Annotated in this window: 48 protein-coding genes and 1 pseudogene (2 of these 49 only partly in view); 19 read left to right on the forward strand and 30 right to left on the reverse strand. The window is 55.5% G+C overall.

What is annotated here, in order from left to right; genetic code table 11:
- The 4 genes in view from mukB to cmoM are tightly spaced (each overlapping or abutting the next) and all read right to left on the reverse strand, a layout consistent with a single transcriptional unit that may run on beyond the window.
- Positions 1–2,408, reverse strand: partial view of a chromosome partition protein MukB gene (mukB, locus tag ACUTQW_RS00880; RefSeq protein WP_004942695.1) — the 5' portion only. 2,041 nt of this gene lie to the left of the window's left edge; 2,408 of the gene's 4,449 nt are visible here — the first part of the coding sequence; its start codon is at positions 2,406–2,408; its stop codon lies off the left edge, out of view.
- A complete protein-coding gene (mukE, locus tag ACUTQW_RS00885; protein ID WP_020438800.1) occupies positions 2,405–3,133 on the reverse strand; it encodes a chromosome partition protein MukE in 729 nt (242 codons plus the stop codon). Before mukE ends, mukB begins: the two co-directional genes overlap by 4 nt.
- A complete protein-coding gene (gene mukF, locus ACUTQW_RS00890; RefSeq protein ID WP_004942690.1) occupies positions 3,114–4,436 on the reverse strand; it encodes a chromosome partition protein MukF in 1,323 nt (440 codons plus the stop codon). Before mukF ends, mukE begins: the two co-directional genes overlap by 20 nt.
- A complete protein-coding gene (cmoM, locus tag ACUTQW_RS00895) occupies positions 4,433–5,218 on the reverse strand; it encodes a tRNA uridine 5-oxyacetic acid(34) methyltransferase CmoM (RefSeq protein WP_004942688.1) in 786 nt (261 codons plus the stop codon). Before cmoM ends, mukF begins: the two co-directional genes overlap by 4 nt.
- Before the next feature lie 151 nt (positions 5,219–5,369).
- On the opposite strand from cmoM, the gene elyC reads away from it, so the two are divergent.
- Entirely contained in the window at positions 5,370–6,143 is a 774-nt protein-coding gene (gene elyC, locus ACUTQW_RS00900) for an envelope biogenesis factor ElyC (RefSeq protein WP_004942687.1), read from the forward strand.
- Here elyC and ACUTQW_RS00905 read toward each other — a convergent pair.
- From ACUTQW_RS00905 to cspE, 6 genes are all read right to left on the reverse strand, one after another.
- The gene (locus tag ACUTQW_RS00905; RefSeq protein WP_004942685.1) at positions 6,140–7,036 is read right to left on the reverse strand and encodes a YcbJ family phosphotransferase; all 897 of its coding nucleotides are present in this window, start codon (positions 7,034–7,036) and stop codon (positions 6,140–6,142) included. The two genes, elyC and ACUTQW_RS00905, sit on opposite strands and share 4 nt — an antisense overlap.
- A gap of 149 nt (positions 7,037–7,185) precedes the next feature.
- Complete coding sequence (kdsB, locus tag ACUTQW_RS00910) at positions 7,186–7,935, reverse strand: 3-deoxy-manno-octulosonate cytidylyltransferase (protein WP_006324564.1); 750 nt, start codon at positions 7,933–7,935, stop codon at positions 7,186–7,188.
- Positions 7,932–8,114 (reverse strand): Trm112 family protein, encoded by a 183-nt coding sequence (locus tag ACUTQW_RS00915; RefSeq protein WP_004942667.1) that lies wholly within the window; start codon positions 8,112–8,114, stop codon positions 7,932–7,934. The genes kdsB and ACUTQW_RS00915 overlap by 4 nt, the downstream gene beginning before the upstream one ends.
- Before the next feature lie 286 nt (positions 8,115–8,400).
- Positions 8,401–9,627, reverse strand: a complete 1,227-nt coding sequence (locus tag ACUTQW_RS00920; protein ID WP_006324563.1) for a winged helix-turn-helix domain-containing protein — start codon at positions 9,625–9,627, stop codon at positions 8,401–8,403.
- A gap of 109 nt (positions 9,628–9,736) precedes the next feature.
- Positions 9,737–9,958: a cold-shock protein gene (locus tag ACUTQW_RS00925; protein ID WP_006320799.1), complete on the reverse strand. Its 222-nt coding sequence runs from the start codon at positions 9,956–9,958 to the stop codon at positions 9,737–9,739.
- A 220-nt stretch (positions 9,959–10,178) separates the two neighbouring features.
- Entirely contained in the window at positions 10,179–10,388 is a 210-nt protein-coding gene (gene cspE / locus ACUTQW_RS00930) for a transcription antiterminator/RNA stability regulator CspE (protein WP_004942663.1), read from the reverse strand.
- A gap of 527 nt (positions 10,389–10,915) precedes the next feature.
- Here cspE and hglS point away from each other — a divergent pair.
- A complete protein-coding gene (gene hglS, locus ACUTQW_RS00935) occupies positions 10,916–12,322 on the forward strand; it encodes a 2-oxoadipate dioxygenase/decarboxylase HglS (RefSeq protein WP_006324562.1) in 1,407 nt (468 codons plus the stop codon).
- Between the two features lies 1 nt (position 12,323).
- Here the strand turns inward: hglS and lpxK are convergent, their stop codons facing one another.
- The 9 genes and pseudogenes from lpxK to ansB (ACUTQW_RS00980) form a co-directional block, all read right to left on the reverse strand.
- A complete protein-coding gene (lpxK, locus tag ACUTQW_RS00940; protein WP_006324561.1) occupies positions 12,324–13,304 on the reverse strand; it encodes a tetraacyldisaccharide 4'-kinase in 981 nt (326 codons plus the stop codon).
- A complete protein-coding gene (msbA, locus tag ACUTQW_RS00945; RefSeq protein WP_006324560.1) occupies positions 13,304–15,052 on the reverse strand; it encodes a lipid A ABC transporter ATP-binding protein/permease MsbA in 1,749 nt (582 codons plus the stop codon). Before msbA ends, lpxK begins: the two co-directional genes overlap by 1 nt.
- A gap of 35 nt (positions 15,053–15,087) precedes the next feature.
- Positions 15,088–17,409: a ComEC family protein gene (locus ACUTQW_RS00950; protein ID WP_006324559.1), complete on the reverse strand. Its 2,322-nt coding sequence runs from the start codon at positions 17,407–17,409 to the stop codon at positions 15,088–15,090.
- Between the two features lie 253 nt (positions 17,410–17,662).
- Positions 17,663–17,947 (reverse strand): integration host factor subunit beta, encoded by a 285-nt coding sequence (gene ihfB / locus ACUTQW_RS00955; protein ID WP_004942652.1) that lies wholly within the window; start codon positions 17,945–17,947, stop codon positions 17,663–17,665.
- A gap of 62 nt (positions 17,948–18,009) precedes the next feature.
- Positions 18,010–19,683 (reverse strand): 30S ribosomal protein S1, encoded by a 1,674-nt coding sequence (gene rpsA, locus ACUTQW_RS00960; protein ID WP_004942650.1) that lies wholly within the window; start codon positions 19,681–19,683, stop codon positions 18,010–18,012.
- A gap of 181 nt (positions 19,684–19,864) precedes the next feature.
- Positions 19,865–20,554, reverse strand: coding sequence for a (d)CMP kinase (gene cmk, locus ACUTQW_RS00965; RefSeq protein WP_006324556.1), 690 nt, complete (start codon positions 20,552–20,554; stop codon positions 19,865–19,867).
- Between the two features lie 275 nt (positions 20,555–20,829).
- Positions 20,830–22,116, reverse strand: coding sequence for a 3-phosphoshikimate 1-carboxyvinyltransferase (gene aroA, locus ACUTQW_RS00970; protein ID WP_020438797.1), 1,287 nt, complete (start codon positions 22,114–22,116; stop codon positions 20,830–20,832).
- 114 nt (positions 22,117–22,230) lie between these two features.
- Complete coding sequence (gene serC, locus ACUTQW_RS00975) at positions 22,231–23,316, reverse strand: 3-phosphoserine/phosphohydroxythreonine transaminase (protein WP_004942642.1); 1,086 nt, start codon at positions 23,314–23,316, stop codon at positions 22,231–22,233.
- A gap of 438 nt (positions 23,317–23,754) precedes the next feature.
- A pseudogene (gene ansB / locus ACUTQW_RS00980) lies at positions 23,755–23,931 on the reverse strand (L-asparaginase 2); the annotation flags it as partial.
- A 225-nt stretch (positions 23,932–24,156) separates the two neighbouring features.
- Between ansB (ACUTQW_RS00980) and ACUTQW_RS00985 the strand changes: the two are divergent.
- Together ACUTQW_RS00985 and ACUTQW_RS00990 are read left to right on the forward strand one after the other, a co-directional pair.
- Positions 24,157–24,735, forward strand: coding sequence for a hypothetical protein (locus tag ACUTQW_RS00985; protein ID WP_037430556.1), 579 nt, complete (start codon positions 24,157–24,159; stop codon positions 24,733–24,735).
- A gap of 1 nt (position 24,736) precedes the next feature.
- Positions 24,737–25,018, forward strand: coding sequence for a hypothetical protein (locus ACUTQW_RS00990; RefSeq protein ID WP_006324550.1), 282 nt, complete (start codon positions 24,737–24,739; stop codon positions 25,016–25,018).
- A 247-nt stretch (positions 25,019–25,265) separates the two neighbouring features.
- Here ACUTQW_RS00990 and ansB (ACUTQW_RS00995) read toward each other — a convergent pair whose 3' ends face one another.
- Positions 25,266–26,312 (reverse strand): L-asparaginase 2, encoded by a 1,047-nt coding sequence (ansB, locus tag ACUTQW_RS00995; protein ID WP_004942633.1) that lies wholly within the window; start codon positions 26,310–26,312, stop codon positions 25,266–25,268.
- Between the two features lie 148 nt (positions 26,313–26,460).
- Between ansB (ACUTQW_RS00995) and ycaO the strand changes: the two genes are divergently transcribed.
- From ycaO to pflA, 4 genes are all read left to right on the forward strand, one after another.
- The gene (gene ycaO, locus ACUTQW_RS01000) at positions 26,461–28,224 is read left to right on the forward strand and encodes a 30S ribosomal protein S12 methylthiotransferase accessory factor YcaO (RefSeq protein ID WP_006324549.1); all 1,764 of its coding nucleotides are present in this window, start codon (positions 26,461–26,463) and stop codon (positions 28,222–28,224) included.
- Between the two features lie 492 nt (positions 28,225–28,716).
- On the forward strand, positions 28,717–29,577 hold the full coding sequence (gene focA / locus ACUTQW_RS01005) for a formate transporter FocA (protein WP_020438794.1): 861 nt from the start codon (positions 28,717–28,719) through the stop codon (positions 29,575–29,577).
- A gap of 54 nt (positions 29,578–29,631) precedes the next feature.
- Positions 29,632–31,914 (forward strand): formate C-acetyltransferase, encoded by a 2,283-nt coding sequence (gene pflB, locus ACUTQW_RS01010; RefSeq protein ID WP_020438793.1) that lies wholly within the window; start codon positions 29,632–29,634, stop codon positions 31,912–31,914.
- 304 nt (positions 31,915–32,218) lie between these two features.
- Positions 32,219–32,959 (forward strand): pyruvate formate lyase 1-activating protein, encoded by a 741-nt coding sequence (gene pflA / locus ACUTQW_RS01015; RefSeq protein ID WP_004942624.1) that lies wholly within the window; start codon positions 32,219–32,221, stop codon positions 32,957–32,959.
- Between the two features lie 49 nt (positions 32,960–33,008).
- Here pflA and ACUTQW_RS01020 read toward each other — a convergent pair whose 3' ends face one another.
- Positions 33,009–34,154: an MFS transporter gene (locus ACUTQW_RS01020; protein WP_013812288.1), complete on the reverse strand. Its 1,146-nt coding sequence runs from the start codon at positions 34,152–34,154 to the stop codon at positions 33,009–33,011.
- Positions 34,155–34,331: 177 nt separating this feature from the next.
- On the opposite strand from ACUTQW_RS01020, the gene ACUTQW_RS01025 reads away from it, so the two are divergent.
- The 3 genes from ACUTQW_RS01025 to ACUTQW_RS01035 all read left to right on the forward strand — a co-directional run bounded on the left by ACUTQW_RS01025 (position 34,332) and on the right by ACUTQW_RS01035 (position 36,241).
- The gene (locus ACUTQW_RS01025) at positions 34,332–34,700 is read left to right on the forward strand and encodes a DUF1801 domain-containing protein (RefSeq protein ID WP_006324544.1); all 369 of its coding nucleotides are present in this window, start codon (positions 34,332–34,334) and stop codon (positions 34,698–34,700) included.
- A gap of 39 nt (positions 34,701–34,739) precedes the next feature.
- Positions 34,740–35,531, forward strand: a complete 792-nt coding sequence (locus ACUTQW_RS01030) for an AraC family transcriptional regulator (RefSeq protein WP_006324543.1) — start codon at positions 34,740–34,742, stop codon at positions 35,529–35,531.
- Between the two features lie 98 nt (positions 35,532–35,629).
- Entirely contained in the window at positions 35,630–36,241 is a 612-nt protein-coding gene (locus ACUTQW_RS01035) for a LysE family translocator (protein WP_445654749.1), read from the forward strand.
- Between the two features lie 60 nt (positions 36,242–36,301).
- Here the strand turns inward: ACUTQW_RS01035 and serS are convergent, their stop codons facing one another.
- From serS to lrp, 5 genes are all read right to left on the reverse strand, one after another.
- Positions 36,302–37,594, reverse strand: coding sequence for a serine--tRNA ligase (serS, locus tag ACUTQW_RS01040; protein WP_004942617.1), 1,293 nt, complete (start codon positions 37,592–37,594; stop codon positions 36,302–36,304).
- A gap of 109 nt (positions 37,595–37,703) precedes the next feature.
- Positions 37,704–39,047: a replication-associated recombination protein A gene (locus tag ACUTQW_RS01045; RefSeq protein ID WP_013812283.1), complete on the reverse strand. Its 1,344-nt coding sequence runs from the start codon at positions 39,045–39,047 to the stop codon at positions 37,704–37,706.
- A gap of 7 nt (positions 39,048–39,054) precedes the next feature.
- Entirely contained in the window at positions 39,055–39,666 is a 612-nt protein-coding gene (gene lolA / locus ACUTQW_RS01050; RefSeq protein ID WP_004942614.1) for an outer membrane lipoprotein chaperone LolA, read from the reverse strand.
- Between the two features lie 199 nt (positions 39,667–39,865).
- The gene (locus ACUTQW_RS01055) at positions 39,866–43,432 is read right to left on the reverse strand and encodes a DNA translocase FtsK 4TM domain-containing protein (protein ID WP_006324541.1); all 3,567 of its coding nucleotides are present in this window, start codon (positions 43,430–43,432) and stop codon (positions 39,866–39,868) included.
- A 120-nt stretch (positions 43,433–43,552) separates the two neighbouring features.
- A complete protein-coding gene (lrp, locus tag ACUTQW_RS01060; protein WP_004928318.1) occupies positions 43,553–44,047 on the reverse strand; it encodes a leucine-responsive transcriptional regulator Lrp in 495 nt (164 codons plus the stop codon).
- A 671-nt stretch (positions 44,048–44,718) separates the two neighbouring features.
- Between lrp and trxB the strand changes: the two genes are divergently transcribed.
- From trxB to infA, 7 genes are all read left to right on the forward strand, one after another.
- The gene (trxB, locus tag ACUTQW_RS01065) at positions 44,719–45,690 is read left to right on the forward strand and encodes a thioredoxin-disulfide reductase (RefSeq protein ID WP_006324539.1); all 972 of its coding nucleotides are present in this window, start codon (positions 44,719–44,721) and stop codon (positions 45,688–45,690) included.
- A 78-nt stretch (positions 45,691–45,768) separates the two neighbouring features.
- Complete coding sequence (locus tag ACUTQW_RS01070; protein ID WP_006324538.1) at positions 45,769–46,656, forward strand: LysR family transcriptional regulator; 888 nt, start codon at positions 45,769–45,771, stop codon at positions 46,654–46,656.
- 96 nt (positions 46,657–46,752) lie between these two features.
- Positions 46,753–47,370: a glutathione transferase GstA gene (gene gstA, locus ACUTQW_RS01075; protein WP_006324537.1), complete on the forward strand. Its 618-nt coding sequence runs from the start codon at positions 46,753–46,755 to the stop codon at positions 47,368–47,370.
- Between the two features lie 177 nt (positions 47,371–47,547).
- A complete protein-coding gene (gene cydD, locus ACUTQW_RS01080; RefSeq protein ID WP_006324536.1) occupies positions 47,548–49,314 on the forward strand; it encodes a heme ABC transporter permease/ATP-binding protein CydD in 1,767 nt (588 codons plus the stop codon).
- 2 nt (positions 49,315–49,316) lie between these two features.
- Positions 49,317–51,065: a heme ABC transporter ATP-binding protein/permease CydC gene (gene cydC, locus ACUTQW_RS01085; RefSeq protein WP_006324535.1), complete on the forward strand. Its 1,749-nt coding sequence runs from the start codon at positions 49,317–49,319 to the stop codon at positions 51,063–51,065.
- Positions 51,066–51,083: 18 nt separating this feature from the next.
- Entirely contained in the window at positions 51,084–51,809 is a 726-nt protein-coding gene (gene aat / locus ACUTQW_RS01090; RefSeq protein ID WP_198640399.1) for a leucyl/phenylalanyl-tRNA--protein transferase, read from the forward strand.
- A 106-nt stretch (positions 51,810–51,915) separates the two neighbouring features.
- Positions 51,916–52,134: a translation initiation factor IF-1 gene (gene infA / locus ACUTQW_RS01095; protein WP_002211347.1), complete on the forward strand. Its 219-nt coding sequence runs from the start codon at positions 51,916–51,918 to the stop codon at positions 52,132–52,134.
- A gap of 214 nt (positions 52,135–52,348) precedes the next feature.
- On the opposite strand, the gene clpA is transcribed toward infA, so the two are convergent.
- Complete coding sequence (clpA, locus tag ACUTQW_RS01100; RefSeq protein WP_004942592.1) at positions 52,349–54,628, reverse strand: ATP-dependent Clp protease ATP-binding subunit ClpA; 2,280 nt, start codon at positions 54,626–54,628, stop codon at positions 52,349–52,351.
- A 27-nt stretch (positions 54,629–54,655) separates the two neighbouring features.
- Positions 54,656–54,976, reverse strand: coding sequence for an ATP-dependent Clp protease adapter ClpS (gene clpS, locus ACUTQW_RS01105; protein WP_004928347.1), 321 nt, complete (start codon positions 54,974–54,976; stop codon positions 54,656–54,658).
- Positions 54,977–55,333: 357 nt separating this feature from the next.
- On the opposite strand from clpS, the gene cspD reads away from it, so the two are divergent.
- Positions 55,334–55,555, forward strand: a complete 222-nt coding sequence (gene cspD / locus ACUTQW_RS01110; RefSeq protein ID WP_004942590.1) for a cold shock-like protein CspD — start codon at positions 55,334–55,336, stop codon at positions 55,553–55,555.
- A 135-nt stretch (positions 55,556–55,690) separates the two neighbouring features.
- Here the strand turns inward: cspD and macB are convergent, their stop codons facing one another.
- Both macB and macA read right to left on the reverse strand, forming a co-directional pair.
- Complete coding sequence (gene macB, locus ACUTQW_RS01115; RefSeq protein WP_006324534.1) at positions 55,691–57,637, reverse strand: macrolide ABC transporter ATP-binding protein/permease MacB; 1,947 nt, start codon at positions 57,635–57,637, stop codon at positions 55,691–55,693.
- Positions 57,637–57,671 carry the final stretch of a macrolide transporter subunit MacA gene (macA, locus tag ACUTQW_RS01120; protein ID WP_004942579.1) on the reverse strand. Its footprint extends 1,078 nt past the window's final position, so only the last 35 of its 1,113 coding nucleotides appear in the window; its start codon lies off the right edge, out of view; its stop codon occupies positions 57,637–57,639. The genes macB and macA overlap by 1 nt, the downstream gene beginning before the upstream one ends.

The raw sequence follows: 57,671 nt of genomic DNA on the forward strand, positions 1-57,671 counted from the left end.
GTCGCGTAGCGCTCAGCCAGAGTTTCACGCTCGGCATGCAGCACTTCCAGACGGTTTTCACGCGCGGCGCGGCCAAACAGCGGCACTTCCGGGTAACGCGAATAACGCCACTGACGATCGGCGGTTTTCACCAATACCGCCCTGTCCTGCTCTTCGACGGCGAACACGCTGTCATCGAACGACTGCGGATCCCCTTCGATCAGATAGAGATCTTCCGGGCAGTCTTCGAGACCTTCCAGCATCTCGCGCACCAGCGACAGATCCGGCACCACGATCGCGTGGCGCGATGGGCCGTACAGCGCCGAGAAGTAAGGCGCATCGTCGATGGTGACATCGTCGTAGATTTCAGAAAGCAGCACGCCGCCAAAACGTTCGGCCAGGGTCACCAAACGTTGATCTTCGGCACCGCCAGGCTGGCTAAGGCGCTCGATTTGCGCTTCAACTTCACGCTTGCGGGCAGCCACTTCGTCGCGCTCAACGGTGGTTTCACGTTCGCGCTCCAGCAGTTGCTGCATGAACTCGGTCACCTGCTGGCTGCTTTCCAGTTCTTCACCGCTTTGCTCGCTAAGCTGACTCAGGGAATCCTGAGCCGCCAACCAGACAGGCGCACGTGCGGTCAGCTCGCGAATGCGCTGCTGGATCTGCTCCAGTTCCTGACGCATTTCCATTCGGCGCTCGCCGGCGTCGCTGACGCTCTGCGACAGCGATTCCAGACGCTCTTCCAACTCTTGCAGCAGCGCATCGAGATCGTCCGGCTGGTACTCCTGGCCGTGGCGCTTGCAGAACTCCTGCAGCAGACGCTCGGCATCTTGTTGGGAGCGCAGACGCTGTTCCAGTTCGCTCAGGCGCATGCGCAGCGGCTGCACGCGTTCGGCAAGGTGCTGCTGCGAAGGCCAATCGCGCAACAATTCGCGCGCGCATTGCCAGGCTTCGCTGCGGCTGACCTGGCCGGCGATTTTGCCCACCAGTTGATAAGCTTGTTCAAACTGACCGTGCGCGGCGTCGGCCACGCTCAGTTTCTGCTCGAGCATCAGCAACGCTTCCGTCGCTTCCTGCTCACGGGCCTGGAAAGTATCCAGCCACTGTTCGGCATTTTCAGCGGTCAGTTCTGGCAGTTGGCACAGCGAGCGAGCCCGTTCCAAGGCCTGCAACGCCTGCTGATACTGAATGGCGCGGGTCTGCTGCACGTCGAGCGCCTGCTGGTAATCGGCGAGCTGGCTTTTCAGTTCATCCACTTCCAGCTCGGCCGCCTCGGCGCGCGCTTCGTTTTCGGCCTGCTGCTCACTGGCCTCGGCAACCACTTCGTTCTGTTCTTCCAGGCGGTAGGTCAGCTCTTCCAGATCGCCTTCATAACGCTCGATCTTTTCCTGCTGACGCATCGCCGTTTGCACCAGATTCAGGTGATCGCTGGCGGCCTGGTAGTCGGTTTCCAAATCGGATTCCGCACCGCTCTGCTCTGCCAATTCACGCGCCATTTCCACGTGGCGATACTGCTCGGCGGCCAGCTGTTTACGGCTGCCCAGCAGATCGCTGCGCAGCGCCAGCGCGCCGTCCAGATGAATGCGCCGTTCGTTGGCATGACGCATGTAGTCTGCCGCCACGTAGGACGTGGCTTCGGAAATCAGGTGCTTGAACAGGTCACGGTCCGACTGAGTGACACGGATCGCTTCCAGCGTCATGCGGTTTTCGCGCAGTGCCGCTTCCATATCCTGGAACGCCTTGCGCACGCCGCTGTTTTCCGGCAACAGATAATCGCGCAGCGATCGGGTGATGGCGCTGGAAATCCCGCCGTACAGCGAGGCTTCGATCAGGCGGTAAAACTTGCTGCGATCGGCGGACGAACGCAGGCGTTTCGGCAGCACGCCCAGATCGAACATTAAAGCGTGGTAATCGGTGATGGAGTTGAACTGCTTGAACTGCACGCCTTCCATCTCTTCGACGCGCTCTTTCAGTTCCTGCAGCGTCAGTACGCGCGCCTGGCGCTCGCCTACCGTTTGGGTCAGCAGTTCAGTAGGCTGCACCGCTGTCGGTAGCCCCTGAATGGTGAACGGCTTGATGTCCACCTTGCGATCGCGACCGGCAACCTGCTGCAAACGCACGCCAACCACCACGCGCTGATGGCGCGAGTTGATCACGTCGAGAGTGGAGTAACAGACCCCGGCGCGCAGCTTGCCGTGCAAACCTTTGTCGCGCGAACCGCTGGTGGCGCCGGCTTCGGTGGTATTACGAAAGTGCAGCAGCGTCAAATCGGGGATTAGCGCGGTGACGAAAGCCGCCATAGTGGTGGATTTCCCGGCCCCGTTACCGCCGGACAGCGTGGTCACCAGCTCATCCAGATCAAAGGTACGAGCAAAGAAGCCGTTCCAGTTAACCAGCGTCAGCGAGCGAAATTTACCGCGTTCAATCATTCCTGTTCATCCTCTGCACTGTCCGGAGTGTTATCAACCTGCTGGTCTTCAGTTTCGCTCTCGTCGTTCAGCGACAGACTGTTTTCGACCGGCATCGCCTCACCGTCACGAATCATGCGCAGTTGCGCTTCACGCGGATCGTCACCGCTGCGCACGTCGGCGCCAAAGCGGAACACGGCTTCGGTGATGCGGAACTTGCTGCTGTCATTGCCCATGAAATAGACCATGCCCAGGCGACGCAGGCGGTTCAGCGAGGTACGCACTTTTTCGTGCAGTTTCTGACGATCGAGATCCGAGCCAGTGGAGCGCTGGTTAACGAACTTCAGCAATTTGGTCTCATCCGCCAGGCTCAGCAGCTCGTCGTACAGCTCCTGATGGCTGAAAATCCCCTCATGCGCCAGACGCTCTGGGCTGAGATAGAGATAGCACAGGATTTTCCCTACCATCATGTCCAGCTCGGACAACACCGAACGCGGGATCAGGGTAGTGGAACGCGGGCGCAGGTAGAAAAAGCCTTCCGGCGCGCGGATCAGTTCCACGTTGTAGCGGGTGTAAAACTCTTCCAGTTCGTCCTGAAAGTCCATTAAGAAGGCATGGTTATCCAGCTCATCGATACCGATGTGACGACCTGCACGCAGTTGGCTGTCGAGCGCCGGGAACAGCGCGTTAGACAATGCCTTGGCCAGCTTGACTGGCATTACTTGTTCAATATTTGTCGATGACATGGGCCTGGACCTTGGCTCCGTAATCATTGATTGCCTGCCATTGCGCCGGCAACCCTGAAAAATCTGCTTCAGCCACACCAAGGCGCACAGCCTGGTCGACCACTAAACGTGCTACGTCGAAATGACGAGCACGCGGATATTGCGCCAGATAATCGCGCATTACCGCCCCTAAATTGAGCGGTATCTGTTGTTCCTGATAAATCTTCAGCGCCTGTTCGATCATTGCCGCCAGTTGTTCGCGGATCTCGCTGAACTCTTCGAACTCCAGATCCGGCGGCAGTTCCCCAGTCACTTCCTCGCTGCGCAGCGCCAGCTCTTCGTCACGCATATCCAGCAAGCGGTCGGCGTTGGCGTGGGTCAGCGTCCATGGGTTGTCGAAATAGTTTTGCACCGATTGGCGCAGGCGTTGGGCGAACACGCGGTTCTTATCCATGTCGATCGCGGTACGGATAAATTTATGCACGTGACGGTCGTAACCGATCCACAGGTCAATCGCCTGCTGGCCCCAACTGATAATGCGGTCGAGCTTGCTTTGCAGATCGAACACCAGTTTGTCGACGAAGCCCAGTTCCATCCCGCCCAGCGTCGCATCCTGAATGCGCAACAGGTTGGCCTGCAGCTTGTCGCCCGCCGCCTCCAGCGTATCTTGCAGCTCGCGCAGCGTGCCGGAAGTTTCGGACAACAGCATCTCACAGCTGGAGATCGCCGCGCGCCAATCCTGATTCAGCAGTGCGGCGATATCTTCCTTCACGCCCTGCTGTTGCTCATCCATCAGCCGTTGGGTCATGTCGATACTGTCGAAGATTTCCGCCACCGAATATTTCAGCGGTGCAAACACGTTGCGGTGCCAATGGAAATCATCTCCGCCCTCTTCGGCGGCGTCGGCGGCGCGCTTTAGCTCCTCCGCCACGATCGACAGCTGCATCGACAGGCGCAGCGTAGAGAATTCGCGCTGACGGATATAGTAATCGGTGATACCGATGCCCAACGGGGTCAGACGGTAAATCGCATTGCCGTCTGCCAGTTCGCTGGTAAAGCGGTTTAACAGGCGCTGGCGCACCATGTCGTTAATCGCATTGTTGGCGCGGACCGCCACCGTTTCATGCGTCTGTTCGAAACCCTTGCTGACATGGCGAAATGCATCAACCAGCTCACCTTCGCTCATCTCGCCGTCCAGTCGCTCGCCGTTAAGGGTGGCGATAGCGAGCAAAAACGCGAGACGCTCCGTAGGGAGCGAAATAGAGAAATCATTTTTCCGTGCCCAGGCGACCAGTTCGGGTACTGTCTGGGAAAATTCACTCATAGTTCGTCCTTCAGGTTTGGTTTATGCGCCATGACGTGAATATAGCGCCCCAAACTCACGTACGGCTCCTGCCGGCAATAGTGCTGTTCAAGCGCCAGTAACTCTTCAAATTTTTGCGTCTGTAGCTGCCTGCTCTGCAGATAATCGTGGAACACGCGCACGCCGGTTTTCCCGCTGATGCGCATGCCCATTTGCTCCAGCCAGCCATAAACCTGCGGCGGGTTGTGCGGATATTGCGGCGACAAAGAGCGCTTTCTGCGCCTTCTGACCTCTGGATTCACCAGTTGGAAATTACCCAACACCACGTTGCGCATCAAGAGGCCGTTGGCATTAAAGAACATCAATGACAGTGCGCCGCCGGGTAGCAGGCAGTTGAACAATGCCTGCAACGCCGCCTCAGGTTCAGCAATCCATTCAAGCACCGCGTGGAACAATATCAGATCAACCGGCTGTTCCAAGTGCTGACCAATATCCTGCGCTGAACTTTGTATGAATTGCATGTTCTGGCTCACACCTTTCTGTTCGGCCAGTTGCGCAGCGCGTTGGATCATCTCACCAGAAAGATCGCACAACAACACCTGATGTCCTAATTCTGCCAGTTGACAAGCCAGGTGGCCTTCGCCGCCGCCGGCATCCAGAATGCGCAGCGGCCGCTGCGGCAACTGGGCCAGCAGCGTGGTCAGGTCCTGCCAGACTACCGCCTGACGGATCTTCCCTTTGGTGGTGCCGTAAATATTACGCGCAAACTTTTCAGCAATATCGTCAAAATTGCGATCCTGCATGGACAACGGCTCCGCTGATCTTATCCTGATGGGGGCAAAGCGCCAGCCCATTCAAACCTGCTATTTTGGCACAGACTGGCTTAGAATGAATCTTCTTGCGGCCTGATTGTGCCCGGATGTCGTTTTTTCGCCCAAAAGGACCTGATTTTTGATGCTGTTCAACCTGAAAAAGTTCATTGGCGCCATTTTAATGCCATTACCTGCGCTGCTGCTGTTGATGGGGCTGGCGCTGTTGCTGCTATGGTTCACCCGCTGGCAAAAAAGCGGCAAAGTAATTTTATCACTGAGCTGGCTGTTTTTACTGCTTTTCAGCCTGCAGCCGGTGGCCGACCGGCTGTTGCGACCTATAGAGTCTGAATATGTAACCTATCGTGGCAATGACCAGGTGAATTATATCGTGGTGCTGGGTGGCGGCTATACCTTTAACCCGGATTGGGCTCCCAGCTCCAACCTGATAGGTAACAGCCTGCCACGAGTGACGGAGGGCGTGCGCTTATATCTCGCGCATCCGGGCAGCAAGATGGTGTTCACCGGTGCCGGCGGCGCCAATACCTTGAGCAACGCTGCAACTGCGGCGCGGGTAGCGGAAAGCCTGGGGGTGCCTCGTAGCGATATGGTGTTGTTGGATCGCCCGATGGATACCGAGCAAGAGGCGTTACAGGTGTCGAAGCTGGTCGGCCAGCAACCGTTTATACTGGTGACCTCAGCCAACCATTTGCCGCGGGCGATGCGCTTTTTTGAAGCCAAGGGGTTGCACCCTATTCCGGCGCCGGCCAATCAGTTGGCCATCAGCTCCAGGTTAAATATTTGGGATCGCGTGGTACCCTCAGCCATGTTCCTTGGCCACAGCGAACGTGCCTGGTATGAAACGCTGGGCAGCCTGTGGCAATCGCTCAAAGGGGCCGATGAGGCCTCTGCCGACTAGCCGGCAAGCCAGGGCAGCAGCTGTTTCGACGCATGGTCAAACAGCTGCCTATCCAGCTTGCCGGTGTGAATTAACCGCCCTGCCGCTTCCCATACGCCATACAGCCAACGTCGCACCAGGAACGACTCCGATACCGGTGCCCGCTGCAAATAATAAAACATCAGTTGGCTGGGCATCCCGGCCTCGCACAACCTGAACAGCTCATATTCACGCGGTGCCCACAGCATCATCCCAGGGTTGAGCATCGCCAGCAGTTGGTCGCTTTTGGCATCTTTCAGCATGCTGCGCAATGACAGGTTGCCGTGCACCAGCACACAAGGATCGTCGAAACCGACAAAAAAATGGGTCAGCGCCTCCCGCGTGCGGTACAACAAGCGGCGATCGGCCATCGTCAACTGCGGCGAGTTGAGGTTCCCGAGCGTCGACCACAGCACCTCGACCCGCTGCTGATACCAACAAAACCAGTCGTTTTCCTGCGTGCTGTCAACCGTGCCGACGCAACCGTGGCTGTCGATACGGTGCCAAGCCAATACGCCATCGACGATCTGTTCCATCAGCATATTCCAGCGGTCCGGCGTTCGCGTCGGCGCCTCCACCGACACCCCCCGCAGACGCTCGATCAACAGGATCTCTTTATAGGGCGCCTGATGGGTATAGACCACGCCATACACCGTCGGCAGGCGGATATCCCCTTCACGCGCCAGCATCGACAACTTATAAGCTTCCTGCTGGGCTATACCCTGACAGACAAAGCTTTTTGCCATCAGCGGGATCGCGTGACCCTGTTGGTCATACAACGAGTACATGTGTGCATAAGGCTGTTCGCTAACGCGTTCCAGTCGACTGATGGATTCGCCCAGCACAATGCTCAGTTCGGCGCGTAACTGCTCCATAAGGAAATAACCTCAAGAGAAAAAGAGGAGACGCTGACATCATCGAACGGTGAGCAAAAAAAATCCTCAACGCAGATCAACAAAATGGGGATAAAGAATACGGGAAATTGTACCGCCGACACGCCAGGCGACGTGCCGGCTTTTAATGCTTAGCCCTTGATGCTGTCGCGCACGCGCTGCAGATCTTCCGGCGTATCAACACCCACGGTTGGAATGGCTTTAGCAACCCCCACATGGATTTTTTCACCGTACCACAGCACCCGCAGTTGCTCCAGCAGCTCAATTTGCTCCAGTTGGCTTGGCGCCCAGCTGACATAACGGCGCACAAAACCGGCACGATAGGCGTAAATGCCGATGTGGCGCAGCAGGCTGTCGCCGATACTTTCTTTGGATTGAGCAAAACGTTCCCGATCCCAGGGAATAGTCGCGCGTGAAAAATAGAGCGCATAACCCTGTGCATCCATCACTACTTTGACGGCATTAGGGTTAAAGGCTTCTTCCGCGCTGGCGATCGGTACCGCGAGAGTGGCCATGCCGGCCTGGCTGGCTGCCAGGTTTTCTGCCACCTGGCGTACGATCACCGGCGGGATCATCGGTTCGTCACCCTGCACGTTAACGATGATTTCGTCATCGGCAAAACCATAATGCTCGATCACTTCCGCCAGGCGTTCGGTACCGGAATGGTGATGCGGGCTGGTCATGCACACTTCGCCACCGGCGGCTTTGACCGCTTTGGCCACTTCGGGGTGATCGGTCGCTACGATAACGCGGCTGGCGCCGGACTCACGTGCACGTTCCATTACGTGCACCACCATTGGCTTACCGTGAATATCGGCCAACGGCTTGCCCGGCAAACGGGTTGATGCGTAACGGGCTGGAATAATAGCGATAAAACTCATGCGTGTTTCTCATCCAATGACAGCGAACGCGCTTCGTTTTCCAGCAGTACGGGAATGCCATCACGCAGCGGATAGGCGAGGCCGTCCACTTTGCAGACCAGTTCCTGGTTTTCTTTATTGAAATAGAGCTTACCGTTGCAAACCGGGCAGGCAACGATTTCGAGTAAACGGTGGTCCATGCTTCCTCCTGAGTGGAGATCTAAAGTGCGTGAGAATAGCATAACGCTATGTGCCAGGTTAATCACCGCTGTTTTACCGCTGCCTTTTAATCTGGCGCGGGGGATTGAATTGACTGTGATGCAGGCGTAGAATTTTGTGATACAAGTCACAAAAAAGACGCTTTCCATGATCAAACGTATTCACAAAATCATCGCCCTGTTTGCCAATTTCAGCAACTAAGGCATAGATCTGATTGTAACGGGCGGCGCTGAAAATTCGTTTTACCCACGCTGACGACGCCGCTCGTTATTCCACTTCCCACCCTTCACCCCATTCGACGGCCAACTGTGCCGGAATATCCCCCAGCGTCACCTGTTTTGCCCCGTGCCATTTTGCACTGCGCGTGATTGCCTGCCGAAGATCCTGCGCACGTTGTTTGCCAAACCGAACTTTGGCCTGCGGGTGGAAACTGATAATTTCGAAAATGCCCTGTCGCCGATGCATTTTGGCATCAATGCGGCCAATCAACTCGCCCCGTTGCAACACCGGCAGGGTAAAGTAACCGTACTGTCGCTTTTCCTTCGGCGTATAACACTCCAGCCGGTAATCAAAATCGAACAGCTCCAGCGCACGTCGGCGATCCCAAACCACAGGGTCAAACGGAGAAAGCAAGGTGGTCACACTGGATTTTAGCGCCCCCTGCTCTGCCAACTGCAGTTCTTGCACCAGTGAATGATGCACGTAAAAATCGCCGTCCAGCCCATCAACGGCCACCGGCATTATTTCGCCCCGTTGCTGTAGCGATGCCAGCAGCACTTTCGGCGTAACCCGCTTCAGACGGTAGTAATCCGCCAACCATTCAGCCCTGAAAATCCCCAGGTAACGACAAGCCCTGCCAAGCATTTCCTGCTGCGCATGGTCCGCAGGTAACGCATGACGCTCATCATCCCAGTGCGGCAATAACCTTTCTGTCAGATCGTAAACACGATGAAAATTACGCCGTTCGGCCACCATCAATTTACCGGCGGTGAACAAGATTTCGAGGTGGCGCTTTTCCGGCTTCCAGTCCCACCAACCGCTATTCCCTCTTTTTTCGGCATTAAAATCTGCCGAACGCACCGGCCCGCTGGCTTCGATATGCAACAGCAGATCGTCCATTGCCGCCTGATGCTTTTGCACCCACTCTTCAGAATATTTCCAGCCCATACCCTGCGGTTGCAGCATACGATGGCGCAACAGACCAAAATCTTCAATGGGTAAGAAACAGGCTTCGTGCGCCCAATACTCGAACAGCTGACGACTGGCCAGCGCCTGTTCCAGCCATTCCGGCTGATAATCGCCCAGGCGGCTGAACAGCACCAGATAGGGGCTGCGTGCGACAACGCTGATGGTATCTATTTGCAGTAATCCCATACGTTGAATGGCGGTAACCACATCGTCGGGTTTGGCTTTGCGTTTAATCGGGGATAATAGCCCTTGTGCAGCAAGATGAAGCGCGCGGGCGGCGGCAAGAGAAATAACCGGGGTAAGCATCCTGACATCCAAAGTCGTTAAGCGATTGCTCGATAATAGTGGATATCAGAAGATTTTTCTTCGCCAGTGCTTGGGGTGGCGGCACCGGCACTGGCGAGGAAGGGGTGGGTCAGAACGCGATGACGTCTGCCGCTGACAGCCCGTGGGAGCTGCGATAGATCGAGAACTCAACGTTCTGACCTTCGTTTAACGATTTATTTTTAGTATTGGCGATAGAACGACGGCTAACATAGATTTCGTCGCTACCATCTACCGGTGAAATAAAACCATAGCCTGCAGCTTGATCAAACCATTTCACACGGCCCATTTGTAACACAGTATTTTTAAACATAACTTATATCCTTTTACTTGAGCATCCTTAACAACGTTATTTTTATTATTGTTGGACGCTACCAGCCCATCCTAAAGTTTTTCGTAACAAACCTCTCGTGAGCAAAAAATTAAAAACCCGCATTACGCGGGCTTGTTGAACTTAATATCTTCCGCAATGAATCGGCATTAACGCCTCATCATGGTTGTATTAAGATCTCTTTACGTCATTGCCTGTTTAGTTACAGAGCAACAACGTTGGCGGCAGCCGGCCCGCGCGGGCTGTCCTGGATGCTGTACTCAACACGCTGGCCTTCAGCCAGAGTTTTGAAACCGTCGGTCGCGATTGCAGAGAAATGTACGAATACATCTTTACCACCGTCGTTTTGCTCAATGAAACCAAAACCTTTGCTTTCGTTGAACCATTTAACCTGACCCGTTTTCTTAGACATTACACATTTACCTTTTAAATATATATACAAAACCTGCCATAAGGCAATTTAGGCCGTTTTTAGGAACATTACTTATGGGAGGTACTTAGAAGGTTCGTCTTTGAAGCGGAATCAGATGATAACGTTTTTGGAGGAACTGCTTAAATCTAAACTCGAACATAAATAGGTCTGTATCACAGGCCGACATGCATTTACTCATAAATCTAGATTTTACACAAGCAATTTATTGGCATATTTTTATAATTCCGCCAAATTTGTTTTTATGTCCATGATTATGCATAGATTAATTAATTTATTTTTGCCGTTTCCACTCAGAAGCATTGCCTTCCGGACGGCCGTCATTTCCGCCAGGACCATTGCAAATGAGAGCTAACGCATAAAAATCCAATATGCTTGTCCAAACTATAACAAAACCCAACCGAGATAGCTAAACTTGGGGTGAAAACAAGGCGGATGGCCTTTCAGCCAGCACTTTTACCGCAAAAAATACTATTTTTCAGATTATCCCGAATAAAGGAGCTATGCGCATGACCGCCCAGCAGTTCGTCTCACCGAATGAAATCCGCTCCAGGTTCTCCCACGCCATGTCAGATATGTACCAAAAAGAGGTACCTCTCTATGGCGATTTGCTCGAACTGGTTGCGGAAACCAACCGACAGGTCCTGCGCGAAGATGCCGCATTGGCGCATCAATTACAAATTACCGGTGAAATCGAAAGACTGGCCATGGAACGCCACGGGGCAATCCGGGTAGGTACGGCGGATGAGCTGGCTACTCTGCGACGGCTGTTTAACGTCATGGGCATGTCGCCGGTCGGGTATTACGATCTGGCCGTGGCAGGAGTTCCGGTTCATTCCACCGCGTTTCGCGCAGTACATGAAGATGCGCTGCAGATCAGCCCATTCCGGGTTTTCACCTCATTATTACGGTTAGAGCTGATTGAAAGCCCGGCGTTACGTCAGTTGGCCCAGCAACTGCTGGCCCGCCGCCGCATCTTTACTGAACGCGTGCTGGAGTTGATCGTCTTGCAGGAAGCTCAGGGCGGGTTGGATGACAGCCAGGCCAGTGAATTTATCGAACAGGCGCTGGAAACTTTTCGTTGGCACAACCGGGCGACCGTCAGTGCCGCCGAATATCAACAATTGCACGATCAGCACCGTCTGATTGCAGACGTAGTGGCGTTCAAGGGCCCACACATCAACCATTTGACGCCACGCACGCTGAATATCGACCTCGTCCAGCAAGCGATGCCCGGTCGGGGAATCACGCCTAAAGCCGTTATCGAAGGCCCGCCACCTCGCCGTCGGCCAATTTTGCTACGCCAAACCAGCTTTAAAGCGCTGGAAGAAAGCGTAGCCTTTGTCGAACATGACGGCAGCACCGTGGGCGGACATCATACCGCGCGTTTTGGCGAAATCGAGCAACGTGGCGTAGCGCTGACCCCGAAAGGCCGCGCGCTCTATGACCGCCTGTTGCAAGCTACCAACGATGCCTTGCAGGCACCGCCAAGTGAAAAGAACGCCGAGCGGTACAATCAGTTACTGGCGGAAAACTTCCAGGCGTTTCCAGATGATTATGCAACCTTGCGTGAGCAGCAACTGGCATGGTTCCGCTATTTCCCTACCGAGTGCGGCCTGGCGGCCAAAGACTCGCTGGATAAAAACAGTACGCTGGAACAACTGATAGCTCAGGAGCACGTTCGCTTTCAACCTTTGGTATATGAAGACTTCTTACCGGTTAGCGCTGCAGGCATTTTCCAGTCTAATCTGGGTGACAACCGGCATGCTCAGTACAATGCAGCATCGAGCCGTGCCGCTTTCGAGCAGGCACTGGGGGCAGAGGTGATTGATGAATTGGCGCTGTATCAACAAACGCAACAGCGTTCGATAAACGCCTGCGCGCAAGCTCTGGGGCTTAACGCGCTGGCCGTTTGAGTTATTTCGTCAGCAGAGCTTCGATACTTTGCAGCAACGACTCAGCCTGATCGGGGGGAAGAACCGCATCTACCGGTAAATACCACCAGTTGGGCTGGGCAAAAATGCGGCATTTGACCGCATCTTTTTCAGTCATCAGCAGCGTTTGCTCAGATGACGCCAACGCCGCAAGTTGAGCCTGTTGGTACTCCTGATGATCGGCGAACGCGACTTCTTTCTCGACATCCACGCCAAGCTTTTCCAACGTGGCGAAAAAGCGTGGCGGATGGCCAATCCCGGCCATTGCCACCACGTGCGGCAACTCAGCCGCCGGCCGACGCGCGCCGCTGGCGATATTGACCGCCTCACGCGCTTGCAACCGCATGGCGATTTCACCCGCCTGAGCCACGCCGCCGTTGGCAATCCGCGCATTCACGCTGTTCAGGCGCGACGCGCGTTCACGCATCGGCCCCGCCGGTAACCACCAGCCATTGCCAAAACGGCGCACGCCGTCGATCACCACCAGTTCAAAATCACGTTGCAACGCGTAATGCTGCAAACCGTCATCTGTGATGACAACATCGAGTTTCTGCTGGTGCAGCAGTGCCTGCACCGCTTCCGCACGCTTTGGCGAAATCGCTACAGGCGCACCGGTGCGTTGATAAATCAATACCGGCTCATCGCCCGCCTGCTGGGTCGTAGTGTGTTCATCCAATACCAACGGATAAGATGCCGCTTTGCCACCATAACCGCGTGATACCACACCCACCCGGTATCCGCGCTGTTGCAATTGCTCCACCAGCCAGATCACCGTTGGCGTTTTACCGTTGCCGCCGGCGGTAAGGTTTCCCACCACCACCACCGGCACAGGTGCGCGCCAGCTTTTACGCAGGCCACAGCGATAACTCAGCCGAATCAAACCGCTGACCAGACCGTACAGCCAGGACAAGGGCAACAACAGCAGGTAGACCAATGAACTGCCCGACCAAATGCGCTCGATCATTATTGGCCGAACTGCATGCGGTGAAGCTGTGCGTAGACCCCACGCCGTTCGATTAGCGCCGCATGCTCACCGCGTTCAACGATGCGTCCATCTTCCACCACCAGGATTTCATCGGCCTTTTCAATGGTCGACAAGCGGTGCGCGATCACCAGCGAGGTGCGGTTTTTCTGCAGTTCGTCCAGCGCGGCCTGAATGGCGCGTTCTGATTCCGTATCCAGCGCTGAAGTTGCTTCATCAAGGATCAGAATCGGGCAATCGCGCAGCAGTGCGCGCGCGATAGCGATACGCTGACGCTGGCCACCGGACAACATCACGCCGTTCTCGCCAATCACCGTATCCAGACCATTCTCCATTTTCTCAATGAAATCCATGGCATAAGCCATTCGCGCAGCCTTCTCGATTTCTTCCCGGCTGTAACGCTCTTCACGAGCGTAAGCGATATTGTTAGCGATGGTGTCGTTAAACAAATGCACGTTTTGCGATACCAGAGCGACCTGATCGCGCAATGACGCCAAGGTATACTCGCGCAGGTCATGCCCGTCCATCAGGATTTCGCCTTCCTGAACGTCATAGAAACGGGTCAGCAGGTTGGCAATAGTCGATTTGCCCGATCCCGAACGGCCCACCAATGCTACGGTTCTGCCTTCTGAAATGCTCAGATTGATATCACGCAGTGCCGGCGTTTCTTTCCCTGGGTAATAGAAAGTCACGTTACGGAATTCGATATCGCCTTTAGCACGCGCCACTTCGCGGGTGCCGGTATCTTTTTCCTGCTCCATATCCAAAATCGAGAACAACGTTTGGCAAGCAGCCATCCCGCGCTGGAACTGGGCATTGACGTTGGTCAGCGATTTCAGTGGACGCATTAAGGCGATCATCGACGAGAACACCACAGTGATGGTACCGGCGGTCAGAGTTGCCATCACACTAGGGAAACTCGCAGCGTACAGTACAAACGCCAGCGCTAACGAAGCAATCAACTGAATAATCGGGTCAGAGATTGAAGATGCTGAAACCAGCTTCATGCCCTGTTGGCGCATGCGATTGCTGACCGAGTTGAAGCGCTCGGTTTCCACCTGCTGGCCGCCAAAAATCAGCACTTCCTTGTGACCTTTCAGCATCTGCTCAGCACTGGTGGTGACCTGCCCCATGGTGTTCTGCATGCTTTTACTGATACTACGGAAGCGTTTTGAAACAATGCGAATTGCGATAGACACGATCGGTGCCAGCACAATCAGGATCACCGATAACTGCCAGCTGTAGTAGAACATCATGCTGAACAACGCAATTATCGACGCGCCTTCACGCACCACGGTGACCAATGCGCTGGAAGAGGATGAGGCCACTTGCTCAGAGTCATAGGTGATACGCGACAACAGCGTACCGGTTGACTGCTGATCGAAGAAGGATACCGGCATTCTCATCATATGGCCAAACAGCCGGCGGCGCATATGCATCACCACCATACCGGACACCCATGAGATACAATAGCTGGAAACGAAGCCCGTCAGGCCACGTACCACCATCAAACCAATGACGGCCAACGGCATCCAAAGCAAAATGCTGCTCTCGGTTTTCCCAAAACCGTCATCCAATAAAGGTTTAAGCAAGGACAACATAAAGGCATCGCTGGCCGCGTTAAGCACTAACGCAATGGCGGCCACAATCAACCCGGTCTTAAAAGGAGTGATCATCGGCCAGAGGCGACGGAAAGTCTGCCAAGTGGAGAGATCTTTATCATTCATCATGCAAATACCAGCATCGGAAGAAATAGCGGCCTATTTTACTCATTATCACCCTCTACGCCAAACCGCTGATGGTACCAACGGGGCATTAATTGTTCACGAAAGCCTTTAATTTGCCAATCGTTGTCGAAAAAAAGCACGGATATCTGACCTGACCGCGAAGTATCGCGCCATATGATGCCATTTGCCAGATATCTGGCGATAACTTTAACGGCAGGTAATCGCCATTTGTTGTAACGAGATGCGGACGCTAAAGCCGCCTCCGGCGCTACCGCACGCAGAAACGGCGGCGTCGAGGACGTCCTGCTGCCGTGATGTGGAACCTGAAGCACTGTGGATGCCAGCCGATCGCGTTGTAATCTGAGCAACTGCGCTTCCGCTTGCTTTTCCACGTCGCCGGTCAGTAACAGGCTATATTGGCCATCATCAACGCGGATCACGCAAGAATCGTCATTGACCGGCCGCTTTAGCGCTTTCGGCGGCCATAACACCTGAAATTGCAGTGATTGCCACTGCCAGCTTTCGCCGGCCACGCAGGGTAAATGAAGCGGATCAAGTATTGGGCTACGTACCCTGGCCTGTGGAAATGCTTGCCTTACCTCTTCCAGACCCCCGGTATGATCAAGGTGATCGTGGCTGATGATAATTTGCTCCAGATCGATACCCCGCCAGTTTAGCATGGGCAAAATATGACGTTCCGCAGCACTGCCCGTCGCCCAGCGATCACCGGTATCGAACAGTATCCCCTTTCCGTTTCTTTCGATCACTACCGCCAGGCCATGCCCGACGTCCAGCATGTCGACCCGCCAACGATATGGGGGTTCTTTTTCCCGCCACAGCACGCAACATATCGCCACAGCGGCCAAGCCTGCCGTATAGCATAACCACCAGTGAAAACGCCAGTATATAACCAGCAACCAACCCGCTGCGCTGACCAACAGCGAGGCGGCGCCCAGATCGACCCATCCACGCTGCAAATAATGCAGCGGCGTAAACACCCATAGCAGTGTCAAATCGGCCAGCCACCAGAATCCGCCGCTCAATAGCGGTAAGGCGCCACAAATTACCGCGATCAAAATCAAAGGAACCGTCACCAGAGAAACCACAGGTACCGCCCACAGATTCGCCGGCATAGAGGTCAACGTCAGACCGAGAAACAAAGCGGCCTGCATCGGCACCAGCAGCAACGTGATACCAAACTGAATGTGCAGCCAACGCACCGGTGCCCAGTACCAGGCAGAGCGGAAACGTGCACTTAACGGCATCCATTCGAACCAAAAGATCAGGCAGGCCACCGCCAGTACCGATAACCAGAAACTGTCTGACAGTACCGCCAGCGGATCGCAGACCAGAATTAACCCCACGCACCACAGCCATACCTGCCAGGAAGTGCAGTGAATACCGCGTAGGCGCAGCAACATCCACAGCGTCAACGCCAAGGCAGTACGCACAGCCGGGGGCTGTGCGCCAGCCAACCAGACATACGCCAAGGTACCAAACCAACTGGCTAACAATGGGAAGCGGTAGCCGATCAGGTGTGCAGGCAACAAGAACTGAACCGCCCGTAGCGCCAGCCAAATCAATATGGCCGCCATAGCCACGTGCAGGCCTGAAATCGCCATCAGATGCGCAATGCCGGTTTTCAGCATCAGAGTGCGTAACTCAGGGGCCAGCGAGGTTCTTTCGCCAAACGCTAAAGCCAGCAATACCGATTTATATCGCAGGTCACCCATGTTGCTCTCGGCATGGCTGATAATACGCTGCCGCCAGTTGCAACTCCCCTCCAACAGCCTGGCACGCTTCACCTGTGCAGTCAGTGGCTGACGTTGCGCCATCGCCCAACGCTGGCTATCGAAGCCCCCCTCGTTCAGTTTTCCGTGCACCGCTCTCAGACGCAGCCGGAGTTCCCAACGCTGCCCGGCACAGAGTTGCGGTTCTTCCGGCCGCCAAACGGTGGTAAAGGCAATTGATGGCGTTAGCCAGCGCCCGTCAACCTGTTCGATACGCATCAGCGTTTGTTTGCTCGCAGCGGGTACCAAAGTAACGCCGGCAACTTGTACCACGGCGGTCACCTCCGGCCCGCGGCTCAGTTGTTCGACTTGCGCCACCAGATTACCGGCATTGAAGGTCGCCCACAGAAATCCCAATGCTCCCCAACCAATAAATTGACAGCCCGCCCAACGGAAACGCAGCATCAAGCTAGCGGGTAAAACAACCAACAAAGTTGTTAACGCATCGGGTAATTGCGGTAGCACCAGTAACGGCAGAATGCCGCAGACAACGGCGATAACCGCCAGATCCAGCGAAGTTTTGATCGACCTTTCTCCCGTCCGACAGAAGGACGTGCAACTGTTGCACATCGCACCCCATGGACAGGATTGTTCCCCCATACTCAGGCAGCCGCCAGCTGCAATGCAACGGCTCGCGGCACAGGCTGCAGGTTAACGATAATGATTTCATTTATTGATGCTAAGCTGCGGCGTAGCACGCAAAAAAAATCAGAACGGAAGGCCGAGAAATCAGAAAACAGCTGAGCGGCAGGCAAAAAAAAACGGCGCCCTGAGGCACCGTTTTATATTCTTTACAAGCAACAACTCTATGGATAATCAGTGATTAACCATAGATATTGGCGCGGTCACGCAGCTCTTTACCTGGCTTGAAGTGAGGAACGTACTTGCCGTCCAACTCAACTTTATCACCAGTTTTCGGGTTGCGACCAACGCGCGGAGCACGGTAGTGAAGAGAAAAACTGCCGAATCCGCGGATCTCGATGCGTTCACCATCGGCTAACGTTGCAGCCATGTGTTCTAACATCTCTTTCACTGCATCCTCAACGGCTTTCGCCGGTACATGAGATTGCTGGCCAGCAAGTCTTTCAATAAGTTCAGACTTGGTCATGAGTCCTCCAAGCTTTGCAGCTAAACTACCGTATCGGGGCGGTCAGAAACCGCCCCCCGTCATTACTCGCCTTTAGCCGCTTTGAAAGCTTCAGCCATTGCGTTAGAGAAGTTGCTTTCTTCCTGTTTGTTGTTAACAGTAGCGATAGCATCTTTCTCGTCAGCTTCGTCCTTAGCACGTACGGACAGGCTTACTACACGGTTCTTACGGTCAACGCCGGTGAATTTAGCTTCAACGTCGTCGCCTACATTCAGAACCAGAGTTGCATCTTCAATGCGGTCGCGAGAGGCTTCAGATGCACGCAGGTAACCTTCTACGCCGCCTGCTAATTCAACTGTAGCACCTTTGGCGTCAACTGCAGTGACTTTACCAGTAACAATAGTACCTTTCTTGTTCATAGACAGGTAGTTATTGAACGGGTCTTCAGCCAGTTGCTTCACGCCCAGGGAGATACGCTCGCGCTCTGCGTCAACTTGCAGAACAACCGCTGCGATTTCGTCGCCTTTCTTGTATTCACGCACTGCTTCTTCGCCTGCAACGTTCCAGGAGATGTCAGACAGGTGAACCAGGCCGTCGATGCCGCCGTCCAGGCCGATGAAGATACCGAAGTCAGTGATAGACTTGATTTTACCTTCAACGCGGTCGCCCTTGTTGTGGGTTTCTGCAAACAGCTGCCATGGGTTAGATTTGCACTGCTTCAGGCCCAGAGAAATACGACGACGTTCTTCATCGATGTCCAGAACCATAACTTCCACTACATCGCCCACGTTAACAACTTTGGACGGATGGATGTTTTTGTTGGTCCAATCCATTTCAGAAACGTGTACCAGACCTTCAACGCCTTCTTCGATTTCTACGAAGCAGCCGTAATCAGTCAGGTTGGTTACACGACCAGTCAGCTTGGTGCCTTCTGGGTAACGTTTCGCGATAGCAACCCATGGATCTTCGCCCAGTTGTTTCAGGCCCAGGGAAACACGAGTACGCTCGCGGTCGAACTTCAGCACTTTAACAGTGATTTCGTCGCCAACGTTGACGATTTCGCTTGGATGCTTAACGCGTTTCCAAGCCATATCAGTGATGTGCAGCAGGCCGTCTACGCCGCCCAGATCAACGAATGCACCGTAGTCAGTGAGGTTCTTAACGATACCTTTAACTTCCATGCCTTCCTGCAGGTTTTCCAGCAGTTGATCGCGTTCTGCGCTGTTTTCGGATTCGATAACCGCACGGCGAGAAACTACAACGTTGTTGCGTTTCTGGTCCAGCTTGATGACTTTGAACTCAAGCTCTTTGCCTTCCAGGTGCAGAGTGTCGCGTACTGGACGCACGTCAACCAGGGAACCTGGCAGGAACGCACGAATACCATTCAGCTCTACAGTGAAGCCACCCTTAACTTTGCCGTTGATAACACCGACGACAGTTTCAGCTTCTTCGTAAGCTTTTTCCAGCGTGATCCAAGCTTCGTGACGCTTAGCTTTCTCACGGGACAGCAGAGTTTCACCGAAGCCATCTTCAACAGCGTCCAGCGCAACGTCAACTTCGTCGCCTACCTGGATTTCCAGCTCGCCCTGTGCGTTTTTGAATTGCTCAGCCGGGATGGCAGACTCAGATTTCAGACCGGCGTCAACCAGTACTACGTCTTTGTCGATAGCAACTACAACGCCACGAACGATGGAACCCGGACGGGTTTCGATTGTTTTCAGGGATTCTTCAAAGAGTTGAGCGAAAGATTCAGTCATGTTTAATCTTCAGGGTTCTATAGTTTAACGTCCATTTAGCATCCCGCCGAATGGGGTTGTTTCACATACCCCGCCATTGGCTCCATGCCGACAGGGTTTAGGTTACAGGGGTAAAATTTTACCCGATATAGTTCGATACTGCTATGACAAATATGACAAAAAGCAATAACGTCGCTGCAGTTTATTGCTGCGGCAACGCTAACACTTCATGTGCATAAGTCAGCGCACGCTGGATGACTTCGTCGATCGACATGCTGGTAGAATCCAGCACGAGGGCATCGGAAGCCGGCACCAGTGGCGCGATAGGCCGATTGCGGTCACGGTCATCCCGTTCCTTTATCTCGGCTAAAAGACGTTCAAAGTTAACATTAAAGCCCTTTTCCTGCAACTGTAGCATGCGGCGGTGCGCACGCTCCTCTGAACTGGCATCCAGGAAAATCTTTACCGGTGCATCGGGGAACACCACCGTACCCATATCGCGGCCATCGGCAATCAAACCGGGAGCTTCGCGGAACGCGCGCTGACGGCGCAGCAAAGCTTCGCGCACACGCGGAAAAGCCGCTGCCTGCGAGGCGGTATTACCGACGGTTTCAGTGCGGATCTCATTACTGACATCCTCACCTTCCAAAATGACCTGCAGTTTGCCTTCTTGGGCAACAAAGCGGACGTCGAGATGTGCGGCCAGCGGAACCAGCGCCTCCTCAGAGGTGATATCGACCTGATGATGCAGTGCCGCCAACGCCAGCACGCGGTAAATCGCGCCGGAATCCAGCAAACGCCAACCAAGGGATTCGGCCAACGCTTGACACAGAGTGCCTTTGCCTGCGCCACTTGGTCCATCAACGGTTATCACCGGGGCTGTAGCCGTCATTTCTCTCTCCTTCGGGTAGAAAACCTCACAGGGACGCAACCCGCCGTCAGCACAACGCGAAAGCATAATTACGAACGCCCCTGCCGTCTGCCCAATCGAGGCAGATACGGTGGCGTATTATACGCTGCCCAGAGACGAACTGTTACCCTGGAACTGTCTGGTTGTTGAAAATAAGCGCATAACCGCAGAAAAGTATAGAAGAAGCCTCGGCGACCAGGCATTAAAAACGACAAAGGCCCGGTTAAGGGCCTTAAAAGAAATCATCTGACTACCGGTTACGCCAATTGGCTGATGCGCGCCAACTGCTCAAAATAGTCCGGGAAAGTTTTGGCGGTGCATTTCGGATCGAGGATGGTCACCGGGGTATCCGACAGCGCCACCAGCGAGAAGCACATCGCCATACGGTGATCGTTGTAGGTGCCGATATCGGCAAACTTCAGCTTCGCCGGCGGCACCACGTGAATATAGTCCTCACCTTCATCCACTTCAGCGCCTACTTTGCGCAATTCAGTCGCCATGGCGGCCAGGCGATCGGTCTCTTTCACCCGCCAATTATAGATATTGCGGATGGTGGTCGGCCCTTCGGCAAACAGGGCTGCGGTGGCAATGGTCATCGCCGCGTCCGGAATATGGTTCATATCCATATCGATGCCGCGCAACTCACCGCGGCTGCATTCGATAAAGTCATCGCCCCAGGTAATGCGCGCGCCCATTTTCTCCAACACGTCGGCAAATTTGGTGTCGCCCTGAACGCTTTTCTTGCCGATGCCGGTCACGCGTACGGTGCCGCCTTTAATCGCCGCCGCCGCCAGAAAATAAGAAGCGGAGGATGCATCGCCTTCTACCAGGTAATCCCCTGGGGAGCGGTAGGTTTGGCGACCTTGAATATTGAACACGCGGTAGTTGTCGTGGCTAACTTCAACGCCGAAGGTACGCATCAGATGCAACGTGATATCAATGTACGGTTTAGAAACCAGTTCGCCCTTGATATGGATATTCGTGTCCTGCTCAGCCAGTGGCGCAGTCATCAGCAACGCGGTCAGGAACTGGCTGGAAACGCTGCCGTCGACGGTCACGTCGCCACCGTGAAAACCGCCGCGCAGGCGCAATGGCGGATAGTCGGTCTGTTCCAGGTAATCAATTTGCGCGCCGCCCTGGCGCAGTGCATCCACCAAATGGCCGATAGGCCGCTCTTTCATGCGCGGTTCACCGGTCAACACCACATCGCCGCTACCCAGACACAACGCCGCCGCCAATGGGCGCATTGCGGTACCGGCATTGCCGAGGAACAGTTCAAGCGGCTCGCTGGCCACCAGCGGGCCGGCAACGCCCTCAACGATACAAGTGGTGCGATCGTCGGACAGCTGATAACTCACGCCCAACGCCTGCAGCGCATTCAGCATATGGCGCACGTCGTCGCTGTCCAGCAGGTTGGTCAACGTGGTCGTTCCCTCCGCCAGCGCAGCCAGCAGCAGAGCACGGTTGGACACGCTCTTGGAGCCGGGTAAGTTGACGGTGCCATTGACCAGGGCGACCGGTTGTAACGTCAGGGAATCCACCATGTGAACAAAACTCTCCAAAATCTGATAAACGAAACGGCCCCGGGAAAATGCCGGAGCCGCTTTAATGCAAAAGGACAACAGCGAAAGCTGCCCGCGCAAAGCAGGCAGCGAGGCTTAACCGTGACGACGTTCGAAGTCGATCATAAAGTCGGTTAATGTCCGCACGCCGGCCAACGGCATGGCATTGTAAATAGAAGCACGCATGCCGCCAACCACCCGGTGACCTTTCAGCGCCTGCAGGCCGATAGCTTCCGCTTCGCTGAGGAACACTTTGTCCAGCGCCGAGTCAGCCAACTGGAACGGCACGTTCATCCAGGACCGATTGGCGTGTGCTACGCGGCTACGGTAGAAATCAGAATTATCGATGGTTGCGTACAGCAACTCGGCCTTGGCCTGATTGCGCTTGTGCATCTCCACCAGACCACCCTGTTCTTTCAGCCACTTGAACACCAGGCCGGACAGATACCAGGCGAAGGTCGGCGGCGTATTGAACATGGAATCGTTCTCGGCCAGCACGGTATAATCGAGAATCGACGGCACTTCGCGGCGAGCTTTGCCCAGCAGATCGTCACGTACGATCACCAACGTCAGGCCTGCCGGCCCAATGTTTTTCTGCGCGCCGGCGTAAATCACGCCAAAGCGGCTGACATCCAGCGGGCCGGACAAAATGGTGGAGGAGTAATCGCCGATCACCACTTTGTCGCCAAAGTCCGGCGTCTCATCGATAGCGATGCCGTCGATGGTTTCATTCGGGCAGTAGTGCACATAAGCCGCATCGTCGTTCAACTGCCACTCTTTCATCGGTTTGATACCGAGCAGGCCGTCAACGGTAGTTTTCACATCAATGGTATTTGGCGTGCAGTATTTCTCGGCTTCCTTGATGGCGCTGTGCGCCCAGTAGCCGCCATCGATATAGTCCGCAGTGGTTTTATCACCCAGCAGGTTCAGCGGCAATGCGGCAAACTGTGCACGGGCGCCGCCATGGCAGAACAGCACTTTGTAGTTGGAGGGGATCTTCAGCAGATCGCGCAGATCCTGTTCGGATTGCTGGGCAACTTCGATAAACTCTTTACTGCGATGGCTGATTTCCATCACCGAGGTGCCGAGACCGTGCCAGTTGCACAGTTCCTGTTCCGCACGACGCAACACTTCAACCGGCAGCATTGCCGGGCCAGAGCTAAAATTATAAACCTGAGTCATTTCCCCTCACCACATTCACTATTCGCCAAGAGACTGGCCAACCGAAATACGCCCAAAGTTAACTGTCGAGTTAACCAACGCATCGGTTTTATCACTCACGTAACGCTGCTGCAATGCTTATTCACCCGCAGGCAGCAAACTACCGCAGCACGGAATAACAGGCTCTGTCGCCACTGCGTTTTTTTGTGCGATAAAACGCTGTGCCATCGGGGAATTCAGTGGGTTAACACGGTGTTTTATGCTGTATTCAGCTAACCCGGCTCTTCGACCAGGCTGCAATCCACCGGCCATTGCAGCAACGCGGGCAAATTAGGTTGCCGTGAATCCGTCAGAGGCGCAATCAGGCTGCTGGCTTAATCCCCGCCGCTTCGGCCTGCGATTGCCTACCGCATCGCCCGGCTACAGAAAACGGGGAGCGATGCCCCCGTCGATCACGACTCAATACTGATTAAACATTTGCTGGATTCGTTTGGCGTCTTTGGTCTGAATCAGCACCAACCGCAGCAGGATCCGTGCTTTTTGCGGGTTCAGCGTACCGGCGGCGACAAAACCGAATTTGGCGTCATCCACCTCCGCGTCTTCCCTGGTGGAACCGGTCGGTACTCTTGACTGACGATGCCCCCCACTAAGTGGATTAATCGGAACGTTTAAATCAGGCGGAACTGCCTCTGGCATTGGCTATAGTGTCTACCGTATCTAAAAAATAAGAATACAGCCCCCGCTCTATTCTGAAATTTTAACCCGTGTATATTTAATGCTTTCCATATTTAATAGTTATCTGCTAAAAATTTAAAAATATGCTTTTATTCTATTGGATGCTTTTAAAAAAGGATTTATTTAATGTATGAACTAAGTGGTAAAAAATGGACATCTCGCTTTCAAGGCAGTAACTCAACAAAAACATTAAGCCCAACATTCGAGTCAAACGTTAACGCTTTTTTACAGAGTTTAAAAAATGCGGGTGCACGTATAACTATCTCGGCAACGCAGAGACCACCGGAAAGAGCCTACCTTATGCATTGGTCGTGGAAAATCGCTCGTGCACTTATTAATCCTGACGATGTGCCAAAAAAAGCAGGCGTTAATATAGAGTGGTGTCATAAAAACAGTGATGGAAAAGTTGATCGAAACAAAAGCATTCAGGCGGCAAAAGACATGGTAAAAGAGTATGGCATGACGAGTCTTAATGTTGCCCCAGCCCTAAAAAGTAGGCATACTGAGGGTAATGCTATAGATATGAACATCTCATGGATTGGGAATTTAGAGCTGAAAAACAAGAAGGGGGAAACAGTGCTTATCAATAGCCTTCCAACTGATGGTATGAATCTCCAGTTGCATGAGGTTGGAAAAAGTTTCGGCGTTATAAAATATCATGGTGGCTCTAAAGACAAACCACACTGGTCAACGGATGGACGATAACATGAAAATACCTGCACTCTTCATTTCAACTTTACTTTTATCCTCATGCATTCAGGCATCTCAAACATATCCAAAAGATGTAAGTGAGTATCTAAAAAACGCCGATGATTGCCAATATCTCTCCGGCGAGTGGGACTCAACATTACCGATAAAACGACAACGAGAAATAGAGAAGGAAATTAATTCCACTTGCAATAACGCCGAAAAACAGAAAGAAAAACTAAATACAAAATACCAAAAAGATAAAAACATACTGAAAGCGATTAACGCTTACGATTTCTGATCACAGTAACTGGTTTAAAAAAAATTATGGCTAATCAACTTAACATTATAGATTTGCCATAATTATTCTAAACATAATTGCTATCCCCTCTGAAAACACTTTCCAAATGGATATACCTGCTTGTTGCAAAGCTTTTCACCGTTTCAAAACGCAGGGGCTTACAGCACCGGTATCCTGCATCATTACCCCAGCGAAAACATAGCCCGGCTACAAAAAACGGGGAGCGGAGCCCCCCATAGATCGCTACTCAATACTGATTGAACATCTGTTGGATTTGTTTGGTGTCTTTGGTCTGAGTCAGCGCCAACTGCAGCAGGATCCGCGCTTTTTGCGGGTTCAGCGTACCGGCGGCGACAAAGCCGAATTTGGCGTCATCCACTTCCGCATCTTCCGTGGTGGAACCGGTCGGCACTCTGGAAGAACGCACTACCGCCACGCCGTTATGTGCGGCGGTCGCCAGCGTATCAAACACCGTTTTATACAGGTTGCCGTTACCGACCCCGGCGCTGACAATACCCTGATAACCTTCGGCAATCAGCGCCTTGGCCGGCGCATCAGAAGCGTTGGCATAGTTATAGACAATGCCGACTTTGGGCAGCTCGGTCAGGCTGGATACGTCAAAGGGGGTGTCGGTAGTATGCTTGCGCTGCGGTGAGCGCTGATAGTCTACCTTGCCGTTATGGATATAACCGAGCGGACCGAAATTGGGCGACTGGAAGGTCTGCACCGAGGTGGTATTGGTTTTGGTCACGTCGCGCGCATCCAGCACGCTGTCGTTCATCGCCACCAGCACCCCGCGTTTGGCCGATTGCGGATCCGCCGCCGTCACCACGGCGTTATACAGATTGAACGGGCCGTCGGCACTCATCGCCGTCGCCGGGCGCATCGCTCCGACGATCACTACCGGCTTGTCGCATTTGACGGTCAGATCGAGAAAATAAGCGGTTTCTTCCAGCGTGTCGGTGCCGTGGGTGATCACAAAACCGTCCGTTTTGCCGCAGTCAGCGTTGATTTTCTTCACCAGTTTCAGCCACACCTCATCGTTCATGTCTTGCGAACCGATGTTCACTACCTGCTCACCCTGCACATTGGCGACGTTTTTCAGCTCCGGCACCGCATTCACCAGCGCATCGACGCCCAGTTTGCCCGCCGTATAGTTGGATTTTGTCGCCGATTCGCCGCCGCCGGCAATGGTGCCGCCGGTCGCCAACAGAGTGATGGAAGGCAATGCCAGCGCAGAACCGCTTACGCCCGCCAGGAATAGTGCCACAACGCTGAGTTTCACTGATTTCATTAGGTTTCTCCTTGATAGATAACCCGCTGAATTATGGCCCTTATCCTTAAAAAAACTGTGACTTTGCCGTCGCTTTAGGAATACATGGAGCTTGGGCGTAAAACCCCGTATCATTGCGCGTTTTTAGTACGCTCAAAAAGTGAAGACAATGACGCAAACTTTTATCCCTGGCAAAGACGCCGCGTTGGAAGACTCCATCGCCCGTTTCCAACAGAAATTAAGCGATCTGGGTTTTAATATCGAAGAAGCCTCCTGGCTGAACCCGGTGCCGCACGTATGGTCGGTTCACATCCGCGATCGCGATTGCCCGCTGTGCTTCACCAACGGTAAAGGCGCCAGCCAAAAAGCCGCGCTGGCTTCCGCTTTGGGCGAATACTTCGAGCGCCTTTCCACCAACTATTTCTTTGCCGATTTCTATCTGGGTAAGCAAATTGCCGAAGGCGATTTCGTGCATTATCCGAATGAGAAATGGTTCCCGATCCCGGCCGACGATTCGCTGCCGGAAGGCATCCTCGACGAACGCCTGCATGCGTTCTACGATCCAGAGCAAGAACTGACCGCCGGCGATCTGATCGATCTGCAATCCGGCAACGGCGATCGCGGCATCTGCGCCCTGCCGTTCTCCCGTCAGTCAGACCAGCAGACGGTCTATATTCCGATGAACATCATCGGTAACCTGTACGTGTCCAACGGCATGTCCGCCGGTAACACCGCGAACGAAGCTCGCGTGCAGGGCCTTTCCGAAGTATTCGAGCGTTATGTGAAAAACCGCATTATCGCCGAATCCATCAGCCTGCCGGAGATCCCGAGCGAAGTGCTGAACCGTTATCCAGGCGTGGTGGAAGCCATTGCCCGCCTGGAACAGGAAGGCTTCCCGATCCTGTCCTATGACGCCTCATTGGGCGGTAACTACCCGGTAATCTGCGTAGTGCTGTTCAACCCGGCCAACGGCACCTGTTTCGCCTCGTTCGGCGCTCATCCCGACTTCGGCGTGGCGCTTGAGCGTACCGTGACTGAACTGCTGCAGGGCCGTAGTCTGAAGGATCTGGACGTGTTCACCGCGCCAACCTTCGATGACGAAGAAGTGGCCGAACACACCAATCTGGAAACCCACTTTATCGATTCCAGCGGTTTGATCTCCTGGGACATGTTCAAGCAGGATGCGGATTACCCGTTTGTCGACTGGAGTTTCAGCGGCAGCACGCAGGAAGAATTCGCCACGCTGATGAGCATTTTCGACAAAGAAAGCGCCGAAGTGTACATCGCCGACTACGAGCACCTGGACGTTTACGCCTGCCGTATCATCGTACCTGGCATGTCCGACATCTACCCGGCGGAAGATCTGTTGCTGGCCAATAACAGCATGGGCGCGCACCTGCGTGATACCCTGCTGGCACTGCCGGGCAGCGAATGGGAGCCACAAGAATATCTGGCGCTGATTGAGCGACTGGATGACGAAGGGCTGGACGATTTCACCCGCGTGCGCGAGTTGTTGGGCATTGCCTCCGGTAAAGACAATGCCTGGCACACCCTGCGCGTGGGCGAGCTGAAATCCATGCTGGCACTCGCGGGCGGCGATATGGAACAGGCTCTGATCTGGACGGAATGGACCCAGGACTTTAACGGATCGGTATTGAGCCCGGCACGCAGCAACTACTACCGCTGCCTGCAAACCCTGCTGCTGCTGACGCAGGAGCCGGATCGCGATCCGGCGCAGTACTACGGTGCCTTCGTGAAAATGTACGGTCAGGAAGCGGTCGACGCCGCTTCTGCGGCCATCAGCGGCGAAGAGCGCTTTAACGGCTTGTTCGCTGTCGACAGCGATCTGAAAGCGTTACCGGCGCATCAGGCGCTGCTGGCGGCCTACGAAAAACTGCAAAACGCCAAGCGCCGCCACTGGGCACAGGCATAACCGCAGTCTTAATGCGTCGGCAGCTTGCCTGCCGGCGCCACTCCTAAAGGGGGAGTTCGCTGTACATCGCATTCGTAAACGCAGCAAAGAAAATAGCCAGATCTTATTTTGACGGTTAAATCCCTCTTTTCTTCTTTTATTTTTTCCGGCTAATTACGCACTTATCAACAAACAAGACAAACAAAACGTTAATTGTTGCAGGTTGGTGAAATAATAATTAACCGATAAGTCAAATTTAGCCGTCAAAAATAGACAATACACATAAATATTTAACCTTTATTAAGGGTATTCATCCCGCCAATTCAAAATTATTTGCAAACATTAAAAAATAGTTTTCATTTTAAAATCAAACAATTAACTAAATTAACCCTGCTATTTATCTGGTTTTCGCCCCCTCTAGTTCCTCGCCTTATGATCCAAATCAATTTTTACCCTATACTGCTTTGCTAGTATCTCATTGCGTTGTTTTAACCCTTAAGAGAGAGAGTTAGTGTGAAAGCTGACAACCCCTTCGATCTGATATTACCTGCGGCAACGGCGAAAATCGCTGAAGATGCAGGTGTGTATAAAGCCACCAAGCACCCGCTGAAAACTTTTTATTTGGCGATCACTGCCGGCGTCTTTATTTCCATCGCGTTCGTATTTTATATCACTGCGACTACCGGCACTGCCGGTGTGCCCTTCGGCCTGGCAAAACTGGTCGGCGGCATCTGTTTCTCTCTGGGGTTAATGCTGGTCGTGGTCTCAGGTGCAGACCTGTTCACCTCAACCGTACTGATTGTGATTGCCAAGGCCAGCGGCCGCATCAGTTGGTCCCAACTGGCAGCCAACTGGTTGAACGTCTATATCGGTAACCTGATTGGCGCCCTGTTATTTGTGGCACTCATCTGGTTTTCCGGCGAACACATGGTGGCCAACGGCCAATGGGGCCTGAACGTCCTGCAAACCGCTGACCACAAGCTGCACCACACTTTTGTTGAGGCGGTCTGCCTCGGTATTCTGGCTAACCTGATGGTTTGCCTGGCAGTGTGGATGAGTTATTCCGGCCGCAGCCTGATGGACAAAATGTTCGCCATGATCCTGCCGGTCGGCATGTTCGTCGCCAGCGGTTTCGAACACAGCATCGCCAATATGTTTATGATCCCTATGGGTATCGTGGTTAAACACTTCGCCACGCCAGAGTTCTGGCAAGCCGTAGGGGCAACACCCGAGCAGTTTGCTCATCTGACCGTAAGCAACTTCATCATCGACAATCTGATCCCAGTCACCATTGGCAATATCATTGGCGGCGGCCTGCTGGTTGGGTTGACTTACTGGGTAATTTATCTGCGTGGTGGTGAACAACAGCATTAAGCTGTTAGTGACCGTGCGCCGAGTTAGAAATCCACAATTAAAGGTAGGTGTATAATGACCGAACTTAACGAGAAGTTAGCCAAAGCTTGGGAAGGTTTCAGCAAAGGTGACTGGCAGAATGAAGTCAACGTTCGTGACTTCATCCAGAAAAACTACACTCCTTACGAGGGTGATGAATCCTTCCTGGCTGGCGCAACTCAGGCCACCTCCACCCTGTGGGACAAGGTTATGGAAGGGATCAAACTGGAGAACCGCACCCATGCGCCAGTTGATTTCGACACTAACGTTGTCGCTACCATCACTTCCCATGACGCAGGCTACATTGCCAAAGAACTGGAAACCATCGTTGGCTTGCAGACCGACGAGCCACTGAAACGCGCGCTGATCCCATTCGGCGGCATCAAAATGGTTGAAGGTTCTTGCAAGGTTTATGGCCGCGAACTGGATCCACAGCTGAAAAAAGTCTTCACCGACTACCGCAAGACCCACAACCAGGGTGTATTCGACGTTTACACCAAAGACATCCTGAACTGCCGCAAATCCGGCGTGCTGACCGGTCTGCCGGATGCCTACGGCCGTGGCCGCATCATCGGTGACTACCGTCGCGTTGCGCTGTACGGTATCGACTTCCTGATGGCCGACAAGCTGAACCAGTTCAAGTCATTGCAGAGCAAGCTGGAAAACGGCGAAGATCTGGAAATGACCATTCAGCTGCGTGAAGAAATCGCTGAACAACACCGCGCACTGGCCCAGATCAAAGAAATGGCCGCCAAATACGGCTGCGACATCTCCAGCCCAGCGACTACCGCGCAAGAAGCCGTGCAGTGGACCTACTTCGGCTACCTGGCCGCGGTGAAATCGCAGAACGGCGCGGCAATGTCCTTCGGCCGCGTGTCCACCTTCCTTGACGTGTTCATCGAACGCGATATCAAAGCGGGCAAGCTGAGCGAAGAGCAAGCGCAGGAACTGATTGACCACCTGGTAATGAAACTGCGTATGGTGCGCTTCCTGCGTACCCCTGAGTATGATGAGCTGTTTTCCGGCGACCCAATCTGGGCAACTGAATCCCTGGCGGGTATGGGCGTTGACGGCCGTACGCTGGTCACCAAAAACAGCTTCCGTTTCCTGAACACCCTGTACACCATGGGGCCGTCTCCGGAGCCGAACATGACCATCCTGTGGTCTGAAAAGCTGCCGTTGAACTTCAAAAAATACGCGGCGAAAGTGTCTATCGACACCTCCTCCGTACAGTACGAAAACGACGACCTGATGCGCCCTGACTTCAACAACGATGACTACGCCATCGCCTGTTGCGTCAGCCCGATGATCGTCGGCAAACAAATGCAGTTCTTCGGTGCCCGCGCCAACCTGGCGAAAACCATGTTGTACGCCATCAACGGCGGCGTTGATGAAAAACTGAAAATCCAGGTAGGCCCGAAAGAAGCGCCAATGATGGACGACGTGCTGGACTATGACAAAGTCATGGAACGCATGGACCACTTTATGGACTGGCTGGCCAAACAGTACGTGACCGCGCTGAACATCATTCACTACATGCACGACAAGTACAGCTATGAAGCTGCGCTGATGGCCCTGCATGACCGTGACGTTTACCGCACCATGGCCTGCGGCATCGCCGGTCTGTCGGTAGCGGCCGACTCCCTGTCTGCCATCAAGTACGCCAAAGTCTCCACCATCCGTGACGAAGACGGCCTGGCGACAGACTTCAAAATCGAAGGTGAATACCCGCAGTTCGGTAACAACGATGCCCGCGTTGATGACATCGCTTGTGACCTGGTAGAACGTTTCATGAAGAAAATTCAGAAACTGCGTACCTACCGTAATGCGGTACCGACCCAGTCCGTACTGACCATCACTTCTAACGTGGTCTACGGCAAGAAAACCGGTAACACTCCAGATGGTCGCCGCGCAGGCGCTCCATTCGGTCCTGGTGCCAACCCAATGCACGGCCGCGACCAGAAAGGCGCTGTAGCCTCCCTGACCTCCGTAGCCAAACTGCCGTTTGCTTACGCGAAGGATGGGATCTCCTACACCTTCTCCATCGTGCCAAACGCTCTGGGTAAAGATGACGACGTGCGTAAAGCCAACCTGGCGGGCCTGATGGACGGTTACTTCCATCACGAAGCCTCCATCGAAGGCGGCCAGCACCTGAACGTCAACGTGATGAACCGTGAAATGCTGCTGGAAGCGATGGAAAACCCTGAGAAATACCCTCAGTTGACTATCCGCGTATCCGGTTATGCCGTACGTTTCAACTCGCTGACCAAAGAACAACAGCAAGACGTGATTACCCGTACTTTCACCCAGTCGATGTAATTGCCTCATCCGGGCGGGGTTTCCCGCCCGGTGGTTAAGCTGAATACCGGGGCCGGATCTTTCCGGCCCTTTTAACAAACGCAGTTTCCCTGACTCATCACGAGTCTGTTTTGCCAGATAGCTATACTGAATGAAATTGATGGATATCCGGCAAAACAGTTATCCGGCGCAATAACCGGCCAGCAGGAATCGTTCCACCCCAGCCGCCGGGCCTATCCGGTAGCTGCATCGCTGATCCCTGGCCGGCGGTTATAAGCCTACTTTTAGACTGCGTTTGACAGTCAATATTGGAGAACCCCCTGCAATGTCAGTGAAAGGCCGTATCCACTCCTTCGAATCCTGTGGCACCGTTGACGGTCCCGGGATCCGCTTTATCGTTTTCTTCCAGGGTTGCCTGATGCGCTGCCTGTATTGCCATAACCGCGACACCTGGGACACCCATGGCGGCAAAGAAGTGACCGTAGAAGAGCTGATGAAAGACACCGTCGCTTATCGGCACTTTATGAACGCTTCCGGCGGCGGCGTGACGGCCTCCGGCGGCGAAGCCATCTTGCAGGCCGAATTTGTCCGTGACTGGTTCCGTGCGTGCCAGCAGGAAGGTATCAATACCTGCCTGGATACCAACGGTTTTGTGCGTCGTTACGATCCGGTGATCGACGAGTTGCTGGACGCCACCGATCTGGTGATGCTGGATCTGAAACAGATGAACGACGACATTCATCAGAACCTGGTCGGCGTCTCCAACCACCGCACGCTGGACTTCGCCCGCTATCTGGCGAAACGCAACCAGCGCACCTGGATCCGTTATGTGGTGGTGCCCGGCTGGTCCGACGATGACAAGTCAACGCACATGCTGGGTGAGTTCACCAAGGACATGACCAACATCGAGAAAATCGAGCTGCTGCCCTATCACGAACTCGGCAAGCACAAATGGGTGGCGATGGGGGAAGAGTACAAGCTGGACGGCGTCCATCCACCAAAAGCGGACACGATGGACCGCGTCAAAGGCATTCTGGAAAGCTACGGCCATAAAGTGATTTATTGATCTTTTTGTCGAGATAAAAAAACCGGCGCAATGGCCGGTTTTTTTGATCTCAGGCAGCAGCCAGCGGAGTCTGGTGATGGTTTGGCTTTTTCAGCAACATCATCAGGTACACCAGCGCAACGGCAGCAATCATCACAAACAACAGGCGGTCGGAATAATTCTGCATCAACAACGCCGTCATTGACGGGCCAAGCAGGCTGCCGATTGTGTAGCTCATCAGCAACGCCTGATTCATCGCCACCAACTCATGCGGCAACGCTTTCTCGCAGGCCCAGGACATCGCCACCGGGTACAGCGTGAAACCGGCGCAGCCGAGAATAAACAGCGCCGGTGCCATGGCATAGTTGCCGAGCATCGCCACACTGGCGAGGATCACCACAAACACCTGAATGCGCAGCACCAACAGACGGCCATAGCGATCGGCCAGGCGCCCTACCGGCCACTGCCCGACAATACCGGAGCTGACCAGCAGCGCCATCCAGTAACCGACGTTGGCGTCGCTCATACCCTGATGGGATAAATACAGCGGCATCAAGCCATACAGTGAACCGAGTACAATACCCGAGATAATGCAACCATTGATGCCCAGCCGCGCGCTGCGGCGTTTCAGCATTGGCCATACCGCCGCCTGCTGCGGTTCGTCATGCTGGCTGTTAACCCGAGCAAACAGCATGGGCAGCATGGCGCAGATGATGATGGTGGCCACCCACGGCACCACGTTCAGCAATTCGGTCGATACCAGGCTCAACAGCAGTTGACCAATCACGGTGCCAAGATAGTAAACCATCATATAGGCCGCCAACAGTTGCCCGCGGTTGGACAGGTTACCGCTGCGCAGTAAGGCGCTTTCAACGATCACCCAAATCCAGGCGCAGCCAATGCCGGCAAAGAAACGCCAACCCATCCAGCTCCAAAAATCGAGCGACAGCGCCATACCGGCCGTCGCGACGGCAAACACCACGCAGGCAAGATGATAGCTGCGGGTAAAGCCGATGCGTTTGATCAATTTGCCCGCTATCAGCGTGCCTACCAGGTTGCCGGTAAAGTAAGAAGAGCTCACCATACCCACCTGACCGGTTGACAATTGAGCGTGAGTCAACCAAAGAGGGACTAACGTATTCAATACGGCAATAGAAACCGTGAGCAATAACAGGCCACAGAGCAGCAGGAGCACTGGGCGGGAATATGCGGACATAGTGAAATTAAAACCGAACGCGCGATGAGAGTGCGCGCATCATGCCACTGGCGATAAAAAAGTCAATCCGCTCTTATCTATGCACCGCACAATTTGTTTCACTGCCGGCAGAAGGGGCAACGCGCAGCAAAAAGGGCTATGCTGACGGCAGAAGAAATTCGCTCCCGCAGAGGCATAATGAAACAGACTATCGATAATGCCGTCGGCACATTGCTGGCGGATATAGGCAGCACCCATGGTGAACTTCTGGACGTAGTGCAACGTGTGCGCCAGGTGGTTACGGCAACCGGTGGCGGCGTCAGTGAATCGGTAAAATATGGCGGCATCATGTTTGCCCATACGGCGTTTTTCTGCGGCGTGTTCGCCTACAGCAGCCATGTGACGGTTGAGTTTGGCCGGGGCTATCTGCTCGAAGACCGCCACCGGATGCTGGAGGGCGGGGGTAAGTATCGCCGGCATATCAAGCTTTATTCGGTTGCCGATGTAGAGGCAAAACATCTGGCAGATTACGCCAGACTGGCCTATGAGCTTGAGCCTCCACGCTAAAACCGGCGTACATCCGCAGCGCACCCTAAGGATAAGACGATGAAAAAACGTGCTATTCAGATCGTTCCCAGCCGCCTCCATGGTATGGAAATGGTAACGGCGGACACGGATTTTTCCTTTGGCCGCCATACTCACGACCAGTTTGGCATTGGCCTGATGGATCGCGGCGCCCAGAAATCGCTAAGCGGCAGAGGCCGCGTTGAATCATCCGCAGGGGACATCATCACCGTGAACCCCGGAGAAGTGCATGACGGCTCTCCCCTCGCCGGTGCCAGAGCCTGGCGCATGATCTACTGCCACCCGGAACGGCTCAATCAATGTTTCGCGGATATCAGCGAGGGGAAATTTACCTCCGGGGAATTCAGCCACCCGGTTTTCAGCAATCATCATCTGGCCGCCTGCTTTAACCGGCTGTTCTGCGCCGTAACGCAAAGCGATGCGCTGGCCGCCGAAGAGGCTTTGCTGGTTATCGCCGCAGCCCTGGCTGAGATCCCGCATCCCCCTTTAGCTTCCCCTCAAGATGGCATTGTCCGCGCACGGGAAATGATTGACGACGAGCCAGGCAGCCCGCTGACGTTGGCCGAGTTGGCCACCGAAGCCGGCCTGAGTCAATACCAACTCTTACGCGGGTTCAAACGCCGCACCGGTCTGACGCCACATGCTTACCTGCTGCAACGCCGCCTGTTGCTGGCGCGCCGGCTTATTCTCGCCGGTGACGGGCTGGCGGAGGTGGCCGATGCCTGCGGCTTCGCCGATCAAAGCCACATGACACGCCTGTTCGTCAGGAGCTTTGGGTACACTCCCGGCTCTTTCTCCCGGCAATCCGCCTGAACGTTGCCGCTGCAAAGGCGGGCTGCAATTTCGTTCAAGACTGCATGGCTCCTTCACCTGAAACTGGGTGCCAATTATCGCCAAAAGGAGCTTTACCCGTGAATGCAGATTTCCTGTTCACCTCATTACTGATCGTTATCTCGCCGGGGACCGGCGCGCTGATTACCTTGTCCACCGGGCTGCAGCAGGGTACGCGCAGCGCCCTGGTGGCGGCTGCGGGCTGCACCCTGGGCGTATTGCCCCATATGCTGGCTGCGGTGACCGGATTGGCCGCACTGTTGCAAACCAGTGCTCTGGCCTTTGACCTGGTGAAGTACCTTGGCGTGGTTTATTTGTTGTTTATGGGGTGGGAAACGCTGCGCGAAAAAGGGCCGCTGGCCCTGTATCAGGCCAATTCGCCTTCCACAGACGGCGCTCTGGTGCGGTATGCCGTCGTAGCCAACGCGCTCAACCCCAAACTGTCCATTTTCTTTCTGGCGTTTCTTCCACAGTTTATCACCGTGGGAGATGCGCACCCTGCCCGTACCATGTTGATACTTTCTGCGGTATTCGCCGTAATGACGTTCGTGATTTTCTCTCTTTATGGCGCCTTTGCCGCACGCGTCCGGCATCGCATTCTGGGGAATGCTCGCGTGATGCACTGGATACGCTCGTCGGTTTCCCTGGCATTTATCGGTCTCGCCATCAAATTGGCGTTGACCAGCCACTGACCCTCTGATTTTCAGACATAAAAAAAGCGCCCGCAGGCGCTTTCTTGCCGACTAGCTTTTCTAGCCGATATATTCCAGACCATTCATGTAAGGGCGCAGAACTTCCGGCACCTGAATGCGGCCATCGGCCTGCTGGTAGTTTTCCAGCACGGCCACCAGCGTACGACCCACAGCCAGACCAGAACCGTTCAGCGTGTGCACCAAACGCGGCTTCTTCTCGGTTTTGCTACGGCAGCGTGCCTGCATGCGGCGCGCCTGGAAATCCCACATGTTCGAACATGAGGATATTTCACGGTAGGTATCCTGAGCCGGCAACCACACTTCCAGATCGTAGGTTTTGCAAGCGCCGAAGCCCATGTCACCGGTACACAGCAAGACTTTACGGTATGGCAGATTCAGCAGTTGCAATACTTTCTCCGCATGGCCGGTCAGTTCTTCAAGCGCCGCCATGGAATCTTCCGGGCGAACGATCTGTACCATCTCGACCTTGTCGAACTGGTGCATGCGGATCAAACCACGGGTGTCACGCCCATACGAACCGGCTTCCGCACGGAAACATGGCGTGTGCGCGGTCATCTTCAGCGGCAGGGACTCTTCTTCCAGGATCTCGTCGCGCACCAGGTTGGTCAAGGGCACTTCCGCCGTTGGGATCAGCGCATAGTTGCTGCTGTCTGACTCTTCTTCCAAGGGTTTGGTATGGAACAGATCATCGCCAAACTTCGGCAACTGACCGGTGCCATACAACGTGGCGTGGTTAACCAGGTACGGCACGTAGGCTTCCAGATAGCCGTGTTGTTCCGTATGCAGATCCAGCATGAATTGCGACAGCGCGCGGTGCATACGGGCGATCTGCCCTTTCATCACCACAAAGCGCGAACCCGTCAATTTTACCGCTGCGGCGAAATCCAGCCCACCGGCCATTTCGCCCAGATCAACGTGATCGCGTACCTGGAAATCGTACTGGCGCGGTTCGCCCCAGCGGCACACTTCCTGGTTCTCGCTGTCATCTTTGCCGTTCGGTACGGCATCGTCAGGCAGGTTCGGCAACGTCAGGGCGTAATCGCGGATTTCGGTCTGCAAGGAATCCAAGGCGGCCTTGGCAACATCCAGCTTATCACCCAGTTCGTTCACTTCACGACGCAGCGGCTCAATGTCTTCCCCGCGTGCTTTAGCCGCGCCGATGGATTTCGATCGGGAGTTACGTTCTGCCTGCAGCGTTTCGGATTCCACCTGCAGAACTTTGCGGCGCTCTTCTTGCGAACGCAGCAGATCCAGATCGAGTTTAAAGCCTCGGCGAGCCAGTTTGACGGCGACTGCGTCTAGCTCATTACGCAGCAGATTGGGATCGAGCATGCTAATCCTGTGCTTATTGTTATTGAAAGAAAATTTGTCGTTTTATACGGCTGAATATAAGCCGCATAAAGAAAGAGTGATACCCGGTAACCTTACCGCAACGGCAACGCTAGCGGTAGCGTTTTGTCGGGCTATTTTGATCCTGCTCAGCCAGCCATGCCAGCTTTTCACCGATTTTGCCTTCCAGTCCGCGAGCGGTCGGATGGTAGTAACGGGTCTTGGCCATTTCAGGTGGGAAATAGTCCTCACCGGCGGCATAAGCATTGGGCTCGTCGTGCGCGTAGCGATACTCCGCGCCCAAGCCCATTTCCTTCATCAGCTTGGTTGGCGCATTGCGCAGGTGCTCCGGTACATCGTAATCAGCCATCTCTCGGGCGTCGCGCATCGCCGCTTTGAAAGCGGTGTACACGGCGTTGCTTTTCGGCGCGCAGGCCAGATAGACGATGGCCTGGGCAATTGCCCGTTCGCCCTCCGCCGGGCCGACGCGGGTAAAGCAATCCCAGGCCGCAATCGCCACCTGCATGCCGCGCGGATCGGCATTGCCGACATCCTCGGACGCAATCGCCAACAGGCGACGCGCCACATACAGCGGATCGCCACCTGCGGTAATAATGCGCGCATACCAGTACAGCGCGGCATCCGGTGCCGAACCGCGCACCGATTTATGCAGCGCCGAGATCAAATCGTAATAACGATCGCCTTTATTGTCGAAGCGCGCACTGCGTTCACCGGAGACCTCTTTTAACAATGACGGCGTCAAAACGCGGATGCCTTTGGCGTCGATTTCCGCCATATCCGCCATCATCTCCAGGCTGTTCAGCGCCCGGCGCGCATCGCCGCCCACCAGCTCCGACAGCATGCGGCGCGTCTCTTCGGGCAGCTCGATATTCTGGCCGCCGAACCCCCGGCTATTGTCTTTCATCGCCTGATCCAGCACCTGGCTGATATCTTCGGCGGTCAGCGCTTTCAACAAATACACCCGGGCGCGCGAAAGCAGCGCCGAATTGAGCTCAAAAGACGGGTTTTCGGTCGTCGCACCGATAAAGGTGATGGTGCCATCTTCAATATGCGGCAGGAAAGCATCCTGCTGGCTTTTATTGAAGCGGTGCACCTCATCGACAAACAAAATAGTGCGGCGACCGGCGTCACGGTTCTGACGTGCGCGCTCGATCGCCTCGCGGATCTCTTTGATGCCGGACGTAACGGCGGAAATCCGTTCGACGTCCGCTTGGCCGTAACGGCCGATCAGCTCTGCCAGCGTCGTTTTCCCGGTGCCCGGCGGCCCCCACAGAATCATCGAATGCAGTTGCCCGGCCTCGATGGCACGCGGCAAAGGCTTGCCGGCAGCCAGCAGGTGTTGCTGGCCGATATACTGCGCCAGCGTAGTTGGCCGCATCCGCGCGGCCAACGGCTGGAACTCATTCTGGGAAAAATCGAGCGACATATTACTCACGCGGACCTCACTGGCGCTGGTCGTCCAGCGTCACCCCCTTCGGCGGGGTAAATTTGAATTTGGCAGCGTCAACCGTGGTGTTCTGCTGGCTTTTCAGTGCGTAAGAGCTGCGCTGGCCGTCCTGCTCAACTGCGGCAAAACTGCGGATAGTACCGCTGTTGGTCACAGTAATGGCGAACTGTTTCAGGTTACCGCTGCTGGATTTTGGCGTCAGCTCAAAATCGTCGCCTTTCTGCTTCACATTATACTGTTTCCAGTCATTGGCATCGTTGCGGGTGATCAGCATAAACGGCGTGTTGCCGGTGGCATTTTTCAGCCAGGTGGCAGTGACCTGCTCGACAAACGGGTTATAAAACCACAGGGTTTGGCCATCCGATACCAGCACGCTCTCGTCAGGTGAGGTCATGTGCCAGTTAAACAGATTCGGGCGTTTTACCCACAATTCGCCTTCGCCCTGCTGTACCGCAGCGCCGTCGCTGCTGGTCACGGTCTGGGAGAAACTGGCGTGGAAACTGTTCACTTTCGCCAGACGGCTTTGCAGATCCTGTGCGGCGTCGGCCAGCACAGAGGTGGAAGCGAATCCCGAAAGCAGACAGCAGGCAACCAACAGTTTTTTCATTATTCCAGATACCTTATGAAATGCGTTAACCGCAAGGCGGTGCCGTGCGGGTCAAATTAACCCTTAACCAACGTTACTTTACCCGAAGCCACAAGCCGGCAGATAGGCCAATGTTCCGAGAAGCAGACGGGTTTACGCTTCTTTGCACAAGGGCCGCTAAGCGGCCCTTTATTATTGAATAACAACGATTAAAGCTTCATCAGTCATGCCGTGGCGGTGCCAGCACCTCGCGGTTGCCGTTATGCCCCTGCTCGCTGACGATGCCCTGCGCTTCCATCTGTTCGATGATGCGCGCAGCGCGGTTATAACCGATGCGGAACTGACGCTGCACGCCGGAGATAGAAGCGCGGCGTTTATCCACCACAAACTCCACCGCCTGGTCAAACAACGGATCCAGCTCTTCGTCACCTTCCAGGCCGCCGCCAGCGCCACCCTCACCGTCGTCACCGGCGCTGAGGATCCCCTCTTTATATTGAGGCCGCTCACGCGCTTTCCAATCCTTGACCACCGCATGAACTTCCTGATCGCGCACAAATGCACCATGCACACGTACAGGAATGGAGGAGTTAGGCGCCAGATACAGCATGTCACCCATCCCCAGCAAAGATTCTGCACCGCCCTGATCGAGGATAGTGCGCGAGTCAATCTTGCTGGATACGGTAAAGGCGATACGGGTTGGGATGTTGGCCTTGATCAGGCCGGTGATCACATCCACCGACGGACGCTGGGTCGCCAGCACCAGGTGGATCCCCGCAGCACGCGCTTTCTGTGCCAAACGAGCGATCAGTTCCTCAACCTTCTTGCCCACCGTCATGATCAGGTCGGCGAATTCGTCCACCATCACCACGATGTAAGGCTCTTTCTCCAACACCGGCGGCGTAATGTCCATACTGTCAGTCGGCTTCCAGAAAGGATCCGGGATCGGGCGCCCCATAGCTTCAGCCTGATCAACGCGTTCGTTATAACCGGCCAGGTTACGCACGCCGAGTGCAGACATCAGCTTGTAGCGACGCTCCATCTCCGCAACACACCAGCGCAGGGCGTTAGCGGCGTCTTTCATATCGGTCACAACGTCCGTCAACAGGTGCGGAATGCCTTCATAAACCGACAGCTCCAGCATTTTCGGGTCAATCATGATAAAGCGCACTTCTTTCGGCGTGGCCTTATACAAGATACTCAGGATCATGGCATTGACCCCAACCGACTTACCGGAGCCCGTAGTACCGGCCACCAGCAGATGTGGCATTTTCGCCAAATCGGCCACCACCGGCTCACCGGAAATGTCTTTCCCCAGGACGATCGCCAGCGGCGACGGATTGTCGCGGAACGCTGGGCAATCCAGCACTTCGCGCAGATAAACCGTCTGACGTTTAACGTTAGGCAGCTCCAATCCGACATAAGGCTTGCCGGGAATGACCTCTACCACACGCACGGCGGAAGTTGACAGGGAACGCGCCAGATCGCGTGACAGGTTGGAAATACGCGCAGCCTTGACCCCCGGCGCCAAATCCAGCTCAAAGCGGGTAATAACCGGGCCAGGTAAAATATCCACTACGTCGGCTTTCACCCGATAGTCGGCCAAACTCGCTTCCACCAAACGCGCTTTCTGCTCCAACGCGAAAGAGTCCACCGGCTCCACCTCTTTCGGGGCTTCGGTCAGCAGATCCAGCGTCGGCAACGGCGTGGTCGGTTTTTGCAGCGGCATATCGTTGCGCATCAGGAACGGGTGAATCAGGCTGTCCATCGCCGGCTGCTGCGGTGCAGCCGGAGCCGGTTGCGCCACAGGTTGCTGATAAGCTGGCGGCTGCTGCTGTGGTGCCTGCTGGTAAGCAGGCTGCTGATAAGCAGGTTGAGCAGGCTGGTATGGCTGCGGTGCTGGAGTCTGAGACGAATAAGCCGGTGCAGCAGGCTCAAACTGGCCAAAGGGGACATCGTCTTCACGTTCGCTTTGCTGCTCGATACGTTCTTCAAGCTGCGGCGACAGAGTGAACAGGGGTTCGCTCGGGCTATCGTCGACCAAATCATCCATCGGCGAGAAGCTGAACGCGTTGCGGGTATCTACCGGATTGGCGATCGGCGCCGATTGCACAGGTTCCTGCTGGCCATAGCGTGCCTGCTGTTGCTCGGCAAACGCCTGACGCAACGCCGCTTCCTGCAGGGCTTGCTCATCATCTTGATTATCTTGCGGATATTCCTCACCGTAACGCTGGCTTTGCTGTTCGGCAAACGCCTGGCGCAGCGCCGCTTCCTGCAAGGCTTCTTCATCTTGCTGATGGCTTTCCGCAGCTTGCAGCGGTTGATCATCGCGGGGGCGCTGTTCCTGCTCGGCTACACGCTGCGAAGGCAGCTTGATACCGTAAGACGCCAGCTCGCGCCGGGTAGGAATACGCACCGGATTCGGCCGCGGCAACTCAGGGCCAATGCCCTGTTTCACCTGCGAGTTACCGTCGCTGGTGGCCGTAAAGGCCGGCATAAAGGTATTGGCGACAACGGCCGCCGCTGCGGCTTCCGCCTGCGGTTTCATGCTGCCAAATGGCGTAACCTCAGGCTCGCCGGCACTGAAGCCGGTGGAGCTGCCAACGTCAACGCTGTCGCGCTGAGCCGCAGAGAAATCAAACGGGGAGCGATCGTGCGGCTGAGATACGGCCGGTGCGTCCCAATTGCCCAAACGCGGTTCATCATCGTCCCGATAAGGATCGGCCGGGCGCGTCATTTTCGGCGCAGGCGTCTCTTCAGGGATTTCAAACGAATACAGCGGTGGCGCGGCGTTCTCCACTGCAGCACTCATCGGATGCTGGTTCACCGAGGCCGGAGCCGTTGGCGCTGCCGTTACCGCAGGCGCCGTCACCGGGGCCGCTATCGGCGCGGGATCAGGCGTTACCGGCGTGCTGACAGCCACCGGCGCGACAGGTGCCACATCGGCATCGTCGTTAGCCCGCAAGCCGTTGAGCAGCGGATCGTCAACCTCGTCTGCCGCGGCGTTGGCGGCATCCGTTACCGAAGGTGCAGAAAACAGTACGTCATCTTCCGCTTCCGCCGCATTGGCCGCAGCCGCAGAGGCGGCTACAGCAACTGCGGCCCCCTTCCCTGCCTGCTCCGGCTCGTCGTCGACGTAGCGATCGTCATCGTCGTGATAACGCTCCTCACGGCGTGAGCGGTTGGTCATGAAAGTGGCCGTACCCAGCACCACACCGCCGATTCTCTCGGCGATCACCAACCAGGACCAGCCGGTGAAAAGCGTGAGCCCTGCGGCCCACACGCACAATAATGCCAGCGTTGCGCCAATGCCGTTGAACCACGGCAGCATGGCGTTGCTCAGCAAGCTGCCGATAACGCCGCCGGAAGCGAAGTAATAGAGATCGTCGACATTCAGTGCCGCCAGGCCACACGAGGTGAGCACCAGCGCCAGCGTGCCGATAAGGCGCAGTGAGAGCGCAAAATAGTCGATGTAATCGCCGCTGTCGCGCTGACGGTAAGCCGCCCAGCACAAAACCAGCATGATCGGCGGTATTGCGTAAGCAAGTACCCCGAAGGTGAAGAACAGCGTGTCGGCCAACCAGGCTCCGACGCCACCGCCCAGGTTATGAATCGGCTCATGCCACGCGGTCTGCGACCAACTTGGGTCAGACGGATTGAAACTGACCAAGGCAGCCATGAGGTAAACGGCAAAAATGGCTACCACAATCAACACAGCTTCAAGCAAACGGCGGCCACTGCTGAGTTTTTTCAGGGTAACTTCTTTATCTTCTGTATATTCCTGGCTCAAGAAAGGCTCTCCAGGTTCCTGTTAGCTGACATAGCAACAGCGCCGAGAAGCTTCCCCGGCGCCGAAACTGTATGAATAAACAGGAGTGTAACCAATTTAATCAGGTTTTGCACCTGCACCTTACCGTGTTTTGATAACCAGACGGTTACTCTGTTTGACTTCTTCCATGACCACGTACGTACGGGTGTCGTTAACCCCCGGCAGACGCAGCAAGGTTTCACCGAGCAACTTACGGTAAGCCGACATATCCGGCACGCGGGTTTTCAACAGATAGTCGAAATCACCGGACACCAGATGACACTCCTGAATTTCTTCAAGCTTTTGAACTGCTGAGTTAAATTGCTCAAACACATCCGGCGCGCCGCGGTTCAGCGTGATTTCCACGAAAACCAGCAGAGATGCATCCAGATAATGCGGGTTGAGCAAAGCGGTATAGCCATGAATAAAACCCTGGCGCTCGAGGCGGCGCACACGTTCTAAACATGGGGTTGGGGATAACCCCACGCGCTTCGAAAGCTCAACGTTCGAGATACGCCCATCCTTCTGCAGCTCATTCAGGATATTGCGGTCGATACGGTCGAGATCTTTACCCGGGCGTTTCTTATTGTCTGCCATTATTATTGTCTCTCTTATTTTCTTCCCTGCACTTGCCACACCCTAGCCAACGTCAATGTGTAAGGGCTTGTTCCAAGCGAAGACCCGATGCCTGTCATATGCTTCACTACCATCATTCATCGTTGTGCAACCTGTCTGTCAACCCTGCACAACGGATTCAAATGACGTTCATCTCAAGAAGGAAATTGCCATTCGCTGACGCGATGTTCCCCTCACCTGCCGCTCTCCGCTTCGACAATGGCGCAAAATCCTGCACCGCCGCCGCAAATACGTACGATTTACTGTAGGTAGGGGGATAATTTCTTCTTCCTATGATGTTTTCGCAAATGCGCAGCGGATTGTCAAAGTAAAAGAAGCAAAATCAGAAGAACCTGTCGTCATGAAAAGTCAGCACCCCATTTTTAGTTATGAATCGCTGGCTTAAACCCCGCAGAGCAAAACGGCTGAAACCCGGTAAATGTGGTGTCTCAGGCAGAACGAGCGCATAACGTCGGCAAGTGGCTTCCATAAGTTAAATTGCTGCGTTTTACGCTCGTTTTGGTGGTAAAACAATAATTAATAGGTCACGGCTATCAAACAAATCGTTAACAACATCCGCTGACGCTTTTTTTAATGCTGCATTTTCCCTACAATCGGTTTCATTGTCCGCATTGTGGGAAAAGAGGGTATTCATGGGCACGGCTAAACATAGCAAATTACTGATCCTGGGTTCCGGCCCGGCCGGCTACACCGCCGCGGTTTACGCTGCGCGCGCAAACCTGAGCCCGGTACTGATTACCGGTATGGAACAAGGTGGCCAACTGACCACCACCACCGAAGTGGAAAACTGGCCTGGCGATGCCGAAGGCTTGACCGGCCCGGCGCTGATGGAGCGCATGCGCGAGCACGCAGAAAAATTCCAGACCGAGATCGTGTTCGATCACATCAACAGCGTCGATCTGCAGAACCGTCCGTTCCGCCTGTTCGGCGACAGTGGCGAATACACTTGCGATGCTTTGATCATCGCCACCGGCGCATCTGCCCGTTACCTGGGCATGCCTTCCGAAGACGCCTTCAAGGGCAAAGGCGTTTCCGCCTGCGCGACCTGTGACGGTTTCTTCTACCGCAATCAGAAAGTCGCGGTAGTCGGCGGCGGCAATACCGCCGTGGAAGAAGCGTTGTATTTGTCCAACATCGCCGCTGAAGTTCATCTGATCCACCGCCGCGACAGCTTCCGCTCAGAGAAGATCCTGATCGACCGGCTGATGGAGAAAGTGAAAAACGGCAATATCGTGCTGCATACCGACCATACGCTGGATGAAGTGCTGGGCGATCAGATGGGCGTTACCGGCGTGCGCATTCGCAGTACCAAAGCGGATAATGCAACGCAGGAACTGGCGCTGGCCGGCGTATTTATCGCCATCGGACACAGCCCGAACACCAGCATCTTCGGTGGCCAACTGGAGTTGGAAAACGGCTATATCAAGGTTCAGTCCGGTATTCACGGCAACGCCACCCAGACCACCATTCCTGGCGTATTCGCTGCGGGTGACGTGATGGACCATATCTACCGTCAGGCGATCACTTCCGCCGGCACCGGCTGTATGGCGGCGCTGGACGCTGAGCGTTACCTGGACGGCATCGCTGGCGCAGAAGTGCTGTAACGGCACGTTCTGTTATCCTGAAAAGCGGCTGCTTCAGCCGCTTTTTTTGTACCTTAACGATGAGCGGATGGGCATAGGATGCAGAACCTTCTCCACTGGCGCTTGCTGGTCGCCGTGGCCGACAGCGGCAAAATTACGCTGGCGGCAAACCAGTGCGGCATGACCCAGTCCGGCGCCAGCCAGGCTATCGCTCAATTGGAAAGCGCCCTAAGCACGCAGTTGTTTGTCCGCCTGCCACATTCAGTGACTCTGACACAAAGCGGGGAGCGAATTGTCCTCCACGCCCGCGCCATGCTCGCCGAACTCGATGCGATCCAAAACTACGCGCTGCAGGCGAAAAGTGCGCACTCGGGCAAAATTCGGCTGGCCAGCTTTCCCTCGGCATTTGCCCTCTTGCTTCCGCCGCTATTGCGTAAATTCCGCCGCCTCTACCCCGCCATTGAGCTGATTCAGTTGGAAGGCACCGATCAAGAAGTGGAGAACTGGCTGGCACTGGAAACCGTCGACGTCGGCGTGGTGCTGAACCCAAAGGAAGAAAGACAAGGCTATCCTCTGGGACAAGATCTGTGGCTTGCGGTTACCGCCAGCGGCCACCCGCTGGCCAGGGGCCGGCAACCGGTGGATTTTAAAGCGCTGGCCGGGCTGCCCTTTGTGCTGGCTACCGGCGGCTGCAGCCTCAACGCGCAACGGTTGGCACAGCAGGCCGGTATTGCGCTGGCTGACATACGTGTGACCGTCAGCGACTGGAGCACTGCACTGACGCTGGTGCGCGAAGGCGTCGGCGTTTCGTTGATGCCTGCATCGGTGATACCGACCGACGCCGCCGGCATTTGCGCTCTGCCGTTGAGCGTCCCGCTCTACCGTTATTTTGGCCTGGTCTGTTCGTTCGCTGGCGCGGGCTCTGCGCCGGTACAAACCCTGCTGGATTACCTGCGAGATCATCTGCCGCAGCCCGTCAGTAGCTGAACTGATGACGGGTTTCTGACATTCTAATTTTTCTGCAGGCCCCACCGGCGGCATGCTGTCGGTCAAGCGATATCGCTTTTTGCCTCAGGAATTCTCATGAAACTCTATTTTGCGCCCGACGCCTGTTCGCTATCCCCGCATATTGTCCTGCGAGAGCTGGAATTGCCGTTTGAACTTATCCGGGTGAATAACCGCAGCAAACGCAGCGCCGACGGCGGTGATTTTTATCAGATCAATCCCAAGGGTTACGTCGCCGCCCTGATGCTGGAAGACGGCCGGGTGATTACCGAAGGCGCCGCCATCGTGCAATATCTGGCGGATCTGCGCCCTGACGCCGCGCTGGTCCCTCCCAGCCATACCTTCGAACGGGTGCGCTTGCAGGAATGGCTGAATTTCATCACCGCCGAGATCCACGCCGGAGCCAGCCCGCTATTCAATGCAGCCCTGCAGGAAGAGGTCAAAACACTGTTCCGCGACAAGCTGCGCCGCCGTCTCGATTATGTCGCTCAGGCGCTGGATGGGCAGGATTTCCTGTTAGGGGACCGCTTTAGCGTGGCGGATGCCTATCTGTTTACCGTACTGCGTTGGATGGCCCCTTTTTCCATCGAGTTAAAAAACTGGCCTACGTTAACCCGGTATATGGCGCAGATCGGTCAGCGTAAATCGGTGCAAGCCGCCCTGGCGGCGGAAGCGGCCAGCCGGGAGGTGGAATAACCCTCGCGACCAGAGTCTGTTATAGGGATATTTGACCGCTTTATTATTTTCAGTCTGCCGGGTGAAGAGGTAACATTAGCCTTCGCTTGTTCGCTTCAGGTTGAGGCAAACACTTTTTTTAACAGTACGTTAACCTTGCTTGTAACAACAGGCACCGGCGACGCAGACTCATATCTGATGAAAAAAACCAGACAGCAACAGTTAACCCGTTGGCTCAAAACTCAGAGCACGTTGGCGCAGCGTTGGCTGCGCCTTTCCATGCTGTTGGGGCTGATAAGCGGCATTCTGATTGTCGTGCAGGCATGGCTGTTGGCCGCCCTGCTCCACGCCCTGATTATCGAACACGCCCCGCGCGAACAGTTGATCCCCTCGTTTATCTGGTTGGCCGCCACTTTCGCGCTGCGTGCGTTGTTGAGCTGGCTGCGTGAACGCGTTGGTTTTATCTGCGGCCAGGTGATCCGCCAGCGTATGCGTCGGCAGGTGCTGGACAAACTTCAGCAGCTCGGCCCCGCCTGGATCCAGGGGAAACCGGCGGGCAGTTGGGCCAGCATCATCGTTGAGCAGATCGAAGACATGCAGGATTATTACTCCCGCTATCTGCCGCAGATGTATCTGGCGGTGTTTATCCCGTTGCTGATCCTGATAACCGTATTTCCGATCAACTGGGCCGCCGGTCTGATTCTGTTGACGACCGCCCCGCTGATCCCGCTGTTTATGGCGCTGGTCGGCATGGGCGCCGCCGATGCCAACCGACGCAACTTTGTGGCGCTGGCGCGGCTGAGCGGCAATTTCCTCGATCGCCTGCGCGGGTTGGATACGCTGCGTCTGTTTAACCGGGCTGAGGCGGAAACCGCGCAGATCGCCAAGTCGTCCGAGGATTTCCGCAGCCGCACCATGGAAGTGCTGCGGCTGGCGTTCCTGTCATCGGCGGTGCTGGAGTTCTTTGCCTCCATCTCCATCGCCGTGGTGGCGGTCTATTTTGGCTTTTCCTTCCTTGGCGAGCTGAATTTCGGCAGCTACGGCACCGGCGTTACGCTGTTTGCTGGCTTCCTGGTGTTGATTCTGGCTCCGGAGTTCTTCCAGCCGCTGCGCGATCTGGGTGCTTTCTATCATGCCAAAGCGCAGGCCGTGGGCGCCGCAGAAGCGTTGGAAACTTTCCTCGGCGCCGAAGGCGAGCAAAGGGGCACTGGCACGCAGGAGCTGAATACCGATGCACCGCTGGAGTTAAAAGCGCAGGATCTGGAAATTCTGTCGCCAAACGGCGTGCTGCTGGCTGGCCCTCTGAGTTTCACCCTGTCCGCACACCAGCGTATTGCTCTGGTCGGGCTGAGCGGCGCCGGCAAAAGCTCCCTGCTGAATCTGCTGCTCGGCTTCCTGCCCTATCGCGGTTCACTGACGGTCAACGGCACCGAGTTGCGTGAGCTGGCGGCAGAAGGCTGGCGTCGGCAGCTCGGCTGGGTGGGACAAAACCCGCACCTGCCGGCGCAAACGCTACGGGCAAACATTCTGCTGGGCCACCCGCAAGCGAGTGAAGCTCAATTGCAACAGGCGGTGGAGCAGGCTTACGTCAGCGAGATCTTGCCGCATTTGCCGCTGGGTCTGGACACTGAGGTCGGCGATAGCGCCGCACGTCTGTCCGTCGGCCAGGCGCAACGCGTGGCGGTCGCCCGGGCACTCATCAGCCCACGCCGTTTGCTGTTGCTGGATGAGCCTGCAGCCAGCCTCGACGCTCACAGCGAGCGACGAGTCATGCAGGCACTCAACGCAGCCTCGCATCAGCAAACCACCCTGCTGGTCACACACCAGTTGGAAGATACCGAAGATTACGACCAGATCTGGGTTATGGAAGGCGGGCGGATCGTGCAGCAAGGCGATTACGCCACGCTGAGCGCCCAACCGGGGTTGTTCGCCAATCTGATCGCACACCGCAGCGGGGAGCTATAATCATGCGCGTTTTGCTGCCGTTCCTGGCACTATACCGTCGTCACAGCCTGCTGATCTGCCTGGGCATCCTGCTGGCCATCGTCACGCTGCTGGCCAGTATCGGCCTATTGGCGCTTTCCGGCTGGTTCCTCGCCGCATCGGCGCTCGCCGGCCTGGCGGGCCTGTTTACCTTCAACTACATGTTGCCGGCTGCCGGCGTGCGTGGCGCGGCGATCTTCCGCACCGCCGGGCGCTACGCAGAGCGCGTGGTCAGTCACGACGCCACCTTCCGCGTTCTTTCTCATCTGCGGGTATTTACCTTTAAAAAGATCCTGCCGCTGTCACCGGGCGGCATTGCCCGTTTCCGGCAGGCCGATCTGCTTAACCGGCTGGTGGCGGACGTCGACACGCTGGACCATCTGTATCTGCGGGTGATCTCGCCGTTAGTCAGCGCCGCGGTGGTGATCATCGTGGTCACCTACGGCCTCAGTTGGCTGGACAGCTCGCTGGCCCTGACGCTGGGCGGTATTTTGTTGCTGCTGCTGCTGTTGGTACCACCGGTATTCTACCGCGCCGGCAAACCGATTGGCGGCCAGCTGACCGCCCTGCGCAGCCAGTACCGCACCGATCTGACCGCCTGGCTGCAGGGCCAGGCCGAACTGGTGGTGTTCGGCGCAGTCAATGATTTCCGCGCCAGTCTGGATGCCACCGAACGGCACTGGCAGCGCCGCCAATGGCAACAGGCTTCGCTGGGGGGGATCGCGCAGGGGGTGATGATCCTGGCCAGCGGCCTGACGGTAACGCTGTTGCTCTGGCTCACCGCCGGCGGCATAGGTGGCGATCCCCAACCCGGCGCGCTGATTGCGCTGTTCGTGTTTGCCGCGCTGGCCTCGTTTGAAGCGCTGATGCCGGTCGCCGGCGCCTTCCAGCATCTCGGCCAGGTCATCGCTTCCGCCACAAGGGTAAAACAGGTTATCGATCGGCAGCCGGAAGTCACTTTCCCGGCCAGTGGCCCGGCGGCCGGGAACGGCGCTGCGTTAAGCCTGCAACAGCTCACCTTTAGCTATCCCGGCCAACCTCTGCCGGTGTTGCAAGACGTCACGCTGGAGATTGCCGCCGGGGAACACATTGCGCTGCTCGGGCGAACCGGCTGCGGCAAATCTACCCTGTTGCAGTTGTTAACCCGCGCCTGGAACGCCGATAGCGGCAGCATGCTGCTCAACGGCCAGCCGCTCAGCGCCTATGATGAAACTACGCTGCGCCAGATGACCACCGTCGTCAGCCAGCGGGTGCATATTTTCAGCAACACGCTGCGGGAAAACCTGCGCATCGCCGCCCCGACGGCGGCCGACGAACAGTTACGCGACGTGCTGTGCCAGGTCGGGCTGGAAAAGTTGTTGGATAACGAAGGGCTAAATGCCTGGCTTGGGGATGGCGGCCGCCAGCTTTCCGGCGGTGAACAACGTCGCCTGGGTATTGCCCGCGCGTTGTTGCATCAGGCGCCTCTGCTGTTGCTCGACGAACCGACCGAGGGCCTGGACGCCGAAACCGAACAGCAGATCCTGGCGCTGTTGCGCCGGCACTGCCAAGGTAAAACGCTGATCCTGGTGACTCACCGCCTGTATGGGCTCGAGCATCTTGACCGCATCTGCGTGATGGACGGCGGCCGGATTGTCGAACAGGGCGACCACCTTACCCTGATGCGCCGGCAAGGGCGTTATGCCCGTTTCCGCCAGCGCATCAGTGGGATACCGCTTGAAAATGGCCTGTAGAGGACGCTGAGACCTTTTATGCGTATTGTTAAGCTGTCACCGCAGTCACTCGCGTTTCCTTCGCCAGAGGGCGCACTGCGCGATCCTAACGGCCTGCTGGCCATTGGCGGCGACCTGACGGCGCCGCGTTTGCTGGCCGCCTATGAGCGCGGTATCTTCCCCTGGTTTTCGCCGGGGGAGCCCATTCTGTGGTGGTCGCCTGACCCGCGTGCCGTGTTGTTCCCGGCGCAATACCATATCAGCCGCAGCCTGAAACGCTTTCTGAGCGGCAATCCCTTTCGCATTACGCTGAACCACGACTTTGCCGCGGTAATAACCGCTTGCGCCGTTCGGCCGCATGAAGGCACCTGGATCGGCCCGGAGGTGCAGCGCGCCTACCTGCATCTGCACCGCCTCGGTTTCGCCCATTCAGTCGAGGTATGGCAGGATAAAGAGCTGGTAGGCGGCATGTACGGCGTGGCGCAGGGCGCACTGTTCTGCGGCGAATCGATGTTTAGTCGCACCACCAACGCCTCCAAGTGCGCGCTATTGGCTTTTTGTCGGCATTTTGCCGCTTATGGCGGAGAATTGATTGACTGTCAGGTGCTTAACGCTCACACTGCCACGCTGGGAGCGAGAGAAATCCCCCGCCGCCAATTTTTACAACAGCTCAGCAACCTCCAGCGCAAGCCGTTAGCACCGGAATGCTGGGCAGCGCAAGTGTTACCCCCACAGCAGGCTGAACCACCCTCCCCAACAAACTAATTTTGCGGAAACGGTGCAATGTTCACCGACACGTCTTTACATAATGTGGGTTTTTCGGCATTATCTTGCCGGTTAAAAACTAAGGTAGTTAGACCTAGAGGATTCGATGGCCAAAGAAGACAATATTGAAATGCAGGGCACCGTTCTTGATACGCTGCCGAACACTATGTTCCGCGTTGAATTGGAAAACGGGCACGTAGTAACCGCACATATCTCCGGTAAAATGCGTAAGAACTACATCCGCATCCTGACGGGCGACAAAGTCACTGTAGAGCTGACCCCGTACGACCTGAGCAAAGGCCGCATTGTCTTCCGTAGCCGTTAATCGGCTCACTCGTCGCCAGCCGATGGCGGCACCGAGGATGTAACCCCTCCGGAGCCCTTTCCGTTTACCCCCGTAGCAACGTTCAACATCGAGTTGCAAGAGCGCAGGTAAACCGAGAGGGCTCGCTCATTTTTGTAGCGGTGATGAAATACTTTCACCCATAAAAAAAGCGATGCCGAAGCATCGCTTTTTCATTATCTGGACTGGCCGGCCTTTAGTGCACCGCACCTTCATCCGCTTTGCGTTTCTGAGCGCTGAGGAAGTGGTAAGTCAGTTTCTGGTTGTCTTTGTCCAGTTCGACCTTCACCGAGCCGCCGTCCACCAGTGAACCGAACAGCAGTTCGTTGGCCAACGGTTTCTTCAGGTTTTCCTGCATCACACGCGCCATCGGACGAGCGCCCATCGCACGGTCGTAGCCTTTCACCGACAGCCAGTCACGCGCTTCGTCGCTCACTTCCAGCGACACACCCTTCGCATCCAACTGTGCCTGCAGTTCGACAATAAACTTATCGACAACCTGCTGGATCACCGTGGTCGACAGATGGTTGAACCAAAGAATGTTGTCCAGACGGTTACGGAACTCCGGCGTGAACACTTTTTTGATCTCTTCCATCGCATCGGTGCTGTTGTCCTGCTGCACCAGGCCGATCGATTTGCGTTCTGTTTCACGAACCCCGGCGTTGGTGGTCATCACCAGGATCACGTTGCGGAAGTCCGCCTTGCGACCGTTGTTATCGGTCAGGGTGCCGTTGTCCATAACCTGCAACAGCAGGTTGAACACATCCGGATGCGCCTTCTCGATTTCATCCAGCAACACCACCGAGTGCGGATGTTTGAGCACCGCATCGGTCAGCAGCCCGCCCTGATCGTAACCGACATAGCCCGGAGGCGCGCCAATCAAGCGGCTGACGGTATGACGTTCCATATACTCGGACATGTCAAAACGCAGCAGTTCGATATCCATCGCCTTCGCCAACTGCACCGTCACCTCGGTTTTCCCGACGCCGGTTGGCCCGGCAAACAGGAAGGAACCGACAGGTTTGCGATCGTGGCCCAGACCCGCACGGCTCATTTTGATCGCTTCTGTCAGCGCTTCGATCGCCTGATCCTGGCCAAACACCAGCATTTTCAAACGGTCGCCCAGGTTTCTCAGCACATCGCGATCGCTTGCCGACACGGTTTTTTCCGGGATACGCGCAATACGCGCAACCACAGACTCAATGTCCGCAACGTTGACGGTTTTCTTTCGCTTGCTGATCGGCATCAGCCGGCTGCGAGCGCCCGCCTCGTCGATCACGTCGATAGCCTTGTCCGGCAGGTGACGGTCATTGATGTACTTCACCGACAGCTCAACAGCCGCACGCACCGCCTTGGCGGTATAACGCACGTCATGGTGCGCTTCGTACTTGGTTTTCAGACCGTTGATGATCTGAATGGTCTCTTCCGGCGTCGGCTCGGTAATGTCGATTTTCTGGAAGCGACGGGCCAGCGCACGGTCTTTTTCGAAAATGTTGCTGAATTCCTGATAAGTGGTGGAGCCAATCACCCGGATCTTGCCGCTGGAGAGCAGCGGTTTAATCAGGTTGGCCGCATCCACCTGCCCACCGGAAGCCGCACCGGCACCGATGATGGTGTGGATCTCATCGATAAACAGGATGCTGCTCTTGTCCTGCTCCAGCTGTTTCAGCAACGCCTTGAAGCGTTTCTCGAAGTCGCCGCGGTATTTGGTACCGGCCAGCAGCGAACCGATGTCCAGGGAATACAGCGTGCAATCCGCCATCACTTCCGGGACGTCGCCCTGCACGATACGCCATGCCAGCCCTTCGGCAATGGCGGTTTTACCCACGCCGGACTCGCCGACCAACAGCGGGTTGTTTTTACGGCGGCGGCACAGCACCTGAATAGCGCGCTCCAGCTCTGGGTCGCGGCCAATCAGGGGATCGATACCGCCCACACGGGCCAACTGGTTGAGGTTGGTGGTGAAGTTTTCCATACGGTCTTCCCCTCCGGACTGCTCTTCGTTCACCGGGTTTTCCGCATTTGGCGCTTGGCCCGGCTCGTCTTTACGTGTGCCATGTGAAATGAAATTCACTACGTCAAGACGGCTGACGTCGTGTTTGCGCAGCAGATAAGCCGCCTGCGACTCCTGCTCGCTGAAAATCGCCACCAGCACGTTGGCGCCGCTGACTTCGCTGCGGCCGGAAGACTGCACATGGAATACGGCACGCTGCAGCACACGCTGGAAGCTTAGCGTCGGCTGAGTGTCGCGCTCTTCTTCGCTGGCAGGCAACGTCGGCGTGGTTTGTTCGATAAAGGCTTCCAGTTCCTGGCGCAGCGCGGCCAGGTCTACCGTACATGCCTCAAGCGCCTCTCGCGCGGCAGGGTTGCTGAGTAACGCCAGCAACAGGTGCTCCACGGTCATAAACTCGTGTCTGTGCTCACGCGCTCTGGCGAAAGCCATGTTGAGACTGAGTTCCAGTTCTTGATTGAGCATAAGCACCTCCCCAATAGTTGCCAAAATCTAGGCTTTTTCCAGCGTACAGAGCAACGGATGCTCGTTCTCCCTTGCATAACGGTTCACGTGTACGACCTTGGTTTCCGCCACCTCGGCGGTAAAAACACCGCAGATCGCCTTGCCTTGATAGTGGACCGTGAGCATCAGTTGCGTTGCACGTTCAATATCATAAGAAAAGAACTTTTGCAGAACGTCAATCACAAATTCCATCGGTGTGTAATCGTCGTTGTTAAGTATAACTTTATACATAGACGGCGGTTTTACCGCATCGATTTGTTTTTCTTCGGCCAAGTGTTCAAAATTCAGCCAATCGTTGTTATTGCCCATTGCTGCTCATCTTCTCTGCTCTGTCCTCTGATATGGGGACAGGTTCCGGTTATTCAAAGTGGGGTATCACTACTATTTTATCATCTTCGTCATCATCTCGCCGTACTGGAACGTGCGCAAAAATCTCTGACAAATTGTTACCAAACAATGTCAATAGCGTTAACTGCTTCAAACTTTGATGAACTGCCTCCTGCGGACAAAAGCCGATCCCTTGACGTGATGATCATTTGCTCTAGAGTGTAAATTCGTGAGCTGGTGGTCTTTTAACCGCCCCGTGCTCATCTGCTACCTGCCTTTGGCGGGTGCGAATTCAGTTATTCATCTCACCTAAAATAGCGTTGCGAGGGATGTAAAAGCATGGAGACGGGTACTGTTAAATGGTTCAACAACGCCAAGGGGTTTGGGTTTATCTGTCCTGAAGGCGGCGGCGAAGACATATTCGCCCATTATTCAACGATTAAAATGGATGGGTACAGGACACTAAAAGCCGGCCAACAGGTCAGTTTTGACGTGCACCAAGGGCCGAAAGGGAACCATGCGAGTCTTATTGTGCCGCTGGAAAGCGAGGCACTGGCCTAAACGCTGATGCAGAGCCAGCCTAAAGCAACCCGCTAAAAATGCCAGCCGCCGTGTGACTGGCATTTTTTATTATACGCTATAATGTCGAATTGCCGCTAATCACGCCGCAGCGCCAAATACCACGGAGATAGGCTATTACTCGCGCGCCAGTGCATCAATCGGGTTAAGCCGGGCAGCACTGCGTGCAGGCAGATAACCGAACACCACGCCGATACCGGTAGAGCACAAAAACGCGCTCAACAACGCCGCCGGCGGGAAGTTAATCTGCCAACCTGGCAGCACCAGTTGCACCAGCAACCCGATGGCGAAGGACAGCGTAATCCCCAGGGCACCGCCAACCAGGCACACCAGCACCGCTTCAATCAGGAACTGCTGCAATACGTCGCCGGAACGGGCGCCCACCGCCATACGGATGCCAATCTCGCGCGTACGCTCCGTCACCGACACCAGCATGATATTCATCACGCCGATCCCGCCGACCACCAATGAAATCACCGCCACCAGCGTCAGGAACAGCTGCAGCGTGCGCGTGGTTTTCTCTGCGGTCTGCACCAGGCTGTCCATGTTATAGGTGAAGAAGTCTTTCTTGCCATGACGCAGCGTCAGCAAACGCGTCAATTGCTGCTCCGCTTCCTGGCTATTGTAATCGTCACGGATACGCACGGTGATCGAATCAAAATAGGCGTTGCCCATCAGCCGGTTGGCCATGGTGCTGTAGGGAACCCAAACGTTCAGCGTCTTGCTGCTGCCGAACATCGACTGTTTCTCCTTCGCCACCCCGACCACCGTTGCCGGCATGTTACCCACCAACATCACCTCACCCACCACATTCTTCTGGTGCGGGAACAGCCGGCGCTGGGTGTTGGCGTCGATAACCACCGTTTGCGCCTGCGACTGTACCTGGAACGGATCAATACCGGCCCCTTGGGTGAAAGTCATGCCGTAGACGCGGAAAAACTGCTCGCTGACCCCGGTCACATTGGCCGCCACATCGACGTTGCCCAACCGCAATCGCATGCTGCTGGCGATGGTCGGAGACAGTGCGCTGATATAAGGCTGCTCGCGCAACGCATCAAGATCATCATATTTCAACGACTGACGAAAGGTGGGATCGTCGTCGCCAAAGTCCTTGCCGGGGTAAATATCCACCGTATTGGTGCCGATGGATTTGATATCCGCCAACACCATCTGCTTGGCGGCGTCGCCGATCACCAGGATCGAGACCACCGAAGCGATGCCGATAATAATGCCCAACATGGTGAGCGCAGTGCGCATTTTATTCGCCGCCATCGCCCGCCACGCCATCACCAGCGCCTCGCGGAAGCGGCCGGCCATCTGCTGCCACGACGGTGCCGGCGCGGCCAGTTCCAGCGGTTTGGCATTCGGATTGCCCTGCTGCGCCGGGCGTGAATCGGCAATGATCTCGCCGTCGCGGATTTCAATGATCCGCTCAGCCTGCCGAGCGACAGCCGGATCGTGAGTAACGATGATCACCGTATGCCCCTGCTCGCACAGTTGCTTGAGGATAGTCATCACCTCTTCACCGGAATGGCTGTCGAGGGCGCCGGTCGGCTCATCTGCCAGGATCACCTGGCCGCCGTTCATCAGCGCGCGGGCGATACTGACGCGCTGCTGCTGGCCGCCGGAAAGCTGGCTCGGCCGGTAGCTGACGCGTTCACTCAGCCCAAGGCGCTGCAGCAGCGCTACCGCACGTTCCCGCCGCGCTGCCTTGCCCAGCCCGGCGTAGACCGCCGGCACCTCGACGTTATGCGCCGCGCTCAGATGAGGCAGCAAATGGTAGCGCTGGAAGATAAAACCAAAATGCTCGCGCCGTAGCCGGGCCAAGGCATCGCCATCCAGCGTCGCCACATCTTGGCCTGCCACCCGGTATACGCCGGCGCTGGGCTTGTCCAGACAGCCGAGAATGTTCATCAGCGTAGACTTGCCAGAACCGGAGGCGCCCATGATTGCCACCATTTCACCGGCGTCGATGCTCAGGCTCACGCCTTTCAACACGTCCACCGTCTGATCGCCCGACTGATAGCTGCGGCGGATGCCGCTCAGTTGTAACAGCGCCGCCATCAGTTGGCCTCCGAGCCGCCGCGGCTGACAATAA

The organism is Serratia sp. TSA_7, assembly GCF_052692135.1.

Coding starts and splice junctions, on each gene's coding strand:
- mukE (WP_020438800.1), bottom strand. CDS start 3,133: ATGTCATCGACAAATATTGAACAAGTAATGCCAGTCAAGCTGGCCAAG.
- mukF (WP_004942690.1), bottom strand. CDS start 4,436: ATGAGTGAATTTTCCCAGACAGTACCCGAACTGGTCGCCTGGGCACGG.
- cmoM (WP_004942688.1), bottom strand. CDS start 5,218: ATGCAGGATCGCAATTTTGACGATATTGCTGAAAAGTTTGCGCGTAAT.
- elyC (WP_004942687.1), top strand. CDS start 5,370: ATGCTGTTCAACCTGAAAAAGTTCATTGGCGCCATTTTAATGCCATTA.
- ACUTQW_RS00905 (WP_004942685.1), bottom strand. CDS start 7,036: ATGGAGCAGTTACGCGCCGAACTGAGCATTGTGCTGGGCGAATCCATC.
- kdsB (WP_006324564.1), bottom strand. CDS start 7,935: ATGAGTTTTATCGCTATTATTCCAGCCCGTTACGCATCAACCCGTTTG.
- ACUTQW_RS00915 (WP_004942667.1), bottom strand. CDS start 8,114: ATGGACCACCGTTTACTCGAAATCGTTGCCTGCCCGGTTTGCAACGGT.
- ACUTQW_RS00920 (WP_006324563.1), bottom strand. CDS start 9,627: ATGCTTACCCCGGTTATTTCTCTTGCCGCCGCCCGCGCGCTTCATCTT.
- ACUTQW_RS00925 (WP_006320799.1), bottom strand. CDS start 9,958: ATGTTTAAAAATACTGTGTTACAAATGGGCCGTGTGAAATGGTTTGAT.
- cspE (WP_004942663.1), bottom strand. CDS start 10,388: ATGTCTAAGAAAACGGGTCAGGTTAAATGGTTCAACGAAAGCAAAGGT.
- hglS (WP_006324562.1), top strand. CDS start 10,916: ATGACCGCCCAGCAGTTCGTCTCACCGAATGAAATCCGCTCCAGGTTC.
- lpxK (WP_006324561.1), bottom strand. CDS start 13,304: ATGATCGAGCGCATTTGGTCGGGCAGTTCATTGGTCTACCTGCTGTTG.
- msbA (WP_006324560.1), bottom strand. CDS start 15,052: ATGATGAATGATAAAGATCTCTCCACTTGGCAGACTTTCCGTCGCCTC.
- ACUTQW_RS00950 (WP_006324559.1), bottom strand. CDS start 17,409: ATGTGCAACAGTTGCACGTCCTTCTGTCGGACGGGAGAAAGGTCGATC.
- ihfB (WP_004942652.1), bottom strand. CDS start 17,947: ATGACCAAGTCTGAACTTATTGAAAGACTTGCTGGCCAGCAATCTCAT.
- rpsA (WP_004942650.1), bottom strand. CDS start 19,683: ATGACTGAATCTTTCGCTCAACTCTTTGAAGAATCCCTGAAAACAATC.
- cmk (WP_006324556.1), bottom strand. CDS start 20,554: ATGACGGCTACAGCCCCGGTGATAACCGTTGATGGACCAAGTGGCGCA.
- aroA (WP_020438797.1), bottom strand. CDS start 22,116: ATGGTGGATTCCCTGACGTTACAACCGGTCGCCCTGGTCAATGGCACC.
- serC (WP_004942642.1), bottom strand. CDS start 23,316: ATGACTCAGGTTTATAATTTTAGCTCTGGCCCGGCAATGCTGCCGGTT.
- ACUTQW_RS00985 (WP_037430556.1), top strand. CDS start 24,157: ATGTATGAACTAAGTGGTAAAAAATGGACATCTCGCTTTCAAGGCAGT.
- ACUTQW_RS00990 (WP_006324550.1), top strand. CDS start 24,737: ATGAAAATACCTGCACTCTTCATTTCAACTTTACTTTTATCCTCATGC.
- ansB (WP_004942633.1), bottom strand. CDS start 26,312: ATGAAATCAGTGAAACTCAGCGTTGTGGCACTATTCCTGGCGGGCGTA.
- ycaO (WP_006324549.1), top strand. CDS start 26,461: ATGACGCAAACTTTTATCCCTGGCAAAGACGCCGCGTTGGAAGACTCC.
- pflB (WP_020438793.1), top strand. CDS start 29,632: ATGACCGAACTTAACGAGAAGTTAGCCAAAGCTTGGGAAGGTTTCAGC.
- pflA (WP_004942624.1), top strand. CDS start 32,219: ATGTCAGTGAAAGGCCGTATCCACTCCTTCGAATCCTGTGGCACCGTT.
- ACUTQW_RS01020 (WP_013812288.1), bottom strand. CDS start 34,154: ATGTCCGCATATTCCCGCCCAGTGCTCCTGCTGCTCTGTGGCCTGTTA.
- ACUTQW_RS01025 (WP_006324544.1), top strand. CDS start 34,332: ATGAAACAGACTATCGATAATGCCGTCGGCACATTGCTGGCGGATATA.
- ACUTQW_RS01030 (WP_006324543.1), top strand. CDS start 34,740: ATGAAAAAACGTGCTATTCAGATCGTTCCCAGCCGCCTCCATGGTATG.
- serS (WP_004942617.1), bottom strand. CDS start 37,594: ATGCTCGATCCCAATCTGCTGCGTAATGAGCTAGACGCAGTCGCCGTC.
- lolA (WP_004942614.1), bottom strand. CDS start 39,666: ATGAAAAAACTGTTGGTTGCCTGCTGTCTGCTTTCGGGATTCGCTTCC.
- lrp (WP_004928318.1), bottom strand. CDS start 44,047: ATGGCAGACAATAAGAAACGCCCGGGTAAAGATCTCGACCGTATCGAC.
- trxB (WP_006324539.1), top strand. CDS start 44,719: ATGGGCACGGCTAAACATAGCAAATTACTGATCCTGGGTTCCGGCCCG.
- ACUTQW_RS01070 (WP_006324538.1), top strand. CDS start 45,769: ATGCAGAACCTTCTCCACTGGCGCTTGCTGGTCGCCGTGGCCGACAGC.
- gstA (WP_006324537.1), top strand. CDS start 46,753: ATGAAACTCTATTTTGCGCCCGACGCCTGTTCGCTATCCCCGCATATT.
- cydD (WP_006324536.1), top strand. CDS start 47,548: ATGAAAAAAACCAGACAGCAACAGTTAACCCGTTGGCTCAAAACTCAG.
- cydC (WP_006324535.1), top strand. CDS start 49,317: ATGCGCGTTTTGCTGCCGTTCCTGGCACTATACCGTCGTCACAGCCTG.
- aat (WP_198640399.1), top strand. CDS start 51,084: ATGCGTATTGTTAAGCTGTCACCGCAGTCACTCGCGTTTCCTTCGCCA.
- infA (WP_002211347.1), top strand. CDS start 51,916: ATGGCCAAAGAAGACAATATTGAAATGCAGGGCACCGTTCTTGATACG.
- clpA (WP_004942592.1), bottom strand. CDS start 54,628: ATGCTCAATCAAGAACTGGAACTCAGTCTCAACATGGCTTTCGCCAGA.
- clpS (WP_004928347.1), bottom strand. CDS start 54,976: ATGGGCAATAACAACGATTGGCTGAATTTTGAACACTTGGCCGAAGAA.
- cspD (WP_004942590.1), top strand. CDS start 55,334: ATGGAGACGGGTACTGTTAAATGGTTCAACAACGCCAAGGGGTTTGGG.
- macB (WP_006324534.1), bottom strand. CDS start 57,637: ATGGCGGCGCTGTTACAACTGAGCGGCATCCGCCGCAGCTATCAGTCG.